Below are 56025 nucleotides of genomic sequence, written 5' to 3'. Positions count from 1 at the left end.
TTCTGTCCGACCGGCGGGATCGGTGAGGCCAATGCGGCGACCTGGCTGGCCGAGCCCAACGTGGTCGCGGTCGGCGGGTCCTGGCTTTGCCCGCCGGCGGAGATCCGGGCTGGGAACTGGGCCGGCATAACTGCCATCTGCGAGCGGACAGTCAAGGCGCTGAAAGCCGCGTGAAGTCTTGCCAATGCTAGGCTAAGACTTAGCTCAGGAAGAGACCTCCAGGGAGAATGGACCATGACCGCCAGCATCGTCGGATGGGCGCATACACCGTTCGGCAAGTTCGACACGGAGACCGTGGAAAGCCTCGTCGTGCGGGTCGCCAATGAGGCGCTGGCCGACGCCGGCGTTTCGGCTGGTGATGTCGACGAGATCGTGCTCGGTCATTTCAATGCCGGCTTCTCTCCGCAGGACTTCACCGCCTCGCTGGTGCTTCAGGCCGACCCCAAGCTGCGCTTCAAGCCGGCGACGCGCGTCGAGAATGCCTGCGCGACCGGCTCCGCCGCCGTCCATCAGGGCCTGCGCGCGATTGCCGCAGGGGCCGCCAAGATCGTCCTGGTCGTCGGCGTCGAGCAGATGACGCGCACGCCCGGTCCGGAGATCGGCAAGAACCTGCTCAAGGCCTCCTATCTGCCCGAGGACGGCGACACGGTCGGCGGCTTCGCCGGCGTGTTCGGCAAGATCGCCAGCTCCTATTTCCAGAAGTATGGCGACCAGTCAGATGCGCTGGCGCTGATCGCAGCCAAGAACCACAAGAACGGCGTCGCCAATCCCTTCGCCCAGATGCGCAAGGATTTCGGCTTCGACTTCTGCCGCGCCGAGAGCGAGAAGAACCCTTACGTCGCCGGTCCCCTGAAGCGCACGGACTGCTCGTTGGTCTCGGACGGTGCCGCTGCGCTGGTGCTGGCCGACCCTGAGACAGCCAAAACCATGAACAAGTCGATCGGTTTCCGCGCCACCGCGCACGCCCAGGACTTCCTGCCGATGAGCAAGCGTGACATCCTCCAGTTCGAGGGCTGCACGGTCGCCTGGCAGCGCGCGCTGGAAAAAGCCGGTGTGACGCTCTCCGATCTCTCCTTCGTCGAGACCCATGACTGCTTCACGGTTGCCGAGCTGATCGAATACGAAGCGATGGGCCTGACGCCGAAGGGGCAGGGCGCCCGTGCCATCAAGGAAGGCTGGACGCTCAAGGACGGCAAGCTCCCGGTCAATCCCTCCGGGGGCCTCAAGGCCAAGGGGCACCCGATCGGCGCCACCGGCGTTTCCATGCACGTGATGACCGCGATGCAGCTGGCGGGGCAAGCGCCCGAAGGCATGCAGCTCAAGAATGCCAAGCTCGGCGGCATCTTCAACATGGGCGGTGCTGCCGTCGCCAACTACGTCTCGGTGCTGGAGCCGCTGAAGTAGGTCGCTCTGTGGGCTGGGCACGGGCGCCACGCGCCGTGCCCACCTCTTTGCGCTAAATCATGGTGGGCCTGCCTCGGCCAGCCTTAATGCTCCTGATTGATTTGCAGGGAATGCATCATGAGCACTGACTACGAAGACTCGCTGTCGATGGACGCACTCAACGATCGTATTGCGATCCTCGAGGACAATATTCGCCAGCTCATCGAGCAGGCCGCGGCGGCCTCGGGCGAGCAGAGCGAGTCGCGCATCGCCGACCGGATCACCCAGCAGAACGACGAGCTCGATCGGCTCCTCAAGATCCGCGAATCCCGTCAGAAGAAATAGCGGGCGACATCGCCGCACCGCGCATGCCGCCATACGCCGCCCGCCCTTGCGCGTGCGGCGGCGCTGCCGTTAGCTGGGACCGAAATCGCGAGGGCACCTGGGTCCCGCGCAATCGGGAGCGAACGATGGGGCCACTGAAGGGCGTCAGGGTCATCGACATGACCACCGTGCTGATGGGGCCCTATGCGACCCAGATGCTCGGCGACTACGGCGCCGACGTCGTCAAGGTGGAATCCCTGGAGGGTGACGTCACACGCCTGATCGGCCCGATGCGTCACGCCGGCATGGGTCCGGTGTTTCTCAACACCAACCGCAGCAAGCGCTCGATCTGCCTCGATTTGAAGAAGCCCGCCGGGCGCGAGGCCGTGCTGAGATTGCTGAAGGACGCCGACGTCCTCGTCTACAACGTCCGTCCGCAGGCCATGGCACGGCTGCAGCTCGGCTACGACGTCGTCTCTGCCATCAATCCCCGCCTGGTCTACGCCGGCGTGTTCGGTTTCGGCCAGGACGGGCCCTATGCCGCAAAACCCGCCTATGACGATCTGATCCAGGGCGCCACCGCGCTGCCGGCGCTGATGGCGCAGACCGGCGACGGCGTGCCGCGCTACGTGCCGAACGCGCTGGTCGACCGCATCGTCGGCCTCACCGCCGTCGGCGCGATCTGCGCCAGCCTCGTCCACCGCGACCGCACCGGCCGCGGCCAGCGTCTGGACATCCCGATGTTCGAGACCATGGCCGGCTTCGTCATGGGCGACCACATGGGCGGGCTCACCTTCGAGCCGCCGCTCGACAAAGGCGGCTATGCCCGCCACCTCTCGCGCGACCGCAGGCCGTACAAGACCTCGGACGGCTATCTCAGCGTCATCGTCTACAACGACAAGCAATGGGAGAACTTCTTCAAGGCCACGAAGCGCGACGATCTTCGCGCCGATCCCAAATTCGCAACCTTCGCCGGCCGCGCCGCCAATATCGACGTGGTCTACGCCGAGCTCGCTCGCATCTTCGAGACACGCACGACGGCGGAATGGATCGAGCTGCTCACCAAGGCCGACGTCCCGGTGATGCCGATGCACGACCTTGCCTCGATGTTGCACGACGAGCATCTTGAGGCGACGAACTTTTTCCCGGTGGTGAACCATCCAACAGAAGGCGAAATCCGCAGCATGAAGGTGACGGCGACGTGGTCAGAGACCGAAGCCGAGCCATCGCGCCTGGCGCCGCGGCTCAACGAGCATGGCGCCGAGATCCTGCGCGAGATCGGTTATTCCGCCGACGAGATCGCAGCCATGGTGCGCGACGGCGTCACGCGCTCGGCGCCGGAGGAGGAGAGGTAGGGATGACCACAGCTCTCTCATCCGTCATTCCGCGGCGCGACAATGTCGCGAGTCCGGAATCCATTCATGCTCGGCACATGCTGCGCGATGGATTCCGGACTCGGCCCTTCGGGCCGCCCCGGAATGACAGGAGGGCACCATGAGCTTCATCACCGGCGTCGGCCTCACACCGTTCGGCAAGCACGAAGGCTCGTCCTCGCTCGATCTGATGAGCAAGGCGGCGCAAGCCGCGCTGGACGATGCCGGGCTGAAGCGTTCGGATATCGACGGCATCCTCTGCGGCTACTCCACCGTCTCGCCTCACATCATGCTGGCGACCGTCTTCGCCGAGCACTTTGGCATCCGTCCTGCTTATGCCCACGCCGTGCAGGTCGGCGGCGCGACGGGGCTCGCGATGACGATGCTCGCGCATCACCTCGTCGAATCCGGCATCGTCCGCCACGTGCTCGTCGTCGCGGGCGAGAACCGCCTCACCGGGCAGAGCCGCGATGCCTCGGTCCAGGCGCTGGCGCAGGTCGGACATCCCGACTACGAGGTGCCGCTAGGGCCGACTATTCCTGCCTATTATGGCCTCGTTGCCAACCGCTATATGCACGAATACGGCGTGACCGAAGAGGACCTTGCCCAGTTCGCGGTGCTGATGCGCAGCCACGCCTGCACCCATCCCGGCGCGCAATTCCACGATCCCATTACGGTCGCCGACGTCATGGCCTCGAAGCCGGTGGCGATGCCGCTCAAGCTGCTCGACTGCTGCCCGGTCTCCGATGGCGGCGCGGCCTTCGTCATCAGTCGCGAACGGACCGGGCAAGCGGGCGTGCGCATCCGCGGCTGCGCCCAGGCCCACACCCATCAGCATGTCACCGCAGCTCCCGCCCTCAGCGAGCTCGGCGCCGAGATCTCGATCGCGCGTGCGAAGGACGCCGCGGGCCTGGCGATCTCCGACGTGCGCTACGCCGCCATCTACGACAGTTTTACGATCACGCTTGCGATGCTGCTGGAGGACCTCGGCCTTGCCGGGCGCGGTGAGGCTGCCGCCCGCGTTCGATCAGGCCATTTCGGCCGCGACGGCGCGATGCCGCTGAACACCCACGGCGGCCTGCTCAGCTACGGCCATTGCGGGGTCGGCGGCGCCATGGCGCATCTGGTCGAAGCGCATTTGCAGATGACGGGCCGGGCGGCTGACCGACAGGTGCGGGATGCGTCCATTGCGCTGTTGCACGGCGACGGCGGCGTGCTGTCCTCTCACGTGAGCATGTTCCTGGAGCGGGTGCGATGAGCGAGCGTCTGACGGACTGGACCAAGGGCGAAGAGGCGATCACCTACCAGACCTGCATCTCATGCGGTCACGTGCAGTATTTCCATCGCGCCTTCTGCGCGGCCTGCGGTGCATCCGGCCCGCGCGCGCAGCGCGCCAGCGGCAAGGGCAGGGTGTACGCGACCTCGCTGGTCTGCCGGGCCGCCACATCAGAGACGCGGGCGCACGTACCCTACAACATCCTGCTGGTCGATTGTGCAGAGGGTTTTCGCATGATGGCGCATGGCGACGACGATCTCGCCATCGGCGATTCGGTCACCGCAAGCTTCAAGCCCTTTGCCGGCCGGCTCGTGCCGTTCTTCACGAGGTCGTAGAGGGATTCGTCATTCGGGGGCGGTCATGCGACCGAGCCTGGAACGGGTATTCTGGGCCTGGCTTGTGCGAGAGCCACCCCGGAATGACGAAAGCACTAAAACTCCAACTAGCGCCCGTAGAACAAGATGCTGGCGATGACGAGCATCGCCGTCACCGCCAGCATATGCGCGAGCGCTCCCGAGGCCGCCCCCTTGGTGGCTTCCTTCATGCCTTTTTCTCCCTAGACTTGGGCGTGACTCACCGTTGTGCGGCTAGCGCACCCGATGGCCAATTGTTTTACTCGGAACACCCCATTTGCGAGTACTCGCCGCGCTTTGTCCCCACACGGCGAATATCGACTGTCTCAGGGTTGATCAGCAATGCGGCGGCAATTTGACTCCCTGATGTTGCTCCTGCGTCCACGCGCGCATAGAGTCATCGGGAAATTGTGCCCACGACGACAAGAAGCATCAAAAGCCCAGGGAAAACTTCAGCAAAATGGCCCGTATCGACTACAGCGACCCGTCCAAGGCATCCGACCGCACCCGCGAGCTCCTCGGCAAGAACCGCAATGCCAATATCTTCCGCATGATGGCGCACTCGCCGAGCTATCTCGAGCAGTACTGCCGCCTTGGCGGCGCCATACGCCACAAGGGCGAGCTCGACCCGATCGTGCGTGAGCTTGCGATCACCCGCACCGGAATTCTGTGCGAGGCTCCGTACGAGGTCGTCGCGCACAAGCGCATCGGCAAGAATGTCGGCGTCACCGACGAGCAGAACGAGGCGCTCGAGAACTGGCAGGCGGCGTCTTGCTTCGATGAGGTGCAGCGCGCCGCGCTCGCCTTCACCGACGAGATCGTGAAGCTGCGCAAGCCGACCGATGCGACGTTCAAGGCCATCGCATCGAAGCTGACGCCCGCTGCATTGGTCGAATTGCAGCTCTCGGTGGGCTTCTACATCATGACCTCGAAATTCCTGGAGACCTTCGAGATCGATCTCCAGCCCGTCACCGAAGTGGTGGGCTGAATCGACGCAAGCGGCGGGGAATGCCGATGACGATCGATGAATATGTGGCCTGGGCCGCGAGCATAGCGAAAGTCGACGAGCATCCGTCCAACGAGCGGCTGTCCTATCTCGGTCTTGGCCTTGCCGGCGAGGCCGGCGAGGTGGCCGACCACGTCAAGAAGCTCTTGCGAGACGGCTGGCTGGACCAGGCGGGCCTCGTCAATGAGCTCGGCGACGTCATCTATTATTGGGCCTGCTTGTGTGCGGCCACCGGGCAGCAGCCGTCCGAAGTGCTGAAGGCAAGTGCGGCGCGGATCAATCGCCGGCTGAGCGAGGCCGCGAGTCGTTGAGACCTTTTCCTGACGAGGCGGAGGAGCGTCGTTCTACGTCGACGTCAATATGTCGACCTTGGCGTTGGCGACGATCAGGCGGTCGGCCAGCAGCTGGGCCAGATTGCGCATGATGCATTCGCTGGCGCGCGGGTGCTGCTTGCGGAAGCGCTGGAAATCCTTCAGCGGCACTTCGTACGTCGTTGCTGCCAGGTCGGCGGACACATCGGCCGACCTTGTCGGCTCCAGCAGCGCCATTTCGCCGAACGCCATGCCGGCGGTGAGTGTCGCCAGCCGGATGCCGTCGGGCAAGGTGACGTGCACCGCGCCGCTGCGCAGGAAGCAAAGGGTATCGGCGGGGTCGCCGGCCGCGAGAATCTTCGCGCCGGATGGATAGGCCCTGATGGTGCAGAGCGAGGCCAGATCGGTCAGTTCTTCCTCGCTCAACCCTGTCAGCAGCGGTTGCTCGGCGAGCTCGGTGGTCTCGTGAAAATCGATCGAGCCGCCGTAGCGATACACGATCTGGTCTTCGGCCCATTCAATGGCGGTGTCGAGCAGGTAGAAGTCCCGGACGTTCTTCAGCTCCGCCGTCCATTCCCGCAAGGTGTCCCATTCCTTGGAGGCGCGCCTGACGCCTGACAGCACGACGGTCACGTTCAAGGCCGCAAGCTCCTCGAACGCTTCGGCGATCAGCCGCGCCCCGGCGCGCGTGGTCGAGGTGACGCGATGGAGATCGAAGATCACGAATTGCGGCCGCGGTCGCCCGGCGAGCCGCCGCGAGACGTAATCGACCGCGGAGAGCGACAGCGTGCCGACCAGCTCGATGATCCGCACTTCCTGCTCATGCGCCGCCAGGATTTCGCGCTCCTGAGGCCGGCGCACGCGGCGGGACGGGCTCTTGCCGATGTTGTAGTCCGCTATGACGGCGTTGCGGGCGTCATCGCTGCGGTTGAGCATGTGCAGGTCGTAATGCGAGGACAGCGCCTCGCAGACCTTGATGCCGCGCACGCTGTTGCCGTGCTTGTCGAGCTTCGGCGAATAGCTGCCGAGGCCGAGCCGGGCCGGGAGCGCTGCGAGAATGCCGCCGCCGACGCCGCTCTTGGCGGGAATGCCGATCCGGTAGATCCATTCGCCGGCATAATCGTACATGCCCGACGACGTCATCACCGAGAGCGTGCGCGAGATCGCGTAAGGCGTGAGCACCTGCTCGCCGGTCACGGGGTTAATGCCGCGGTTCGCGAGCGTCGCGGCCATCACCGCGATGTCCCGCGCGGTGACCAGCACTGCGCATTGTCGGAAATAGACGTCGAGGACGCCAGCGACGCTGTCCGAGATGACCGCATTGGTCTTCAAGAGATAGCCGATGGCGCGGTTGCGGTCGCCGGTCTGGCTCTCGGAAGCATAGACCGCCTCGTCAACGGCAAGGTCGCGGCCGGCAAAGCGGCTGAGGGCGGCACGGATCTGCTCGAAGGCCTCCGTGCCCCTGCTGTCGTAGATCAGCCCGGTGCAGGCGATCGCGCCGGCATTGACCATCGGATTGAACGGATGGTTCTCGGAGTTGAGCCGGATCGAGTTGAAGGGGTCCCCCGAGGGCTCGACCCCGATCGCGCTCTCGACCCTGCCGGCGCCAAGCAGGTCCAGCGCCAGCGCGAACACGAAAGGCTTCGACATCGATTGGATGGTGAAGGGCACCCGGCTGTCGCCGACCTCATAGACATGGCCATCCAGCGTCGCCAGGCTGATGCCGAAACAGGCAGGGTCCGCCTTGCTCAGCTCGGGAATGTAATCGGCAACGCTGCCTGAGGTCTCGGCCGAGAATTCACTGAGGCAATGGTCCAGAAACCGCAGCAGTGGCGGCTTCGAGCGGGTCCAGGCGGCGGCGAGAGGCGATTGCGGCTTCATCGCCCTCTGTTGTGCAACGCAATCAGGGTGCGCGCAACCCGTCCGGCACCTCGGGCTGGCGTCGGACCAGAAGAAGCGCGATCAAGATCGTCGGCAGCAGGATCCCGAGGCCGAGCAGCGTCACCTGCATCTGCGACAGCGGCATGATTCCGCCGCCGGGGGTCGCGACCACGAAGCCGCCGATCACCAGCAGCACGCGGATCGGCCATTCCAGCGCCCCTGCGGCGCGCAAATTGCCGACGAAGGGCTGGTAGCCCTGGATGCCACCGCAGATGAACAGCGTGCCGAAGGCGGCAAGGCCCATCAGGCCAAGAGCTGCGAGATATGGGTTCGGCCCTTGCAGCACCAGGGCCGGATTCAAGACGAAGAAGAACGGCAGGAAATAGATGATGCTGCCGACCCACATCGACTCCCAGCCGGTCTTCATCGCCGGCGAACCGGCGATGCCTGCGGCTGCGAAAGAAGCGATCGCGACCGGCGGCGTGATGGAAGACAGCATGCCCCAGTAGAAGATGAACATGTGCACCGCCATGCGGTTGAGCCCGAGCTTCTCCAGCGCCGGCGCGACCAGGATGGCGAGGAAGATGTAGCAGGCCGTCGTTGTCAGCCCGAGGCCGAGGATGAGGCTGGTCAGTGCGCACATCGCCAGCAGCAGGAAGGCGTTGTCGCCGGCAATATGCAGCAGGTCGTTGGCAAGGCTCGAGACCACGCCGGTCATCGAGAATGCGCCGATGAGGAGGCCGCAGCCGGCGAGGATACCAGCGAGCTCCACGAAGGTGCGCCCGTTCACCTCCAGGAATCTGCCGATCGTGGCAAATGTCCAGCGCGTGTCCTTGGAAAAGAACTGGTTGAGAACAAGCAGCAACGCGGTCGCATAGAATGGCGCGTGGCTCTCGCGCTTGAAGTAGAGCAGCATGACGATCAGGAGCGCGATGACGAAGACGTAGTACCAGCCGTCCTTGATCGTATCCATGATCCGCGGCAGCTCGGAGCGCGGAATGCCCTTCAGATTGTGGCGTGCGGCATAGGCATCGACCTGCATGAACAGGCCGATGTAGTACAGCACGGCCGGAATGACGGCGGCGAGCGCGACTTCGGCGTAACTGACATTGAGAAACTGCGCGATCACGAAGGCGGTGGCGCCCATCACCGGTGGTGCCAGCACCGCGCCGGTCGAGGCGCAGGCTTCGATCGCGGCGGCATAGGAGGCGCGGAAGCCGCTCTTCTTCATCACGGGGATGGTCATCGTGCCGGCGGTGAGCACGTTGGAGATGATCGAGCCCGACATCATGCCGAGCAGGCCGCTGGCAAAGATACAGACTTTCGCCGCGCCGCCGCGGAACGTGCCGCACAGCGCGAACGAGAGATTGATGAAGAATTTGCCGGCTCCCGTCATCATCAGCGCGGTGCCGAACACAAGGAAGCCGATCACGGTATCGGCGAAGGCCTGGATGGGGATGCCAAGCAGGCTTTCGCCGGACAGCACGTGATAGGCGGTCGCCTGCTCCAGCGTCGACTGCGTGCCGCGGAACGGTCCGAGCCAGCCGGCCTCGGCGAACAAGGGATAGACCGTGAAGGGAAAGACGCTCAGCAGCAGGCTCCAGCCCCCGGTGCGGCGCAGCGCCTCCATCAGCATCGCCCACATCACGAGGCCGGCGGCGATTACGCTGGTCGGCGCGCCGCCGAATTCCCAGCCGGCCTCCGCGGCCTTGCGCACATTGGTCATCAGCATGAGCGCCGCCGCGAAGGTCGCGACGAACAGGACGAGGTCATACCAGGGAATGCGATCGAGCGGCGCTCGTTCGGCCCCTGGGAAGATCAGGAACGTGAACGGCAGCATCAACGCGATCAGGAGGTAGAAATACTCCGTGTTGAGCTGGGTGTATCCGATGAAGAAGCGCAGCGAGAACTGCTGGTTGATGCACAGCAGGATGGTCGCCGCTGTCGCGCCGACCAGCGCCCATCGCCAGAGGCCGCGAAGCGTGCGGACGCGCGTGACCTCTGCCTCCTGCATGTTGCCGGCGGCACCGTGCGGATCGTCGAAGACGACCCGCTTGGCCTCGTCTTGCGGGGCGGTGGAGATTGAAACAGACATGATCGACCCCGCACGTGGGCTGATTGATATATTTTGGTGGCCGGCCGTTGGTTGAATCGATCGATCCGCGGGCTCCTCAACCTCTCCCGCTCGCGGGAGAGGTCGCGCCGAAGGCGCGCGTGAGGGCCGTCTCCTCTAGGAGGGTGTCCCATTGCGGAAACACCCTCTCCCGCAAGCGGGAGAGGGGGCGCGCCTCGCGCGCGGCGACGAGCGAGCTCATGTGCCGCTCTACTCCTCGAACCCATTCGGCATGCCGGCCTTGGCAAGCGCGGCGGCGCGCGCCTTCATCCAACCATCGAGGAAGGGCTTGTCGTCCGACGGCGGACTGGATTTGCCGTAATCGGCCCACGCGGCGGCGAGCACCTCCTGGCGCTTGATCAGCTTGTTGTTGTGCGCTTCCTGCGTATCGCTCCATTGCCCGGCTTCCTTCAGCGCCTTCACTGCGCCGGGATGCACCGGCACCACCCAGTTCTTGGTTTGCCGGTCGGCCGCGAGCCCGCCGGCGCCGGGTGCGGAGTCCTTGTAGGCGTCGTAGTTCACGATCATTGCCTTCGTCATCGCATAGACCTGATCGGCCGGTTGCGAGGCGTAGGCGACGAAGATCGGGTAGGGATAGTTGCCGAGCTCGACCGGCTTCTCCGGCGAGATGCCGGCGCCGCAGGTCGCAAGCTGCGGGAAGAAGAACGAGCCGACCTTCTGCATCCGCGCCCAGCCTTCCTTGTCCTTGGCGGGCAGCGGCGGCCAGATCAGGCCGCGCGGCGAGGTCTCGGCTTCCTTGGCGGGGCCGGTGATGGTGGTGCCGAAGGCGGCGTCGACGTCATTGTTGATAAGGCCCTTCCACATCGCGCCGTAGCTGGCGAACTCGACCACCTTGACGTCCTTCTGCGTCAGCCCGGCGAAGGCGAGCACCGCGAGCGAATTCTGGTTCAGCGCAGGCGAGCCGACCACGAAGCCGACCCGCTTGCCCTTGAGATCTTTCAGCTCCTTCACGCCGGTGTCGGCGGCCACGCCGAGCGATCCGCAATTGCAGTCGACGCTCGAGAGCAGGATCTGAAGCGGCTGCGGGCCCCATTCCTTGGAGCCGAACTCGAACACGCCTTCCTGCGCGAAATAGGTGCCTGATCCCATCGCGGCCGATGCCGCGCGCTTGGCGCGCAACGGCGCGAGGCGGGCAACGTCGTTGCCCGCGGGAAGTACGCGCACGTCGGTGCCGTACTTGTCCTTCATCATCTTGCCTACGCCGACCGCGATGTTGAAGCCGGCCGTACCGGTGTCATAGGCCGTGAAGGTCAGTGTCGCCGGCAGCTTGATGTCCTCGGCGAACGAACAGCGTGTAGACGCAAAAGAAATGCCTGCCACCACGGCAGGTGCGAGCATGAACAATCCACGAAGCATGTTTCCCTCCATCGTCTTCGCTTAAGCGCGAAGATTTTCTTTCTTTGTTTGAAACAACGTTTTGTTTGCAACAGATCATGTCACCGCGATCAAGCGATGGCAACGCCGTACCGCGAATACAGCAATGCGGCTGACAGATTGTCGCGGAAAACGCCGGATAATGCCGTCACCGCGTGACGATCGCGATCGCTTGTCCTTCGGCAACGACGTCGTCGAGCTTCACCAGAAGAGATGTGATGGTCCCGCTCGCGGGCGAGGGCACCGGAATTTCCATCTTCATCGCTTCGACAATTACAACGTCATCGCCATCTGCAACGGTTCCTCCAACTTGCACGGGAGTTGCGCAGACGCGTCCCGCTACTTCTGTGACGATCTTAATTTCTGGCATGCCATCGCCTTTTTGTTGTCGTCGCAAAATGCCTGAGGTAGCGTCGTCTGCAAGTGGAATTTAATTCCGCAGAGCGGAACAATTGGTAGGGAACATGGGACGACGATCGGAGCGGTTGAGTAGGCAAGGCGTGCTCGCTGGCGACGCGGGCGAGGGAGATGTCATCCAAGTGGTGTCGCGCGCGTTCGACGTGTTGCGATGCTTCGAGGGCCACGATAGCAGGCTCGGCAATCTAGAGATCTCAAACCGCTGCGGTCTGCCGCGTTCGACGGTATCGCGGCTCACGCACACGCTGACCCGCATGGGCCAGCTGGTCTATTTGCCGCGCGATCAAAAATATCGCATCGGCCCGAGCGCCGTGGCGATGAGCGCCTCGATGATGAAAGGCGCGCAGCTGCGCAGCATGATTCGCCAGCGGCTTCAGGAAGTGGCCGAGCAATTGCCTGGCACCGTCGGCTTCGTCGTCCCCGATCGCTTCCATCTCGTCTATCTCCAGTTCGCGCGCTCGCCCTCCGCACTCGGCTTGCACGAGGGCACCGGCAGCCGCATCGCGATGGCCTCGACCGCAGCAGGCGCGGCCTACACGGCGGCATTGTCGCCGGAAGTCGGCGATGCCTTCATCGCCGAGATGGAGCGCGAAGCGCCCGAGGCTGCAAAGATTCTCAGGCCTCGCATCGAGGCCAACCGGCAGTCGTTGCGCGAGCGCGGCTATGTCGTTGCCTGCGGCCTCTGGAGCCCGCACATCAACGGCCTCGCGGTGCCGATCTGGTCGCCGCAATACCAGACCTTCGTCGTCATCACGATCGGCCTCTTGGCTGCCATGTATGACGAGCAGCGTCTGCATGCCGAAGTCGCCCCGCTGATGCTGGAGCTTGGCCGTTCGCTCGGCAGCCTGATGGAAGGCGCAGAAGGCGACGCCTTCAACAACCGCATCTCGCGCAAACCGGTCGCCATGGCCGTGCACAACAATAACAAGCCGATCAACTCGGAGGGAATGAATGAACTGGAAGCCGGAACTCGACGAGCTCGCCCGGCGCGAAGCCTTCGCGCGGGAGATGGGCGGCGTTGACAAGGTCAAGCGACAGCATGACCAGGGCCGGCTGACTGTTCGGGAACGTATCGACAAGCTGATCGACAAAGGCAGCTTTCACGAGATCGGTGCTGTTTCCGGCATCGGTGAGTACGATTCCAGCGGCGAGCTGCAGAAGCTGACGCCGGCGAACTGCGTGTTCGGTCGCGCCCGCGTCGACGGCCGCACCGTGGTCGTGGTCGGCGACGATTTCACGGTGCGCGGTGGCTCGGCCGATGCGTCGATCTCGGCAAAGCCGTTGATGGCGGAGGAGATGGCGCACGATTTTCGTCTGCCCATCGTCCGCATCATCGAGGGCTCCGGCGGCGGCGGCTCGGTCAAGACCATCGAGACCAAGGGCGCGGCGAACCTGCCGGGCGGGATCGGCGGCACGCGCTGGTATCGCTTCACGACGGAAAATCTGTCGCGCGTGCCGGTGGTCGCACTCGGCCTCGGCTCGGTAGCGGGCCTGGGTGCGGCGCGTCTTGCCGCCAGCCACTATTCCATCATAACCCGGAAGTCCGCGATGTTCGTCGCAGGGCCGCCGGTGGTGAAGGCGCTAGGGCAGGATCTTACCAAGGAAGAGCTCGGCGGCGCCGATATCCAGACCCGCGCCGGCGCGGTCGATCATGCCGTCGACACCGAGGAGGAAGCCTTCGCCTGTGCGCGACGATTCCTTTCTTATCTGCCATCATCGGTCTACGAGCTGCCGCCCACCTTGCCCTGCACCGATAATCCGGAGCGGGGCGACGAAGCGCTGATGAACGCGGTGCCGCGTAACCGCAAGCAGGTCTACAAGGTGCGACCTATCATCGAGTCGGTCGTCGACAAGGGCTCGTTCTTCGAGGTCGCCAAGAATTTTGGCAAGCCCATTATCGTCGGCCTCGCGCGGCTCGAGGGCAGGGCGGTCATGGTGCTTGCCAGCGACAGCTTCCACTATGGCGGCTCCTGGACCGCGGATGCCTGCCAGAAGGTGGTGCGCTGGGTCGACTTCGCCGAGACCTTCCATCTCCCCATCGTCTATCTCATGGATTGCCCCGGCTTCATGATCGGCCTCGATGCCGAGAAGGCGGCCACCATCCGCCATGGGGTCCGCGCCATGGCTGCGGTCAACCAGACCACGGTGCCCTGGTGCACCGTCATCCTGCGCAACGCCTTCGGCGTTGCCGGCGTGGTGCATCAGCCGGCTGACCGCTTCTCGATTCGCTACGCCTGGCCCTCGGCCTATTGGGGCTCGCTGCCGCTGGAGGGCGGCATCGAGGCGGCCTACCGCGCCGACATCGACGCGGCGGAAGACAAGGCGGCGAAACTCAAGGAGATCGAGGACCGGCTCAACAAGCTGCGCTCGCCATTCCGCTCCGCCGAAAAGTTCTGGGTCGAGGAGATCATCGATCCCAGGAAGACGCGGTCGCTGCTGTGCGAGTTTGCGCGGCTGGCGGAGCCGCTGCGCAAGGCCGGGCCGCCGGAGAACTTCTCGATCAGGCCGTGATGTTCAGCAATCATCGCGGCTGCGACAATCTTGTCATGGCCGCGATGGGCGTGACCTCAAAACAAGAACGCGCTACGTTCCCCGGATAAGAGCAAGAGGAAACGTCAATCGTGTACGACTTCATCATCGTGGGGGGCGGCTCCGCGGGGTCCGTGCTGGCGCACCGGCTCTCGGCAAGGAGCGCCAACAAGGTTCTGCTGTGCGAAGCCGGGCAGGACACGCCGCCCGGCAACGAGCCGGCCGAGATCAGGGACAGCTATCCCGGCACCGCCTATTTCGATCCGCGCTTCCATTGGACTGAACTGAAGGTCACCACGCAGGTCATCAGCCACAACAATCCGAACGAAGCGCGTCCTCCCTTGCGCAAATACGAGCAGGCCAGGGTGCTCGGCGGCGGCTCCTCGATCAACGGTCAGATGGCCAATCGCGGCGCACCGACCGACTACGACGAATGGCAAGCGCGGGGCGCCGAAGGCTGGAGCTGGAATGACGTGCTGCCCTTCTTCAAGAAGGTCGAGCGCGACCTCGATTTCGACGGACCGTATCACGGCAAGGACGGCCGAATCCCGGTGCGCCGCATTCCGCGGGCGCACTGGACGCAGCATTCGGAGGCGTTCGCGCAAGCCTTCCAGCAGGCCGGCCACCAGTTCGTGCCCGACCAGAACGGCGAGTTCGTGGACGGCTTTTTCCCGGTGACGCATTCGAACCAAGCCGAGCAGCGCGTCTCGGCCGCGATGGGCTACCTCGATCGCGACACCCGCAAGCGCACCAACCTCACGATCTCCACCAACACGCAGGTCAGAGAGCTGCTGTTCGAGGGCACGCGCTGCGTCGGTGTGAAGGCGTTGGTGGACGGGCGCGAGCAGGAATTCCGCGGACGCGAGATCATTCTTTCCAGCGGCGCCATCCATTCGCCGGCGCATCTGCTCCGCGCCGGTATCGGCCCGGTTGGTCACCTCAAGGATATGGGCATTCCCGTCTTGATGGGGCTGCCTGGCGTCGGCCAGCGCCTGATGGATCATCCCTCCATCTCGCTGTCGTCCTTTGTCCGACGCGGCGCGCGCATGAACGAGCACACCAGGCGCCACATGCAGCTCGGGCTGCGCTATTCCTCCGGGCTGCCGGGCGTCCCGAAGGGCGACATGTTCGTCGTCGTGCTGAGCAAATCGGCCTGGCACGCCGTAGGCGCGCAAATCGGCTCGCTGCTGACCTTCGTCAACAAGACCTATTCCGAGACCGGACAGGTCAAGCTGGCCTCGCGCGATCCCTCGGCGGAACCGATCGTCGAGTTCAACCTGTTGTCCGACCGGCGCGACCTCGATCGCCTTATGAGCGGCTTTCGCAAGATGGCGGCCGTGCAGATGAGCGAAGTGGTCAGGAAGGTGACGGACAAGCCATTCCCGGCCTCCTACACCGACCGCGTCCGCAAGATCGGCGTGGTCAACACGACGAACAAGATTCTGACCACGATCGCCGCCGCGTTGATGGACGGGCCGGCCGCACTGCGCCACTACATGATCGACAATTTCGTGGTCGAGGGGTTCACCTTTGACCAGGTCATGAGCGACGACGAGGCGCTGGAAGCCTTCGTGCGCAAGGCGACGATCGGCGTCTGGCACGCCTCGTGCTCGTGCCGCATGGGACGTGCCGACGATCCGATGGCGGTGGTCGATACCGAGGGCCGCGTGAAGGGCATCCAGGGCCTGCGCGTCGTCGACGCCTCGATCTTCCCGGTGGTACCGTGCGCTAACACCAATTTTCCGGTGCTGATGTCGGCGGAGAAGATCGCCGCCGCGATCATGCAGTAGGAGGGGACAATCTCGCGCTGTCGGCCGGACGCTTTGAACATGATCTAGGTTAACGGCGTAGGTAGAAGCAGTTTTTTGGCCGCGCTTTGGGCCCATTTCGGCCAAATCAGTATTGGTTTCTCCCGACCGGGGCAGGATCTCCCAACTCAGAGACCTGCAATGATCAAACGAGTTTTTTCTGCGTGCATCCTCTTTATCGCTACCTGCGCCGTCTCCGAAGCGCGGCCCTACCGCATTCTTCAAGCCCCTGAGTGCAACGTCACCATGCCCTGCGATTTCTCGTACTCGCAAACGCGCCGCGAGCGGGCTCCCAGGCGCACGTTGCGGGCCTATCGCTCAACGCAAATGACGGTGACCGACGCGGGGAATACTCCCACGTCAACGATTGTCTCGAACGATCGGGTTGTTGGCGGGCGTCCCGCCGGGTGCCCGTCGTCTTTCTGCGGCTGCGGCGCCTCCCTGCGCGTATTTGGTCGCATCATCCCGGAATTGAATCTCGCGTCGAACTGGCTGCGCTTTCCGCGGACGTCGCCGGCGCCGGGAATGGTTGCGGCCCGCCGCGGCCATGTTTTCGTTCTGGAGCAGCACCTCGGCGGCGATATGTGGATGGCATATGATGCCAATTCCGGCGGTCGCGCGACCCGACTGCATGCGCGCTCCCTGCGAGGTTACACAATCGTCAACCCGCGCGCCTGATCCGGGACAGGGTGCCCGGCGTCATCACAGCCGGAGCACCTTGCCGGGATTCATGATGTTTTGCGGATCGAGCGCGCGCTTGATGGCGCGCATGATGTCGAGCTCGGTTTTCGGTCGGTAGCGGCTGAGCTCGTCGAGCTTGTCGATGCCGATGCCGTGCTCCGCCGAGATCGATCCGCCCAGGGAAGTGACGAGATCGTTCACGGCCCGGGTGATGGCGCCCTTGTACTGGTTCAGCGTCTTCTGATCCATGCCGCCAGGCCCCATGAACGAAAAATGCAGATTGCCGTCGCCGATGTGTCCGAGCGGATAGGGCCTGATGGTCGGGAGAATGTCGAGCACGGCTCTGGTACCCTTGTCGATGAACTCCGGTATCCGGGAGATTGCCACCGAAATGTCGTAGCTGAGCCCAGGTCCTTCCGCCCGCGACGCCTCGGCGACACCTTCGCGGATGCGCCACATGTTGCGCGACTGCCCGACCGTATGCGCGATCGCGGCATCGAGCACGCGGCCGGCCCCGAGCTGATCGGCGAGAAACTGCTCCAGCTTCTCGGACATGCCCTCCATCCCATCGCGTCGCGCCCGCGCGGACGACCATTCCAGCAGAAGGTACCATGGCGTCTCCGCCTTGAGCGGATCCTGGGTGCCGGGGATATGGCGCAGCACCATGTCGACGGCGCTGCGGCTCATCAGCTCGCAGGAGCCGACATTGTCTTCGGACGCCGCATGCGCCTCGGACAGGATCTCCAGTGCCGCGCGGGGATCGCGAATCGCCAGCCATGAGGTGCAGACGTCCTTCGGCGCCGGCCATAGCTTGAGCACGGCCTTGGTGATGATGCCCAGCGTGCCCTCGGCTCCCATGAACAAGTGCTTGAGGTCGTAGCCGGTGTTGTCCTTTTTGAGCGCGCGCAGTCCGTCCCAGACCTCGCCGTTGGGCAACACGACCTCGAGCCCCAGCACGAGATTGCGGGCATTTCCATACCGCAATACTTGGACGCCGCCGGCATTGGTCGAAAGGTTGCCGCCGATCATGCAGGAGCCCTGGGCGCCGAGGCTGAGCGGCAGGAATCTGTCGTGTTCGGCCGCTGTTTCCTGAAGCGTCTGCAGCACGCAACCGGCCTCGACCGTCATCGAATAGCCGACGGGATCGACGTCCAGCACGCGGTTCATCCGTCCCAGCGACAAGACGATGCCGGTATGCGCAGGCCAGGGCGTCGCCCCGCCCATCAGACCGGTATTGCCGCCCTGCGGCACGATCGCGATGCCATGCTCATGACAGAGTCGCACGACTTTCGAGACTTCCTCGGTGCTGCCCGGACGAACGACGGCGCCGGCACCACCAACCAACAATCCTCGCCAATCGGTCACGAAAGGCTGTTTGCCATGCTCGTCCTCGATCAGACCCTTCTCGCCGACGATCGCGCGCAACGCATCGCGCATCTCGGATGTCAAAGGAGTGGTCGGGATGATGGGATCGGAGGACAGGAAGGCGGCCGGCATTTCATTTCCCCTGGCGCATCTTGGTGTGCACTGCGCACGTGACGTGCGGAGGCTATTGTCCACGTTTGGGGCGGGGAGTCTAACGGGAATGTGGGCCGAACCTGTGGACCCACACGGGTGCGTCATCAACGCCTCGGCCGGGCAGGACCGGTGCCGCAGCAACGACGGAATCCGACGCGCCGTCGTCGAGGCCGGATCCGTGTGTCTCTTCTTCGCGTGTGTCGCCGCCCTCGGACGCCCGGCCTGCGACCTTTTCCGATCCGGCAATGTTCAGGCAATCTCTGCAACATTTCTGAACATCGTCGCCAACATCCCGTGGCTGTTCGAGCGTAGAACGCGCCCAGACTTTGTTGCGGATCGGGATCGGAAGAATGCTATTGAAGTTTTCGGCGGCGCACATGGGCGTTGGCGCGGCCTGTCTCGTGCTCGTCGGCATCAGCCCGTTGCGCGCAGAGCCGGTGTTCGACGGTTTGGCCGGTGCTTGGTCGGGCGTCGGCACGATGAAGCCGTCCGATGGGCCGCGTGAGAAGGTCCGCTGCAAAGTGGCGTACGACGTCACCAGGCCGGGACGGTCCCTGACCCTCAATCTGCGCTGCGCAAGCGATGCGTACAAGATGGTCCTGTCCGCAAACATCGAGCAGAGCGGAACGGAGCTTTCCGGCAACTGGTTCGAGAGCGAATACCGACAAGGCGGCAAGGTCTACGGCACGAACAAGGACGGCCTGATCGAGGCACGAATTGAGGGAAACACGGTGGCCGCGCTGGTGACGATCCAGACCAAGAGCAATCGTCAATCCTTCCTGATGGAGGCGCCGGGGTCCTGGATGTCGGAGGTCGCGATCGAATTGAACAAGGATTCGAAGTGACGCCGATCCTCGTGCCGTAGCAATCGTGCATGCACAGCAATCGCCCTGGCGCCTCGGCGCAAACTTGGCCGGCTGCGTCGCACCTGCGTCAGGCCGCATCGTCGGCCCACCGGCTCGAGCGGATCCTGATCGCATCGCGCTTTAGGCCATCACGGGCTGCGGTTTGGGCTGCCGCGCCAGCGCCAGCACGATCAGCGCGGCGAACACGCACAGCGCGCCGGCTATGAAGAAGGCAGGCAGGTAGCTCTCATAGACCGTCCGCGAGAAGCCGGCGCCAAACGCTGCGGTGCCCGCGCCGAGCTGATGCCCGGCAAAGATCCAGCCGAACACCAGATTGGCGCGCTCGGGTCCGAACTTCTGCGCGGTGAGGCGCACGGTCGGCGGCACCGTGGCGATCCAGTCGAGGCCGTAGAACATTGCGAAGACGGACAGGCCGTAGAACGAGAAGTCGCTGAACGGCAGGAAGATCAGCGAGAGCCCGCGCAGGCCGTAGTACCAGAACAGCAGCCAGCGATTGTCGTAGCGATCCGACAGCCAGCCGGACAGGATGGTGCCAATGAAGTCGAAGATGCCCATCGCGGCGAGCAGGCTGGCGGCTTGCACCTGCGGGATGCCGAAATCGAGGCACATCGGGATCAGGTGCACCTGGACGAGGCCATTGGTCGAGGCGCCGCATACGAAGAAGGTGGCGAACAGGATCCAGAACGCCGTCGATCTCGATGCATCGCGCAGCGTGCCCAGCGCAACGCCCGTGATCGAGCCGTGGCTCACCGGCGGCGCGGGCAGGGGTTCTGTGCCCTCGTCGCCGAACGGCCGCAGGCCGACATCGCTGGGACGGTCACACATCGCGAGCAGCACCGCCAGTGCGGAGACGCCGAGCATGACGCAGACGAGGCCGAGCGCGAGCCGCCAGCCGTAGCGCTCGGTGAGGCTTGCGAGCAGCGGCAGGAACACGAGCTGCCCAGTGGCGACGCTCGCGGTCATGATGCCGACCACGAGGCCGCGTCTTGCCGCGAACCAGCGCGTGGCAATCGTCGCGCCGAGCACCAGCGCGGTCATGCCGGTGCCGATGCCGATCACCACGCCCCAGAGGGCGATGAGCTGCCAGACTTCCGTCATGCCGAGAGAGAGCACGAGCGCGCAAACCACAATCAGCTGCGCGATGAGCGTGATGTTGCGCAGACCGTAGCGATTGAGCAGGGCGGCCGCGAACGGCGCCATCAGGCCGAACAGGATGAAGCGGATCGACAGCGCCGAGGAGATTTCCGCCGTGCTCCAGCCGAACTCCTTTTGAAGCGGGACGATGAACACACCGGGCGCGCCGACCGTGCCGGCGCTGATCAGTGCCGCGAGGAAGGTCACGCCGACCATCACCCAGCCATAATGGATGTTGCGGCGGGACAGTTCTGCCGCGAGCCAGTTCGAGATCATTGGGCCTCAATGTGGGTTGGCGAGCCCGGTGGGACCCGCGTCATCGTTGCAGTCTGGCATGAGGGAGGGGAAGTCTAAAATGACAGACTTCCCTCAATTTCGGCCATAGATACTAGCGCGCCAGCCGCTCCACAGCGATGGCGGTTGCCTCGCCGCCGCCGATGCAGAGCGCCGCGATGCCGCGCCTGAGGTTCTGCGCCTCGAGCGCATGCAGCAGCGTCACGATCAGCCGCGCGCCGGTGGCGCCGATGGGATGGCCGAGCGCGCAGGCTCCGCCGTTGATGTTGAGCTTGTCGCGGGGGATCCCGAGATCACGCTGCGCCGCCATCGCCACCACGGCAAACGCCTCGTTGATCTCGAACAGGTCGACGTCGGAGGCAGTCCAGCCCACCTTGTCGAGCAGCTTGCGGATCGCCGGGATTGGCGCGGTGGTGAACCATTGCGGCTCCTGGCTGTGGGTGGCGTGACCCTTGATTTCAGCGAGAGCTGGCAGACCGCTGCGATCGGCGAGCGAACGCTTGGTCAGCACCAGCGCCGCGGCGCCGTCGGCGTTGGCGGAGGAGGCGGCCGGCGTGATGGTTCCGTTGGCACGGAACGCCGGTTTCAACCCGGGAATTTTCGCGGGATCGACCTTCAGCGGATGCTCGTCATTGGCGATCACGCGCGGGCCGGCCTTTTCGGCCAGCGTGATGGGTGCAATCTCCGCCTTGAACGCGCCGCCTTCCACTGCTTTGCGGGCGCGTCCGAGCGTTTCCATCGCGTATGCGTCCTGGTCCTTGCGTGTGAACTGGTAGGCTTCCGCGGTCGCTTCGCCGAAATCGCCCATGGAGCGGCCGGTCTCATAGGCGTCCTCCAGCCCGTCCATCATCATGTGGTCGATGATGCGGTCGTGGCCGACACGATAGCCGCCGCGCGCCTTGGCGAGCAGATACGGCGCGTTGCTCATGCTCTCCATGCCGCCGGAGACGACGATCTCGGCCGAGCCGGCGCGGATGATGTCGTGGGCCAGCATCGTCGCCTTCATGCCAGAGCCGCAGACCTTGTTGACCGTGGTCGCGCCAGTGGAGTCGGGCAGACCGGCGGCGCGTGCCGCTTGCCGCGCGGGCGCCTGGCCCTGTCCGGCCGGCAGCACGCACCCCATGAAGACCTCGTCGACCTTCTCTGGCGCAAGCCTGGCACGCTCCAGCGCCGCGCCGATCACATGCGATCCGAGCTTGTGCGCGGGCAGCGGCGACAATTCGCCCATGAAGCGGCCAAGCGGCGTACGGGCGGCGGAGACGATGACGACGGGATCGGCGGCTTCGGCCATGACGGGACTCCCTGCGATGACGTTTAAGATTATGATCATCATATGATGCGGCGCAAGAAAAGCAACCGCGGCAGAGATGAGAAAATGTCGTGGTTCGGATGAGATTTGGTCGATCAGTCCTCGCCGTCATTGTCCGCCTGGTGCGCAATTGCGCAGGGGCGGGCAATCCGGTATTTCCCGAGGCGGCGCGGCTGGATCCGAGAAACCGCGGCGCCTGGATGCCTCGCTTCCGCGGGGCATGACAGCGTCGGTGCAGCGCCTATCGCTTCCGGTTCACGAAAGCGCCCATCAGCCGCGTCGGCTCGTCCGTCAGGAAAGACTCGCCGAACACCTTCACGCTGAGATTCACCGATTCGGTCAGCGGCAATTCCTCCCATCGCCGCAGCAGAGCCTTCTGCGATCGCAGTGCCTCGGGACCGCATTCGAGCAGCGCCTTGACGGTGCGCTCGATCTCCGCATCCAGTTCTCCTGGCGCGGCGACCTTGTCGACCAGGCCCCAGGCCAGCGCCGTGGACGCATCGATGTTCTCCGCCGTCATCACCAGCCAGCGCGCCCGGGCCCAGCCGATCAGGCGCGGCAGGAGCGCCGCGTGGATCACCGAGGGGATGCCGACGCGCACCTCCGGCATGCCGAAATGCGCATCGTGCGCGGCGATGCGGAAGTCGCAGGCCGCCGCCACTTCGAGCCCGCCGCCGAGGCACCAGCCGGGCATGCGTGCGATCACCGGGGCAGGAAACTGACGAACGGCCTCGCAGAGATCGCGCAGGCGGCTGATGAAGGCTTCGGCCGACTTCTGGTCGAGCTTGGCCATCTCCTTGATGTCGGCACCGCCGATCATGCTTTTCTCGCTCTGGCCGCGCAGCACCACGACACGGATGCTGCGGTCGGACGCGAGCTGCTGCAGGCCTTCGCGCACCGCCTCGGTCACCGGCGAACCCAGAATGTTGAGCGGACCGGCGTTGCAGATCGTGACATGGACGATGCCGCGCTCATCGCGCGTCACGCCGCAGTGGTTGTTGAGCATTTCCATCGTGGCATCTCGAAGCTTTCGTGGGCGGGGCGAGGCGCACTGCCGGGGCCCACTTCCGGGCCGAAACGTACCGCTTGTCAAGCTGGCTGACGGGTTGAGTTTGCCAGCGCGAAGTCCGTGATATAGTATGATGTATATCATCTAATGGGGTGGCCATGACCGACATCGATCAGTTCAAGCTTTTCTCACCGGCGCAGCGACGCGAGCGGGTGGTGGACTGGCAGGTGCCTGCGCCGGTCGCACGAGCCGCCATGACGCTTTCGGGCATGGACGCCATGCGCGCCATTCGCGACGGCCGGCTGCCGCCGCCGCCTTTCGCAAAGCTGATCGGGTTCACTATGGCCGCGGTCGAGCCGGGCCGCATCGTCATGGAACTGGAGCCGCGCGAGGATCTCGAAAATACCATCGGCCTTCTGCACGGGGCGACGGCGGCGGCGCTGCTCGATACCGCGATGGGATGCGCGATCTCGACCCGTCTGGAGGCGGGGCAGAGCTCGGTGACGCTCGACCTGAAGATGACCTTCCTGCGTCCGCTGTCGGTTCGCTCAGGCCTGATCTCGGCCGAGGGGAGGGTCATCAAGCTGGGGCGTCAGACCAGCTACACCGAAGGCTTCGTCCGCGACGGCAAGGAGGCCCTTGCGGTCCATGCAACTGCAACCTTTTCGATGATCGGTGCAGCTTAACGTGAATTAATGCACCCGTTTCGGCGTTCGCGTGTTATGAGATGACCTTCGACATTCAATGAGACCCGCATGCGCTATTCCCCGGAACACAAGCAGGAAACCCACGACCGTATCGTGAGGAAGGCCTCGGTGCGGCTGCGCGAAAAGGGAGCCCATGGCATCGGGGTCGCCGATCTCATGAAGGAGGCGGGCCTCACCCATGGCGGCTTCTACGCGCATTTCGACTCGCGCGAAGCGCTGGTGATCGAGGCCTTCGGCTATGCCATGGACCGCTCGATGGAGCATTGGCGCAAGATCACCGGCGAGGTGTCGCCGGAGAAGCGGCTGGCGCTGATCGCAGAGGCCTATCTCTCGGCGTTGCACCGCGATAATCCCGGCCATGGCTGCTCGATTCCCGCGCTTGGCGCCGAGATCGCCCGGGAGAGCCCGAAAACGCGAAAGGCCTTTGCCGGCAAGCTCGAGGAGATGATCGAGCGGCTGGCCGACTGTGTCCCGAACCAGCCACGCAAGGCTGCTCGCAAGCAGGCCATCGCGACGCTGGCGACAATGGCCGGCACCATGCTGCTGGCGCGCATCGCCGGATCGGGCGAATTGTCCGATGAGGTGCTGAAGGCGGGCCGCGACAGCGTGCTCGAGGGAGCCAAGCGCGAGCCGAAGGTCGGGGCGGCGAAGAAGGCGAAGACTTAGGCGAGATGAGGTGGGTAGAGGCGCGCATGCGCCGTGCCCTCCATCCCTCACGAGCGCGGCGCTACCGCCCCGAAAACAACGCCCGCTCCCGCTCCACGATCTCGCCGATGTAATCGGCCACCGCCCGGATTCGCGCCAGATCCTTGCTGTCGGCGTGCATCAGCATCCAGAACGTCCGGGTGATCGAAATTTCCTCCGGCAGCACCGGAACGAGCTGCGGATAGTCGCTCGCCATGAATTGCGGCAGCACGGCGATGCCGAACCCGGAGAGGGTGGCATTGAGCTGAGCGATCAGGTTGGCGCTGCGGAAGCGTGCGGAAATGCGCGGCGACACCTGGGGAAGATAATCGAGCTCCGGGGTGAACAAGAGCTCCTCGATGTAGCCGACGAAGCGGTGCTGCGTCAGGTCCTGCCGCGATGTGATCTCAGGGAAGCGATCGAGATAGCCAGGCGCGGCATAGAGCCCGAGACGATAGTCGAGCAGCTTGCGCCCGACGATGCGGCCTTCCTTCGGCATGGTCAGGCTGATCGCGATGTCGGCCTCGCGCTTGGAGAGACTGAACAGTCGCGCAGTAGCTACAAGTTGTAGATCGAGGTCGGGATAACGGTCGGCGAAGGGGGCGAGCCGCGGCGCCAGGAACGCGGTGCCGAACCCGTCGGGCGCACCGATCCGCACCGTGCCGGTCAGCCGCGCCACCGAGCCGCCGACCTGTTCCTGGTTGGCGACGATGGTCGATTCCATCGCTTCCGCACTGTCTGCGACACGCTGGCCGGCTTCGGTGAGGAGATACCCGGTCTTGCGCCGGTCAAACAGTTTTGCAGAAAGGTGCTTTTCCAACCGATCGACGCGGCGAATCACGGTGGCGTGGTCGACGCCCAGCTGTTTTGCCGCAGCCGAGACCGAGCCGCCCCGCACGATGGCCAGCACGAAGCGAAAGTCGTCCCAGTCGATAGCGCCTTGATCCGGCATTTTCGCACATCTATGGTGCATTATCTCAGACTTGAATCCTATAAAATGCAGGTCAATAGGATTTGTCAAAGCGACCACGCTCGGCCTGAAGGAGATCATTCCATGCGTTCAATCGGACATTTCATCGGCGGCAAGGAGGTCAAGGGCACCTCGGGCCGCACGGCCGACGTTTTCGAGCCGATGACCGGTGACGTGCAGGCGAAGGTCGCGCTGGCGTCCAAGGCCGAGGTTCGCGCCGCCGTCGAAAACGCGCGCGCGGCACAGCCGGAATGGGCCGCGACCAATCCGCAGCGCCGCGCCCGCGTGATGATGAAATTCCTGGAGCTGATCCAGCGCGATTACGACAAGCTCGCGGAGTTGCTCGCGCGTGAGCACGGCAAGACCGTGCCTGATGCCAAGGGCGACATCCAGCGCGGCCTCGAAGTCGTCGAATTCGCCTGCGGCATCCCGCACCTGATGAAGGGCGAGTACACCGAAGGGGCCGGCCCCGGCATCGACATCTATTCGATGCGCCAGCCGCTCGGCGTCGTCGCCGGAATCACGCCGTTCAACTTCCCGGCGATGATCCCGATGTGGAAGTTCGCGCCCGCGATCGCCTGCGGCAACGCCTTCATCCTCAAGCCGTCGGAGCGCGATCCCGGCGTGCCGATGAAGCTCGCAGAGCTGATGATCGAGGCGGGCCTGCCGGCCGGCATCCTCAACGTCGTCAACGGCGACAAGGAAGCGGTCGACGCCATCCTCGACGATCCCGATATCAAGGCCATTGGCTTCGTCGGCTCGACGCCCATCGCGCAGTACATCTATGAGCGCGCGGCGCAGACCGGGAAGCGCTGCCAGTGCTTCGGCGGCGCCAAGAACCACGCCATCGTCATGCCCGACGCCGACATGGACCAGGCTGTCGACGCGCTGATCGGCGCCGGCTACGGCTCGGCCGGAGAACGCTGCATGGCCGTCTCGGTCGCGGTGCCCGTCGGCAAGTCCACCGCCGACCGCCTCATGGAGAAGCTGATCCCGCGCGTCGAGTCGTTGAAGATCGGCACCTCGATCGACCCGTCGGCCGATTACGGTCCGCTGGTGACGCGCGAGGCGGTCGAGAAGGTCAAGAGCTACATTGACATCGGCATCAAGGAAGGCGCGACGCTGGCCGTCGACGGCCGCGGCTTCAAGATGCAGGGCTATGAGAACGGCTTCTATCTCGGAGGCTCGCTGTTCGACAACGTCACCAAGGACATGCGGATCTACAAGGAAGAGATTTTCGGTCCCGTGCTCTCGGTCGTGCGCGCGCATGACTACAAGGAGGCGCTGGCGCTGCCCTCCGAGCATGACTACGGCAACGGCGTTGCGATCTTCACCCGCGACGGCGACGCCGCGCGCGACTTCGCCGCCAAGGTCAACGTCGGCATGGTCGGCATCAACGTGCCGATCCCGGTGCCGATCGCCTATTACACCTTCGGCGGCTGGAAGAAGTCGGGCTTCGGCGACCTCAACCAGCACGGTCCGGACTCGATCCGCTTCTACACCAAGACCAAGACGGTGACCTCGCGCTGGCCGTCCGGCGTCAAGGAGGGCGCGGAGTTCTCGATCCCGCTGATGAAGTAAGGCTGTAGCCCAGCGCGTCATTGCGAGAGCGTAGCGACGAAGCAATCCAGAGTCTTTCTGAGGGGGCAGCGTGGATTGCTTTGCTGTGCTCTCGATGACGCTGGATAAGAGGGTAAGCGGCAACGATGCAGTTCGCTCTGAACGAAGATCAGATCGCGGTTCGCGACATGGCGCTCGCGTTCGCGGCGGAAAAAATCGCGCCGCATACGCTGCGCTGGGACGAGGAGAAGCATTTCCCCGTCGAGGTCATGCGCGAGGCCGCCACGCTCGGCATGGGCGGCATTTACATCCGCGACGATGTCGGCGGCTCCGGCATGACACGGTTCGATGCGGCGCTGATCTTCGAGGCGCTGGCGACGGGCTGCCCGACCACCTCGGCTTTCATCTCCATTCACAACATGGCGAGCTGGATGATCGATGCCTTCGGCAGCGACACCCAGCGGCACCAATGGCTGCCGAAGCTCTGCGCCATGGAGCTGATCGCGAGCTACTGCCTCACCGAGCCGGGCGCCGGCTCGGACGCCGCGGCATTGCGCACCCGCGCAGTGCGCGACGGTGACCATTACGTCCTCAACGGCCAGAAGCAGTTCATCTCGGGCGCCGGCGGCACCGACCTCCTGGTTGCGATGGTGCGAACCGGCGGCGACGGCCCCGGTGGCATCTCGACGCTCGTCATCGACGGCAAGACTCCGGGCGTCTCGTTCGGCGCCAACGAGCGCAAGATGGGCTGGAACGCGCAGCCGACCCGCGCGGTGATGTTCGAGAACGCCCGCGTGCCAGTCGCTAACCGGCTGAGCGAAGAGGGTATGGGCTTCAAGATCGCGATGGCCGGCCTCGACGGCGGCCGGCTCAACATCACGGCGTGCTCGCTCGGGGGTGCGCAGACCGCACTCGACAAGGCGCGCAGCTACATGAAAGAGCGCAAGGCGTTCGGAAAGCGGCTGGACGAATTCCAGGCGCTGCAGTTCCGCCTTGCGGACATGGCCATCGAGCTCGAAGCCGCCCGCACTTTCCTGTGGCGCGCAGCCGCGGCACTCGACCGGAAGGACCCCGACGCCACCATGCTCTGCGCGATGGCCAAGCGGTTCGGCACCGATGTGGGCTTCGAGGTCGCCAACCACGCGCTGCAGCTTCACGGCGGTTACGGTTACCTCAGCGAATACGGCATCGAGAAGATCGTGCGCGACCTGCGCGTGCACCAGATCCTCGAAGGCACCAACGAAATCATGCGTCTCATCGTGGCGCGCAAACTGATCGAGGGCGCCCGATGAGCGGAGTGGACGAGGGGGATCTCATCGTTCGCCGTGAGGGCGCAGCGGGGGTGATCCGGCTCAACCGGCCGAAGGCGCTCAATGCCATGACGCTGGAAATGTCCATCGGCATCGACGCGGCGCTCGACCGCTTCGAGAGCGATCCTGAGGTCGGGCTGATCATCCTGGAAGGCGCTGGCGAGCGGGGCCTCTGCGCCGGTGGCGACATCCGCGGCCTCTGGGAGAGCTCACGCGAAGGCGGCGATCTCGGTGCGCGGTTCTGGCGCCAGGAATACGTCATGAATGCACGGATCGCGAAGTATCCGAAGCCTTATGTGGCGTTCATGGATGGCCTCGTCATGGGTGGCGGTGTCGGTCTTTCCGGCCATGCCAGCCATCGTGTCGTGACGGATCGCACCAAGCTCGCAATGCCCGAAGTCGGGCTCGGCTTCTTCCCGGATGTCGGCGGCACCTGGCTCCTCTCGCGCTCGCCCGGCGAGATCGGCACCTATTTCGGCCTCACCGGCCAGACCATGAACGGGCCCGACGCGATCCACGCCAGGTTCGCGGACGCCGTGGTGCCAGTGGCCAAATGGCCGGAACTGCGCGAGGCGTTGGCCAAAGTTCGCCAAGGCGCGACCGCAGCCGATGTGACCAGGCTGATCGATGGTTTTGCAACGGGCGAGACCGCCGGGCCGGTTGCCGCGAAGCAGGCGACGATCGATGCGCTGTTCGGCTTCGACCGCATGGAGGACATCTTCGCGGCGCTCGCGCGCGACGGCTCCGAATTCGCGATGGCCACGCTCAAGACGCTCAACGAGAAGTCGCCGCGTGGCATGGTGGTGACGCTGAAGCTGTTGCGCCTCGCGCGCGCCGCATCGAGCCTGGAAGACTGCCTGGTTCGCGAATATCGCGCCGCGCTTGAAGTGTTCCGCAGCGACGATTTCCGCGAGGGCGTGCGCGCGGCCGTGATCGACAAGGACCGCAATCCGAGTTGGTCACCGCCGCGGATCGAGGATGTGACGCCGGAGATGCTTGCGCCGTATCTCGCCGAGATCGGCGCCGACGAGCTGAGGTTCAACTAGTGTGAAATCTCGTCAAATCGATGCGGAAGAATTCGGACCACCTCTCCCTGCCGGGGAGAGGTGGTTCCAAAGCTGCCAACTGTGCTGAATTTGAAATAGATCAGCGTCTCAAGCGGGAGGAAACGACAATGGCCACGATCGCATTCATCGGTCTCGGCAACATGGGTGGCCCGATGGCCGCCAATCTGGTCAAGGCCGGCCACAAGGTCGTGGCGTTCGACCTCGTCGAGGCCTCGCGCAATCAGGCCAAGGCCGATGGTGCCAGCGTTGCGGAAAGCGCATCAGGGGCCGTGAAGGGCGCCGAAGTCGTCGTCACCATGCTGCCGGCGGGCAAGCATGTGCTCGGCGTCTGGAACGAGGTCGTCCCCGCCATGACCAAGGGCGCGCTGATCATCGACAGCTCCACCATCGACGTCGAGAGCGCCAGGGCCGCGCATGCGCTAGCTGCCAAGCACGGCGTGCTCTCGGTCGACGCGCCCGTCTCCGGGGGGACCGGCGGCGCCAAGGGCGCAACGCTCACCTTCATGTGCGGCGGCGAAGAGAAGGCGTTCGCGGCCGCCAAACCGGTGCTCGAGAATATGGGCAAGAAGATCGTGCATTGCGGCGGTGCCGGCGCGGGTCAGGCGGCAAAGATCTGCAACAACATGATCCTCGGCGTCTCCATGATCGCGGTGAGCGAGGCTTTTGCCCTGGGCGAGAAGCTTGGCCTTTCGCATCAGGCGCTGTTCGATGTCGCCTCGACCTCGTCAGGCCAGTGCTGGTCGCTGACGACCTATTGCCCGGTGCCGGGCCCGGTGCCGACCTCGCCGGCGAACAACGACTACAAGCCGGGCTTTGCCTCGGCGCTGATGGTGAAGGATCTGACCTTGGCGCAGGACGCGGCGAAGGCTGCGGGCGCGGCGACGCCGCTCGGCAAGCATGCGCAGGAGATTTATCAGTCTTTCGACGCAGCCGGACAGGGCGGGGTGGATTTTTCCGGAATTATCAAGCACGTTAGGAGTCTGGCCGGGAAAGTTTGATGACGACATTTCAGGAAGCGCGCGCGTTTCTGCTAAAGCACCGCACGGATTACGAGGCAGCGGTCAAAGGATTCCGCTGGCCCGATCCGGCTCCTTTCAACTGGGCGCTCGACTGGTTCGACGCCGATCTGGCGGCGAATCCGGACAGCAAGGATCGTGCTGCGCTCTGGATCGTCGACGCCGCGCAGGACAAGCAGACCAAGCTCTCCTTCGCGGCGCTCTCGAAGCGCTCGAACCAGGTCGCGAATTTCCTCCGTGCGCAAGGGCTCAGGCGCGGCGATCACCTCTTGCTGCTGCTCGGCAACGTGGTTCCGCTCTGGGAGACGATGCTGGCGGCGATGAAGCTCGGCGTTGTCGTGATCCCAGCGACCACGCTGCTGACCGCCAACGAACTTCGCGACCGGCTCGATCGCGGCAAGGCGAAAGCGGTGGTGGCGGCCGAGGACCAGGTGGCCAAGTTCGCGAGCCTTGGTACCGAGAATGTCGTCCGCATCGTGGTCGGCGCGGCGCCCGATGGATGGCTGACCTATGACGAGGCAGCGAAAGCCGCGGAGAGTTTCACGCCTGACGGTCCGACCAATGCCGACGACCCGATGCTGCTTTATTTCACTTCAGGCACCACGGCAAAGCCAAAGCTGGTGCGGCACAGCCAGCGCAGCTATCCCGTCGGCCATCTCTCCACCATGTACTGGATCGGATTGAAGCCCGGCGACATCCACCTCAACATCTCCTCGCCCGGCTGGGCCAAGCACGCCTGGAGCTGCTTCTTCGCGCCTTGGAACGCGGGTGCGACCGTGTTCGTGGTCAACCAGCCGCGCTTCGATGCCAAGGCGCTGCTCGCCACCATCGGCCGCTGCGGCGTCACCACGCTGTGCGCGCCGCCGACGGTGTGGCGGCTGTTCATCCAGGAGAACCTGGCCTCGTTCAAGGTGGCCCTGCGCGAGGTCTGCGGCGCCGGCGAACCGCTGAACCCGGAGGTGATCGATCAGGTGCGGGCGGCCTGGGGGCTCACCATCCGTGACGGATATGGCCAGACCGAAACCACGGCGCTTGCCGGCAACTCGCCCGGCCAGAAGATCAAGGTCGGCTCGATGGGCCGGCCGCTGCCGGGCTATCGCGTGCAGATCAGCGATGCCGACGGCAATCCGGCGAAGGAAGGCGAGGTCACGCTGATGCTGGGCGCCGATCGTCCCGCCGGCTTGATGCAGGGCTATCAGGGCGACGACGGCAAGCTGTCTGGCGCCGAAGGCGAGCTCTATCGCAGCGGCGACGTGGTCTTCGAAGACGACGAGGGCTATCTCACCTTCGTCGGCCGCGCCGACGACGTGTTCAAATCATCGGATTACCGCATCAGTCCGTTCGAGCTCGAGAGCGTGCTGCTCGAGCATGAGCTGGTCGCGGAAGCGGCGGTGGTGCCGAGCCCCGACCCGATTCGGCTCGCCATCCCAAAGGCCTTCGTGCTGCTGACGTCGGGCACGGAGCGTTCACCCGAGACCGCGCTCTCCATCTTCAAACATCTTCACACGCGCCTTGCGCCATTCAAGCGCATCCGTCGTCTCGAAATCGTAACCGAGCTGCCGAAGACGATCTCGGGAAAGATCCGTCGCGTCCAGCTACGACGGCTGGAGCGCGACAATGATCGCGACGATCCGCTGCGCGGCCGGGAATTCCGCGAGGAGGATTTCCCGGAGCTGTCAAAGATTCGGGGCGAAAGCTAGGTGAACGAAGAGAGCGCGTCATTCCGGGGCGATGCGCAGCATCGAACCCGGAATGACAGTGGTTGGAGTCATGAATGAACGAAGTCTGGAAGAAGCCGCCCATCACGCTCGAGGCCTATCAGGCCATGGTCGGCAAGGAGATCGGCGTGTCGTCGTGGCACCTGATCGACCAACCCCGTATCGACACCTATGCCGACGTGATCGAGGATCACCAGTTCATCCACGTCGATCCGGAACGCGCGAAGAGAGAGACCGCGTTCGGCACTACCATCGCGCACGGCTTTCTCACGATGTCGCTGCTGTCGATCATGTCCTACGAGGTGATGCCGGTGATCGCCGGCACCACGATGGGCGTGAACTACGGCTTCGACAAGCTGCGTTTCATCTCGCCAGTGCGCGCGGGCAAGCGCGTGCGCGGCCGCTTCGTGCTGGCGGAAGCGAAGCTCCGCAAGCCCAACGAATTGCAGTCCCGCACCAACGTCACTGTGGAGATCGAAGGCGAGGACAAGCCCGCGCTCGTCGCCGACTGGCTCGGCCTGATCTATTTCGCGTAAGTCCCGGCCGGGCTTGACCCGGTCCTCCATCGCTGCTCAAAAAGCCGGTCAAATCGCGCTCGGTGCCCCCTCTGCCCTTGTGGGAGAGGGTGGCTTCGCGGAACGCGAAGCCGGGTGAGGGGTGTCTCTCCACGAACTCGGCTGCCGAGAGATACCCTCATCCGGCGCCGTAGCCGACGCTACGCGTCGGCGTCCATTTTAGGTACGGCGGCCGTAGGCCGCCGATGGCCACCTTCTCCCACAAGGGGAGAAGGAAGAAAGGAAGCACACTCATGGCAATCAGGTTCGACGGACGCGTCGCCATCGTCACCGGCGCGGGCAATGGTCTCGGCAAGGCGCACGCGCTGGGGTTGGCCAGCCGCGGCGCCAAGGTCGTGGTCAACGATTTCGGCGGCGCGCGTGACGGCACCGGCGGCTCGCTGTCGCCGGCGGAGGCGGTGGTTGAGGAGATCCGCAAAGCGGGTGGCACCGCGATGGCCGACGGCGCGGACGTGTCGAATTTCGAGCAGGTCACCGCCATGGTCGAGCGCGCCACCAAGGAATGGGGCAGCGTCGATCTTCTCTGCGCCAATGCCGGCATCCTCCGCGACAAATCGTTCGGCAAGATGGAGGTGGCCGATTTCCAGAAGGTGCTCGACGTGCATCTCGTCGGCACCTTCTATTGCTGCAAGGCGGCCTGGGCCGGCATGCGCGATCGCAATTACGGCCGCATCGTGCTGACGACGTCGTCCTCGGGGCTCTACGGCAATTTCGGCCAGGCCAATTACGGCGCGGCGAAATCCGGCATGGTTGGCCTGATGAACGTGCTGGCCGAGGAAGGCCGCAAGAACAACATTCGCGTCAACATCATCTCGCCCACCGCGGCAACCCGCATGACCGAAGAGCTGCTGCCGCCGCAGGCGCTGCAATTGATGAAGCCGAACGCGATCACGCCGGCGGTCGAGTACATGCTGAGCGAGGACGCGCCGACCCGCACCATCATGGGTGCCGGCGCCGGCTCGTTCGCCGTGATCAAGATATTGGAGAGCGAGGGCATCAACCTGCCGGAATCCGAATGGACTCCGGACGCGGTGGCCGCGCATTTCGCCGAGATCAGCGACATGTCGAAGGCGAGGGCGTTGACGGGTGCCTTCGAGCAGACGCAGAAATATGTGGCGCAAGCCGCGGCAAGGGCGGGCATCAAGCTGTAGTTTTCCGTCATTCCGGGGCGCCCGAAGGGCGAGCCCCGGAATCCGTCCTGCCACCGCCTCTGCCGCCCAATGGATTCCGGGCACGCGCGAGGCGCGCCCCGGAATGACGAGCTAGACGCGAGGACCTGGCCTGGACTCCCGCTATGACATCACCTGACAACCACGTCGCCATCATCGGCGCCGGTCCCGCCGGGCTGATGGCTGCGGAGGTGCTGGCGCAGGGCGGCATCCGCGTCACCGTCTATGACGCCATGCCATCGGCAGGCCGCAAATTCCTGATGGCCGGCCGCGGCGGCCTCAATCTCACCCACAGCGAGCCGTTGCCGCAGTTCATGGCGCGCTATCGCGAGGCGGCGCCGAAGCTGCACGCGGCGATCGCCGCGTTCCCTCCGGACGCGCTACGCACCTGGAGCGAGGCGCTGGGCGAGCCGACCTTCATCGGCACCAGCGGCCGCGTGTTTCCGAAGGCGTTCAAGGCCTCGCCCTTGCTGCGCGCCTGGCTGCGGCGGCTCGATGCCGCCGGCGTGCGCTTTGCGTTTCGTCATCGCTGGATCGGGTGGGACGACGAGGGGAGGCTGGCGTTTCAAACGATCGATGGCACGAAGGCTGTCACTGCCGACGCCACCGTGCTGGCGCTCGGTGGTGCAAGCTGGCCGCGGCTGGGCTCGGACGGCGGCTGGGCGAGCATCCTGGCCGACAGAGGCATCGCCATCTCGCCGCTTCGGCCCGCCAATTCCGGCTTCACAGTTAGCTGGTCCGACGTCTTCCGCGCGCGCTTCGAGGGGCAGCCGCTCAAGGGGATCGCGCTGAGCTTCGGTCTGCACAGGCTTCGCGGCGAGGCTGTTGTCACGCAGTCCGGCATCGAGGGCGGCGTGATCTATGCGCTGTCAGCCGAACTGCGCGAGGCGATCGCCGTGAAGCACGAGGCGGTGCTGCACGTCGCCTTGCGCCCGGACATCGATCAGCTCGAGCTTGCCAGACGCCTGTCCGCACCGCGCGGCAAGCAATCGCTCTCCAACTTCCTGCGCAAGGCTGTGCAGCTTTCGCCCGTCGCCGTCGGGCTGTTGCAGGAAGCCACGATCAATGCAGGCCAGTCGTTGTCGACGATGTCGCCGGAACGATTGGCGGAGTTCATCAACGCCGTGCCGATCAAGCTGACCGGGGTGGCGCCGATTGCGCGCGCGATATCGAGTGCCGGCGGCATCTCGTTCGATGAGCTCGATGCTGATTACATGATCCGCAAGCTGCCCGGCGTGTTCGCCGCCGGCGAGATGCTGGACTGGGAAGCGCCGACCGGCGGCTATCTGCTCCAGTCGTCCTTTGCGACCGGTGCCGCCGCGGGCAGGGGCGCGCTGGAGTGGCTGAAGCGCTACTTACCGTCATTGCGGGCGAGTTCCTCGCAATGACGGTCGCGAAGCAGAGGGCGCCTACCGCAGCTTCCCCCTTGCTGCCACCGGCAGCGTGCCGATGATCTCTTCGCCGCGCACCATCACCACTTCGTCCATCATGTTGACGACCACGCAGACATGGTTCGGCACGATGCGAACGACATCGCCCACATTGGGGCGGGTGTTGCTGCGGGAGAGGTCGAGGAAGCCGTGCTCCTCGGCGAACTTCGCGATTTTCGCTTCGGGGTGCTCGAGGATCAGGCCGTGACCATCGAGGCCGCCGGTATCTGTCGTCAGCGTCTTCGAGCCGGCATCGAGGATGCCGCGCTCGGGCGCGGCGCGGCTCACCACGGTGGAATAGATGTGCAGCGCGCAGTCGTCCCAGCTGGCGACGCCGGCCGCCACCTGCATGCGGTCGTTATAAATATAGGTGCCGAAGCGGTGCTCGGTGCCGCCCTTCAGCTTGCCGAGATTCTTCAGGTTCGGCGTGCCTCCGGTGGAGACGATCTTGGCATCCAGCCCGTGTGCCCGCACGCCGGCCAATGCTTCGTCGTAAAACTTCTGCGCCTCGGCCCAGCCGGTCTCGGTCGGATACAGCATGAAGCCGGCAAACTCGAGTCCCTTCGACCCCGCGATCTCACGCGCCAGCGCAATCGCTTCGGCCGGCGTCTCGACACCTGCACGCTTGCGGCCTGTGTCGCATTCGACCACGACCGAGAGCGTACGCCCTGATGTCGCCGCTGCCTTGGGCAACCCCGCGACGACCGTGGAATTGTCGGCAGCGACCGTCATTTTGGCCTTCGTCTGCAATGCAGCCAGCCGCGCCATCTTCTCCTCGCCGAGGAGATTATAGCTGATCAGGATGTCGTCGATGCCGGCATTGGCCATGATTTCGGCCTCGCCGAGCTTCTGGCAGGTGATGCCCTTGGCTCCGGCCGCGACCTGCATCTTGGCGATGGTCGGGTTCTTGTGCGTCTTGATGTGAGGACGGTTGGCGACTCCCGCATCGTCGCAGGCCTTCTGAATCCGCGCGATGTTGCGCTCGACCCGGTCCAAATCGATGACCGCGCAGGGCGTGCCGTATTCACGGGCGATCTTTGCGGCGAGGGACGTCGTCATGATCTAAGCCTGCTCTATCTCTTCGCGAAGCATTTCAAGTTCGAGCCAGCGCTCCTCGGCGGCGGACAGTTCTTCGTGCGCCTTGGCGATGGCGGCCGATGTATCGTCGAATGTCTTGCGATCCTTGGCATAGAGGTTGGGATCGTCCAGCACGCGCTGCAGCCTTGCAATGTCGGCCTGCAACGTCTCCATCTTCTTCGGCAGCGTTTCCAGCGCGTGCTTCTCGTTGAAGCTCAGCTTCCGTTTGGGAGCGGATGCGGGAGCAGCCGGCCGCTCCTCTTTCTTCTCCGCCACCGGCTGGGCCTTCGCCGTCTCGCGCTTCAGGTCGGCGCCGCGCTGCACCAGCATGTCGCTGTAGCCGCCGGCATATTCGATCCACCTGCCGTTGCCCTCGGGTGCGATCACGGAGGTGACGACGCGGTCGAGGAAGTCGCGATCGTGGCTGATCAGGATGACCGTGCCGTCATAGTCGCCGAGCATCTCCTCGAGCACGTCGAGGGTCTCCAGATCGAGATCGTTGGTCGGCTCGTCGAGCACCAGGAGGTTCGAGGGCTTTGCCAGTGCGCGGGCCAGCATCAGCCGGCCGCGCTCGCCGCCCGAGAGCACTTCGAGCGGCGTGCCGCGTTGCTCCTGCGCGAACAGGAAGTCTTTCATGTAGCCCACCACATGCTTCGGCTTGCCGCCGACCATGATGTGATCGCCGCGACCGCCGGTGAGGGCTTCCGCCAGCGTCGACTTGGGATCGAGGCTTTCACGGTGCTGGTCGAGCGTTGCCATCTCCAGATTGGCTCCCAGCCGCACCGTGCCGGAATCAGGCTGCATCGCGCCGGTCAGCAGATTGACAAGGGTGGTCTTGCCGGCCCCATTCGGGCCGATGATGCCGAGCCGGTCGCCGCGCTGGATCCGGGTCGAGAAATTGTCGACGATCTTGCGCTCGCCATAGGTCTTGCTGATGCCCTTGGCCTCGATCACGAGCTTGCCGGATTGCTCCGCTTCCGCTGCAGCGAGGTTGGCGCTGCCGGCGGTGCCGCGATAGTTGCGGCGCTGGTCGCGTAGCGCATGCAGATTGGCGAGGCGCTTGACGTTGCGCTTGCGGCGGCCGGAAACGCCGTGGCGGAGCCAATGCTCCTCGTCGACGATCTTGCGGTCGAGCTTGTGCTGGTCGCGCTCCTCCTCCGCGAGCACCTCATCGCGCCAGGCCTCGAACGAGGCGAAGCCGCGGTCGATCTGCTTGATCTTGCCGCGGTCGAGCCAGGCGGTGGAGCGGGAGAGATTGGTGAGGAAGCGACGGTCGTGGCTGATGATCACCAGCGCGCTGCGGCGGCTGTCGAGCTCCTGCTCCAGCCACTCGATGGTGGAGAGATCGAGGTGGTTGGTCGGCTCGTCCAGCAGCAGGATGTCGGGCGAGGGCGCCAGCACATAGGCCAGCGCTGCGCGGCGCGCCTCGCCGCCGGAGAGATTGTGCGGGTTCTCCTCGCCGGTGAGTCCGAGCTGCTCGAGGAGATAGCGCGCCTGGTGCTGGTCGTCCCCGGGCGCGAGCCCGGACTCGACATAGGCGAGCGTGGTCTCGTGCTCGCCGAAATCCGGCTCCTGCGGCAGATAGCGAACAGTGGCGCCGGGCTGCACGAAGCGCGTGCCGCCGTCGGGCTCGACGAGGCCGGCAGCGATTTTGAGCAGCGTCGATTTGCCGGAGCCGTTGCGGCCGATCAGGCAGACCCGTTCACTCGGGGCGACGTTGAGCTCGACGCCCGACAGCAGCGGCGTGCCGCCGAAGGTCAACCTGATGTCTTTCAGCTGGATCAGCGGCGGCGCCATGATCAACCCCGACTCGTGGCCGTCGCATCAGCGCGGCGGCGGGCGATCCGGCGCAGCGTCTGGTCGAGTGCCGAGAGGAAAGCGGAACGGTCGCGCGGCGCGAACGATCGAGGCCCGCCGGTGACTTCGCCGGCCGAGCGCAGATCGGTCATCAGATTGCGAACCGCGAGCGTCATTCCAATCGACTCTTCCGTGAATGGTTTGCCGTTCGGCGCGATCACGTCGGCGCCCGCCTTGACGCAGCGGCTCGCCAGCGGGATGTCCGAGGTCACGACGATGTCGCCGGGTCTGGCGCGCTCGGCGATCCAGTCGTCGGCCGCGTCCATGCCGGCGCCTGCGGCGATGCGCTCGATCGATGGGTCCTGCGGCACCCGAATGAAATTGCCGGCGACGACGCTCACCGGCACACCGTGCCGGAGCGCGACGCGATAGATCTCGTCCTTCACCGGACAGGCGTCGGCGTCGACATAGATGCGGGTGGGGGTGTCGCTCATTCGCCGCGTGGTACCCCATCCGGGCCGCAAAGGCGAGGGGATTGACCGCTGTTCCCGGGGGCTTACGATCCACCCTGAAACAAGAATATGGGGAACGCCAAACCATGCCGAACCGGCTCGAAACCTACCGCGTCGAGGCCTACAACACCGCCAAACAATCCGAAAATAAGATGCACGACGATACCGTGGCCCGCCGCTTCGGCTTTTCCGGCGGGCTGGTCCCGGGCGTCGACGTCTTCGCCTACATGATGCACGTGCCGACCGTTCGCTGGGGGCGGGACTTCCTGTCGCGCGGGCTGATCGAGGCGCGCTTCATCAAGCCCGTCTATGACGGCGAGACCGCCGACGTGGACGCGATGGAGCACAACGACCTGCTCACGATCGAGGTGTTCAGCCGCACCGAGCTGTGCGCCACGGGGACGGCGTCGCTGCCGGCGGCTGCGCCGGCCGTCTCGCTGAGCGACTATGTTGCGGTCCCAGCCGTCGCCGAGCGCACGCCGGTCAGCCCCGCGACGTTCGAAACGGGCAAATGGTTCGGCACAACACCCCGACGCTGGGCCGGGCAGGACGCCGCTGATTATCTTGCGGACATCAGGGAGTTCGATCCGATCTTCGCGCGCGAGGGGCTTGGCCATCCCGGCCTGATCCAGCGGGTGATGAACCGCGTGCTGGTCGACAACACCATCCTGGGCCCGTGGATTCACGTCGGCAGCCGCATGCAGCTGTTGTCGGCGGCGCGCGTCGGTGACGAGATCAGTGCGCGCGCCAAGGTCACTGCGAACTACGAAAAGAAGGGCCACCGCTTCGTCGAGTTCGACGCCCTCGTCGTCGCCAACGGCACGACGCCGCTCGCTCATTGCCAGCACACCGCGATCTACCAGCCGCGCGAGCAGGCGGCAGCGTAGGTGTTGACTGTCATTCCGGGGCGGTCCGCGAGGACCGAACCCGGAATCTCGAGGTTCTCAGGTGCGCAAGGTGCGCACCGTAGTTCGATGCGTTGCATCGCCCCGGAACGACGAATCCACCCTTACGCCGCCTTGGCCTTCGCCTCCTGGATCGCGCGCCACACGCGCTCGGGGGTCAGCGGCATGTCAATGTGCTTGATGCCGTACTCGGACAGCGCATCGATCACGGCGTTCACCACCGTCGACAGGCTGCCGGCGCAACCGGCTTCGCCGCAGCCCTTGCTGCCGAGCGGATTGGTCGTGGCCGGCACCGGGTGGTCGCCGACGGTCATGTTCGGCACGTCCTCGGCGCGTGGCAGGGCGTAATCCATCAACGAGCCCGTGATCGGCTGGCCGCTCTCGTCGTAGCGGACATGCTCCATCAGCGCCTGGCCGATGCCTTGGACCACGCCGCCATGGAGCTGGCCCGCGACCAGCATCGGGTTGATCACCGTGCCGAAATCGTTGACCGCGCTGTAGCGCACGATCTGCACCACGCCGGTCTCGGGATCGATCTCGACCTCGGCGACGTGGCAGCCGTTCGGGAATGCGGAGGCGATCGGTTCGCTGGTGTGATCGACGTCGAGCGTATCAGGCACGCCCTCCGGCACCTTGCCGTCATGCAGTTTCTTGGCCAGCTCCATGATGTCGATGCTGCGATCGGTGCCCGCGATCGTGAACCTGCCATCGGCGAATTCGATGTCGGCCTCGGACGCTTCGAGCATATGCGCCGCAGCGCGCTTGCCTTTCTCGATGACCAGCTTTGCCGCGCCAACGATGGCCTGGCCGCTCGCCATGATCGAGCGCGAGCCGCCGGTGCCGTTGCCGGTGTGCACGATGTCGCTGTCGCCCTGCACCAGCTTGATGCTGTCGAAGGGCACCCCCAATTGCGCGCTCAGCACCTGCGCGAACGGCGTGGCATGGCCCTGGCCATAGTCGAGCGTGCCGGTGATGAGCTGCACGGTGCCGTCGGCGTCGAACACGATCTTGCCCAGCTCGGGGCTCGGCGGCGCCGTGACCTCGAGATAGGAACCGACCGCGATGCCGCGCAGCTTGCCGGCCTTCCTGCTTTCCTTCTTGCGCTTGGCGAAATTCTCGTGGTCGGAGATTTCGAGCGCCTTGTTGAATACGGCCTGGAAGTCGCCGCTGTCATAGGTGACACCGGAGGAGGCCGCGAACGGGATCTGGTTCGGCTTGATGAAGTTGCGCTTGCGCAAGGCCAGCCGGTCGATGCCCATCTCGTCGGCGGCGCGGTCGATCAGGCGTTCCATGTAGTAGTTCGCCTCGGGCCGGCCGGCGCCGCGATAGGCGCCCATCAACGTGGTGTTGGTGAGCACCACCTTGATGTCGACGGCCATCAGCGGCGTGCGATAGACGCTGGAAAAATTCTTGCCGGTGTTGAGCGAGAGCGGGCCCGGCGCAACGCCGGTGATGTAGGCGCCGAGATTGCCATAACCGGAAAGCTTCGCCGCGAGGAAATGCCCGTCGGCATCGAGCGCGAGCTCGGCATGGATCTTCTGCGCACGGCCATGGCTGTCGGAGAGGAAGGCGGTCGAGCGTTCATCGAGCCATTTCACCGGGCGGCCCAGCGTCTTGGCCGCGTAAAGGATGCACATATATTCCGGATAGTTGATGTTCTTCATGCCGAAGGAGCCGCCGACATTGGCGGTGAGGATGCGAACCTTCTCGTTCGGCACTTTCAAGTTCTTGGCGAGATTGGTGCGGTTGCCGGCCACGCCTTGCGTCGGCACCTGAAGCGTGTAGCGCTCGGTCTTCTTGTCATAGGAGGCAAGACCGACGCGCGGCTCCATCGAGACCACGGCGACACGGGTGTTCTCGATGTCGAGCTTGGTCACATGAGCGGCGCTGGCAAAAGCGGCGTTCACCTTCTCCGTGTCGCCATAATGATAGTCGAGCGCCACGTTGTTGGGGATGTGGTCGTAAAGCTGCGGCGCGCCGGGCCTGGAAGCTTCCTCAGGATCAGTCACCGCGGGCAGCGGCTCGATATCGAGCTCGACCGCCTCGGCCGCATCACGCGCCTGTGCCAGCGTCTCTGCGACAACGAAGGCGACGGGATCGCCGACGAAGCGGACCTTGTCGGTCGCGAGCGGCTGGCGGTTGGTCTGGCGCAGGGGCGAGCCGTCACGGCTCTTCAGGGGCAGGCCGCAGGTGAAGGGGCCGTAGCCGGCGGCATCGAGATCTTTCCCGGTCCATACCCCCAGCACGCCCGGCATCGCCTTGGCGGCCTCGATGCCGATCCCACGAATGACGCCATGGGCATGGGTGGAGCGGACGACCACGGCATAGGCCTGGCCCGGCAGGTTGAAATCGTCGGTGTAGCGGCCCTTGCCGCGCACCAGCGTGTCGTCCTCCTTCCGGCGGACCGGTTGTCCGACGCCGTACTTTTGCAGTGCAATAGCGTTCTCGAGCGTGGTCGATTTGGTGTGTTCTTGCATGGAATTGACCTGAAAAACCGGCATTTGCGCATTTTCGCGGCAGCAGGGCACCGGACCTCTCTCAGATAACCCACGCCCCCGTTCACGACAACGCACGAATGGGCATGGTCCCATGTGATGCGTTGTTGCGCAGGCCTGCCGCGCTGCTAATGTTTCAAGCGAAAAATCAATTCCAGACCGGCCAGATTGGCCGCGGAAAGACAGTTTGTATGAATGACCACACGCGGCTCGGTGACGGCCATGGGCCGCACGGCGAGCTGGAGGGGTCGATGGCGGCGGTGGCGTTGGCCACCAAACCTTCCATCCCCGCACAGGCGGCGGGAACCGGCGTCTATGCGGCGCTGGACCTCGGCACCAACAATTGCAGACTGCTGATTGCCTGTCCGACCCAGGACGGTTTTCGCGTGGTCGATTCCTTCTCGCGCATCATCCGGCTCGGCGAAGGGGTCTCGGCGACGGGGTGCATCAGCGAAGCTGCGATCGAGCGCGCCATCGCGGCGCTCAGCATCTGCCGCGACAAGATCAATCTGCGGAAGGCGCGGCGGTTGCGGCTGATCGCGACCGAGGCCTGCCGCGCGGCCTCGAACGCGGAGGGTTTTCGCAGCCGCGTTGCCGCCGAGACCGGCATCGAGCTCGAGGTGATCGACCGCGAGACCGAAGCCGCGCTCGCCGTGCTCGGCTGCTCGCCGCTGATCGATCCCAGAGGACGCGGCGCGATCCTGTTCGACATCGGCGGCGGCTCGACGGAGCTGGTGCGGATCGAGCGCGATCCCGCAGATCCGGAACCGCGCATCAAGGCCTGGATGTCGATTCCCTACGGTGTGGTCACGCTCGCCGAGCAGTTCGGCGGTCGGGACGTGACGCCCGGGATCTATGCCGCGATGGAGCAGGAGGTCGCCAGCCATGTCGCGCCGTTCGCAGAAGAGCACGGTCGCGAGCTCGCCGACATGCATCTGCTCGGCACGTCGGGCACGGTGACGACGCTCGCCGGCATTCACCTCAATCTCGCCCGCTACGACCGGCGCCGCATCGACAGCATCTGGATGAACGACGCCGACATCACCGCGACCATCAGCAAGCTGCTGGGCATGAGCTACGAGGAGCGCGCCGCCAACAGCTGCATCAGCGTCGAGCGCGCCGATCTCGTGCTGGCCGGCTGCGCCATCCTCGATGCCATCCGGCGCGCCTTTCCGCTGCCGCGCCTGCGCGTTGCCGACCGCGGCCTGCGCGAGGGCATGCTGGTCGAGATGATGCGCGAGGACGGCGCGCTCAGGAGCTGGTGACATGGCCAAGGACACCACCGGCCGCTTGCACGTCCAGGTCAAGACCGGCGGCAAGCGCAAACTGTCGTCGAAGCTGTGGCTGGAGCGGCAGCTCAATGATCCCTATGTCGCCAAGGCCAAGGCAGCCGGCTATCGCTCGCGCGCGGCTTTCAAGCTCCTCGAGATCGATGACAAGTATCGGCTGTTGAAACCCGGCATGGCCGTGGTCGATCTCGGCGCCGCGCCGGGGGGCTGGAGTCAGATCGCGGCCAAGCGCGTCGGCTCGACGGAGGGCAAGGGCAAGGTCGTCGCCATCGATCTGTTGGAGATGCCCGAGATTCCCGGCGTCGATTTCGCGCAGCTCGATTTCATGGACAATGATGCCCCCGACAAGCTCACCGCGATGCTCGGCGGCAAGGCCGATGTCGTGATGTCCGACATGGCCGCCAACACGACCGGACACCGCAAGACCGACCAGCTCCGCATCGTCGGCCTGGTCGAGACCGCGGCTGCGTTTGCCCGCGATGTGCTCAAGCCGGGCGGCACGTTCCTCGCCAAGACGTTCCAGAGCGGCGCCGATGCCGACCTGCTCGCCCAGCTCAAACGCGATTTTGCAGCGGTGCGCCACGTCAAGCCGGCGGCGAGCCGGCAGGATTCCTCGGAACGCTACGTGCTGGCGACGGGGTTTCGGGGCGGGGAAACGGCGTAGCCGCAAGCTACAGGGACTGCGCTACCCCAGCCGCTGATCCCGCACGTCCTGCGTATCCTCCGACGCCGCCTTGACCGCCGCCTTCTCGGCACCCTTGCCCGCGCCCTTGCGGCTGGCGATCTCGACCGCCTTTCGGCCGGAGATCTCGTGGCCGGCATCGGCGGGCATCTGCCAGAAGAACCAGCTGGACGCCGCCGAGGCCAGCGCGACCACGACGAAAGCCGGCGCGAACACGGTGGCGTTGAGCTCGCTGACATGACTGAACCACATCGTCGTCTCGACGCAGGCCGCACCGAGCGCGACGCCCGCGGAGACCGCCAGCTGCTGGTTGACGCTGACGAGCGTCGTGGCGCGGCTCATCTGCGCGGTCTCGACCTCGGCATAGGCCACCGTGTTGATCGCGGTGAACTCCAGCGAGCGGAAGAAGCCGCCGACCACCAGGATGACCATGATGATGAGCAGCGGCGTCGTCACCGTGAACAGGGCGCAGACGCCGAGGAAGAAGGCGCTGATGATCGCATTCACCGTCATCAGGTTGCGGAAGCCGAAGGTGCGGATGATCCGCGCCGCCAGCGTCTTCATTCCCATGGCTCCTAACGAGGAGGCAAAGGTGACGAGACCCGAATGGAACGGCGAGAGGCCGAAACCGATCTGCATCAGCAGCGGCAGCAGGAAAGGCAGTGCGCCGATACCGAGCCGGAACAGGAAGCCGCCCAACACGGCCGCCCGCAGCGTCGGCAGCCTCAGAAGCGAAAAATCCAGCACGGGCGACCCGGTGCGCCGCGCGTGAATGACGTAGAGCGTCATCGAGATCGCACCACCTGCGATCAACGCGGCAACCGTGCTCCAGGGCAACAGGTTGAGACCGGCAACCGACAGGCCGAAGGCGATACCCGCGAGGCCGATGCCCGCGAGCACCATGCCATAGAGATCGAACGGCTCGCGTTCCTCGCTCTTGATGGGATCGATGTAGCGCAGCGCCATGAAGATGCCGAGCAACCCGATCGGGATGTTGATCAGGAAGATCCAGTGCCAGGATGCGTAGGTCGTGATGAAGCCGCCGAGCGGCGGTCCGATCACGGGGCCGATGAGGGCGGGGACGGTGACCCAGGCCATCGCATTGACCAGCGCGCTCTTGTCGACCGAGCGCAGCAGCACGAGGCGCCCGACCGGTGTCATCATCGCCCCGCCCATGCCCTGCAGGATGCGCGCGAACACGAAGTCGGTGACCGAGGTCGAGAGCGCGCAACCGACCGAGCCGACCATGAACACACCGACCGCGATCGCGAACACCATCCGCGCCCCGAACCGATCGGCGGTCCAGCCGCTCGCCGGGATGAACACCGCGAGGGATAGAAGATAGGACGTGATCGCGAGCTTCAGCGTCAGCGGGCTGGTGCCGATGTCGGCGGCGATCGCCGGCAGCGAAGTGGCGATGACAGTGGAATCCATGTTCTCCATGAAGAGAGCAGTGGCCACGATCAGCGGAATGACGCGTTGCTTGTCGACCATGAGGATCGGTAACGAAAATCGGAAAGGACGGGTGCAGTTTGCGGCTTAACACCGCCGCCCGGCGGCGACCATCGCTGATCGGCGCATGGCACCTAAACCCTGCGTGAAAACGGTGTGACTCTGCGCCTCCGTCATTCTGGGGCCGCCGCTTCCGCTCTCTCATCGTTCCCGGGCATGCTCCGGAATGACGGTCAGGGTGCTGTCGCGTGGGGCCGAGATCGCCGATTCCGGCTCAAAAAACCCTGTGCATGGCTGGCCAGCGGCCCGAATTGCTTTGATTCGTCACGCGGCCGTGCTATCGACCCGCGTCAACCCCACCGATGGGCTCCGATTCTCAAGGCGATGCCGCAAGGTTCGCCGTGGGCGGCGCTCATCCATAAGCATTTGCGGCAGGGCCGCAGGAAGGAGTTGGCAAATGGCCACGGTGCAACTTCAGGGCATCCGCGAAGCCTTTACGTTCGACGACGTGCTGTTGAAGCCGGGCCTGTCCGACGTCATGCCGGGCGAGGTCGACATCCGTTCCCGCGTCACCCGCGCCATTCCGCTCAACATTCCGATCATGGCCTCCGCCATGGACACGGTCACCGAGGCCCGCATGGCGATCGCCATGGCGCAGTCCGGCGGCCTTGGCGTCATCCACCGCAATTTCGATCCGGAAGGGCAAGCTGCTCAGGTCCGCCAGGTCAAGCGCTACGAGTCGGGCATGGTGGTGAACCCGCTCACCATCAGCCCCGACGCCACGCTCGAGGACGCGCTGAAGCTGATGAGCGATCACGGCATCTCCGGCATTCCCGTCGTCACCGGCGCCGGCAAGTCCACGCCCGGCAAGCTGGTGGGCATCCTCACCAACCGTGATGTGCGCTTTGCGACCAATCGCCAGCAAAAGATCTCCGAGCTGATGACGCACGAAAACCTCGTTACGGTCCGGGAGAATGTCAGCCAGGACGAGGCGCGGCGGATGCTGCATCAGCATCGCATCGAGAAGCTTCTCGTCGTCGACGACCAATATCGCTGCGTCGGCCTCATCACCGTGAAGGACATGGAGAAGGCGGTCGCCCATCCGCTCGCCTGCAAGGACGCCCAGGGGCGCCTGCGTGTTGCCGCCGCCACCACCGTCGGCGACAGCGGTTTCGAGCGCACCGAGCGACTGATCGATGCCGGCGTCGACCTCGTCGTCGTCGATACCGCGCACGGCCATTCCCGTCATGTGCTGCATGCGGTGAACCGCATCAAGCGCCTGTCGAACTCCGTCCAAGTCGTCGCCGGCAACGTCGCCACCACGGAAGGCGCGCAGGCGCTGATCGATGCGGGGGCCGATTGCATCAAGGTCGGCATCGGCCCGGGCTCGATCTGCACCACGCGCATCGTCGCCGGCGTGGGCGTTCCCCAGCTCACTGCGATCATGGATGCGGTGGAAGCGGCGAAGAAGGCCGACATTCCCGTCATCGCCGACGGCGGCATCAAGTTCTCCGGCGACCTTGCCAAGGCGCTCGCCGCCGGTGCCGACATCGCGATGGTCGGCTCGCTGCTGGCGGGTACCGACGAGACGCCCGGCGAAGTATTCTTGTGGCAGGGCCGTTCCTACAAGGCCTATCGCGGCATGGGCTCGGTCGGTGCGATGGCGCGCGGCTCGGCCGACCGCTATTTCCAGCAGGACATCAAGGACACGCTCAAGCTCGTCCCTGAAGGCATTGAGGGCCAGGTACCCTACAAGGGCGCTGTCGGCCACGTCATGCACCAGCTCGCCGGCGGCTTGCGCGCCGCGATGGGCTATGTCGGTGCGCGCGACATGAAGGAGCTGCACGAGAAAGCCCAGTTCGTCCGCATCACCGGCGCCGGCCTCCGCGAAAGCCACGTCCACGACGTCACGATCACGCGCGAGAGCCCGAACTATCCGGGCGGGGGTTAGTTACGCCGACGCAACGCCATGTGATGGGATCGGCGGAGCCGAGTCATTCAGCTTCGCCGCATCCGGTCGCTTGCTGTTCATCAGCGACCAGATCAGCGCAACGGGCGTCGCCAGGACTGCCCACAGCGCTTGGCCGTCGAGGCTGACCCAGCTGTTGACGGTTATGCCGGCGAGGCAGAGCAGAGACGTCACGAAGGCCAGGAAATTCAACAGGTAGATAAACAAAACGCAGGGGTGACTGAGAAAGAGCGCGATCCACGTTGGCAGGAAGAGGAGAGCAAAACCTGCGAGATAATGTGCCGCCTCACCGAGATTAGGGGTGTCGTCAGCGAACCACGCCGAGAGCACCGGGCCGATCGCAAAGATCAGGACCGGAAAGGACGCCAGGGCGGCCGTGACTTTCCAAGCCATGCTCTTCGTTGCTGCGAGACCCATTTGCCCGATCTGCTGCCTCAGCGATGTCATTTCCTGTCCAATTTTCGTTTTGGATGTTGATCTCTTTGGCAACGCCGCTGTGCACGGCAGAGGCGAGGTGGTCTCTCTCGTGCACCCTAGACTGGTGGGGTGATCACGGCCCTAATTCGCCGCTTAAAATTCTAACGAAGGATGGCGCCGGTCGCGTTCCCTCTCGTGCCCCGGACGCGGCGCAGCACCGCGTCCGGGACGCGAGAGATGCGCGTGTCGAAACGTCACTAAACTCCACCGCTTTTGTGTTGACGCGCCGCTCCGCCTCCGCTTCCGTTCGCGCCGAAACACAATTCGGAGGAAGCATGTCCCAAGGCAAACGCATCGTTCTCGCCGCACGTCCCGTCGGCGAACCCAAGCCGTCTGATTTTCGCCTGGAGGAATTCGCTGTTCCGACGCCGGGGCCGGGCGAGGTCCTGCTGCGCACGATCTGGCTGTCGCTCGATCCCTACATGCGGGGGCGCATGAGCGAGGGGCCGTCCTACGCAGCTCCGGTGCCGGTCGGCGGGGTGATGGAAGGCGAGGCGGTCAGCGAAGTCGCGGCGTCCAACAATCCCGATTTCGCAGTCGGCGACATCGTGCGCATCCGCTCGGGATGGCAGACCCATGCGATCTCGAACGGGAAGGGCCTGATCAAGGTCGATCCCAAGCTCGGTCCGATCTCGACCTCCATCGGCGTGCTCGGCATGCCCGGCATGACTGCCTATACGGGTCTGCTCGACATCGGCAAGCCGCAACCCGGCGAGACCGTCGTCGTTGCCGGCGCTTCTGGCGCGGTCGGCTCCGCGGTGGGCCAGATCGCCAGGATCAAGGGCGCCCGCGCGGTCGGCATCGCCGGCGGCAAGGACAAGTGCGACTACGTCGTGAAGGAACTCGGCTTCGATGCCTGCATCGATCACCGCGATCCCGATCTCGCCGCCAAGCTCAAGGACGCCTGCCCCAAGGGCATCGACGTCTACTTCGAGAATGTCGGCGGCGCCGTGTTCGAGGCGGTCTTCCCGCTGCTCAATCCGTTCGCGCGTGTGCCGGTCTGCGGCCTCATCGCCCATTACAACGACACCGAGGCCAAGCCGCCGAAATGGGCCGCGAGCCTGATGCGCGCGACCCTGACCAAGCGGCTGACGTTCCGCGGCTTCATCGTGTCCGACTTCGCCGCCCGCCATGGCGACTTCCTGCGCGACATGTCGACCTGGGTCCGCGAGGGTAAGGTCAAGTACAAGGAATTCGTCACCGAAGGCCTGGAGAGTGCGCCGGGCGCGTTCATCGGCCTGCTGAAGGGAGCCAATTTTGGCAAGCAGCTGGTGCGCGTCGGACCGGACAAGGCTTAGCGCGACATCGGCCAGGTCTCACGTGCTTCCGTGCCAAGCTGGCTCGTGGGATGGTTAAGAAAGAGTCACCAAATGGTCACACCTGCCCGCAAAAACCGCAGGTGTGACCGCCTGTTCGTTGACGGTTCGACGAAGGCATTGAATCATCGCGCATATTTTAGGTGCTGCGATGTTCGAGATCAGTATTTTCTGCGTAATCCTCCTGGCCGCCGGCTATTGGGCGACCATGTTCATCATGGGCCGTCGCGACGACGTCATCCATGGCAGGTTCGTGCACACGGAGGAGGAGGGCGATTTCACGCCGGCCGCGATGCCCGCGCCACCGCCGTTTCCGAAGCGTCCGGTGAAAGCTGCGCAGTCCGCTGGTATTCAGCCAGTCGGCACCGAGGCCAAGCCCGTGAACAGCGAGGCGCTGCAATCCCTGCTCGCCGCGATCCAGCAGGATCTCAAGAGCGTCGCTTAGTCACTGCTCGCCCATCTGGGCAAGCAATTCCTCAATATCGACATCGCGCTGGCCCGCCGCCCTGACGTGTCGGACCTCGAGACTGTCGGGCTGGAAGCGGTATTCGACGAGGCCGACTTCCTTGACCGCGATGCGGTCCTGCCGCTTATCGTTGATGACGAAGCCCGCTGACGGCGCCCAGACGTGGCGGGTGTGGCGCCAGGTGAAGTCGCGGCGCTGGTGCACGTGGCCGCTGGCGACCAGACGCAAGTCGACCTTCCCGAACATCTCGATCAGCCGCGCTCGCGCCGGCTGCGGCACGTAGCGGATCGACGTCTCCGGCGTCTCGGGGTCGTCGGGCTGGTTGAGAAACAGCGGCTTGTGCAGGAACAGCGCGACCGGCCCGCCGTTCGTGCGCGAAATCTCGGAGGCGAGCCAATCGAACTGCTGGGCCTCGAAAGGCAGCCCCGAGTTCATCACCAGAGAATTGAGGCCGATGAAGCGCCAGCCACAGGCCTCGAACGACCAATGGTCTTCGCCGATGATCTCGCAAAACTGCCCGCGATGCGCCTCGTTGACCGGAGGCTTCGGCGCCGGACCGATCGTCGTCGGATTGTCGCCGATATCGTGATTGCCGGGGAGATAGCGGCAGGAAACGGGCAGCGCGTCGTGCAAGCCCTTCGCGAATTCGACGTCGTCGCGGCTTGTCGGCCCGTCGAACGAGACGTCGCCGGTGTTGACGACCAGGTCGGGCCTGCCGGCGTCGATGTGGTCGCCGATCGCCTCGAAGTTGGCGATCAGGCCGGGAAAGCGCCGGCCGAGATGGGTGTCGGAAATCTGGGTGAGGCGAAATTCGGGCATGCGACCATCCTAGCCGCGGCCGCGCGTCGGAACGATGACGGCGTAGGTGGGATCGCGACGAACAAAGTTTAAAGCACGCGGTAGCGGATCGTGTAGCCGTCCTGCGGTGCGACCGCGCCGGCGAGCGGCGATGCGATTCGGTCGGCCAGATGCCAGGGACCGAACTGCTCGGAGCGATGCGGTTGCGCCGGCAGACGCAGGCGGAATTCGAACGTGCCCTTGCCGGGCAGGTTCACGACCAGGACGCGGTCGGCCGTGCGGTGGTTGAGCGCCACCGCGCCGCGCAGCACCGCCCGCCCGTCGGCAAGATCCCGCACGCCATCGACCAGCGCCAGGGTCTGGTTGCGATCGGTGTGCAGCTCGATCTGGCTGTCGGTGACCGCCGCCAGCATCTCCCGCGGCATGCGGATCTCGAATTCGATGGCGGGCTTGGACGGATTGAGGCCGAGATAAGCAAGCGCCGCGTGGCGCATGTCGTAGGCGGCAAAGGCGAACAAGGCGAGTGCAGCGAACGCAGCCAGGCCATGCCGGGCGACATCGCGCCAAGTTCGATAGCTCAGGCGGAAGTACACCGTCATGGCCAGCGCGACCGCCAGCGCCGTCGCGATGCCCGATAGCGCAGACATCAGAATGCCGAGCTGGCCGCTGGCGGATGCGGTGAAGAGGCTGGACAAGGTGTTCATGGCGCCATCTCGCGTCGGGCCCAAGCGGCCGAAATCGCTTCAACTATCGGCGGTTGGTCGCCGAAGCGGGAACGGCGGTTCAAGTCGTTCATTGTCAGCGCCAAGAGTCGCCGCTAATGACGGGCGGCGGCATTTCGCCTCCCGGGAAAGTTCCGATGTCCGTTCAAATGGTCCTGCTGCCGGTCTTCGTGCAGGTCGCTCTCACCTTCGCGCTTCTGATCGGGATGGTCATGGCGCGCCGCAAGACGCTGGTCGCGGGGGAGACCAAGATCCGCGACATTGCGCTGGGCGAGCCGAACTGGCCGAAGGGCGCCACACAGATCGCCAATTGCTGCCGCAACCAGTTCGAGCTGCCGGTGCTGTTCTACGTCCTGATCGCACTGGCATTGCCGCTCCGCCGCGCCGATCTCTTCATCGTGCTGATGTCCTGGGTGTTCGTGGTGACGCGCTTTGCCCACGCGGGTGTTTTCGTCTCCTCGAACGATCTGGGCCGCCGCTCCACCGTGTGGCTCGCCGGCGTGCTGGTACTGCTGGCGATGTGGATCTACTTCGCGCTGAAGCTTCTGCTGCTGATCTAGGCGCTCCGCGCCCTTCGAAAGAATTCAAATGACACCCGCTGCACGGCTGTCCGCAGCCATCGAACTGATCGACACCATCGAGAGGGACCGCGTGCCCGCCGCCAAGGCACTGAAGGAGTGGGGCACCGCGCACCGCTTCGCCGGTTCCGGCGACCGCGCCGCGATTGCCGGCCTCGTCTGGGACGTGCTGCGCCGCTACGCCTCGAGCGCATTCCTGATGGATTCCGATACCGCGCGGGCTAGGCTGATCGGCATGCTCCGCCTCGAGCGCAACATGGATACGGCCACCATGGCCGCGCTGTTCGACGGCAGCCGGTTTGCGCCGGCGCCGCTGACCGAGGCCGAGCAGGCCGCGCTCGCCTCGCGCTCCCTCAAGGACGCGCCCTCGGCGATCGCCGGCGATTACCCCGAATGGCTCGACCCGCATCTTGCAAAAGTATTCGGCGAGACCCGCGCCGCGGAAGCCGCCGCGATGGCCAGTCGGGCCCCGCTCGATTTGCGCGTCAACACGCTAAAGTCCAATCGCGACAAGGTGCTGCGCGCGCTTGCTCATCTTCATGCGAAACCGACGCCCTGGTCCGCAACCGGCGTGCGCATCGAGCTTTCGGCCGATGCGCGCAATCCCGGCATCCAGGCGGAAGAGGATTTCATCAAGGGCGCAATTGAAGTGCAGGATGAGGGATCGCAGCTTGCGGCCCAGCTCACCGCGGCAAAACCCGGCGAGCAGGTGATCGATCTCTGCGCCGGCGCCGGCGGCAAGACACTGGCGCTCGCCGCCCTCATTCAGGGCAAGGGCCGGCTGATCGCGACCGACCGCGACAAGCGCCAGCTCGCGCCGATCCATGAGCGGCTGTCGCGGGCCGGCGTCCACAACGCCGACGTCCGCACGCCCAAGGGCGAGGCGGATCCGCTGGCCGATATCCGAGGCACAGCCGACCTCGTCGTGATCGACGCCCCCTGCACGGGAACCGGCACCTGGCGTCGCAACCCCGACGCCAAATGGCGGATGCGCCCGGGCGCGCTGGAGATCCGCCTGCGCGACCAGGCCGAGGTGCTGGAGCGGGCGGTGCCGCTGGTTAAGGCTGGCGGGCGCATCGCCTACATCACTTGCTCGGTGCTTTCGGAGGAGAACGGGGAGCAGGTAAGGGCGTTCACCGCACGCCATCCCGAATTCGCGGTCGTCCCCCCCGAGCAGACCGCGAGCGTGCTCTGGGACAAGGCGGAAGCTTTTGGCGAGGCCGCGCTGAAGTCGACGGAAGGCTGGCTGATGACGCCGCGGCGGACGGGGACGGACGGGTTTTTCGTGTCGGTGCTGAGGAAAATCGGCTAAGTGGTCCTCAGTAGTCATTCCGGGGCTCGTCCTGCGGAGCGCTCCGGATTGACGGCCTCAAATACAAAACCCCGCGCACCGGATCCCGGCCGCGGGGCTTTCTGAGTCTAGCGTTCTGCCGGTACGTCCGTGGTCAGAACGATGCGCAGGCGTTAGCCGACGCGGAGATTGTCAGCCGAGGACTTGCCGCTGCGGCGATCGGCGACGATGTCGAACGAGACCTTCTGGCCCTCGTTGAGGGTGGAGAGGCCGGCGCGCTCGACCGCGCTGATGTGGACGAACACGTCCTTCTGGCCGTCGTCCGGCTGGATGAAACCATAACCCTTTTGGGTGTTGAACCACTTCACGGTGCCCATAGCCATGGGAGTTTCCTTTGTTAGAGAGGGTACGCACGCGGACCGGTACGCGTCGCTGCGCCCTTGATCCTGTTCAGTCGATGTTTGGAGAAGTCATCTGAAGCGTGCGCGCCCGTCGGTAACGAAGCGAAGCGGCCCAGTCGTTCGGCCAAGTATCGATGATCACAATATAGCGAGAATTTTGGGCTACTTCAAGGCACCACCCGCGGCTCGGCATGTCGCGCGTGTTTGCTATTTTGCGGTGCAAATTAACCGTTGCGGCTTCAATCGACGATGAAGAGCGTGGCGCCCGTCGCGGTCGAGGACCGGTGCGCGGCGTCGCCAAAATCCGACACCTGGTAGCTCATTCCCGCCGTAAGCTTGAACTTGCGCCCGTCGCGCAGCTCGGAGTCGAGGTCGCCCTTCAACACGTAGAGCACGTGGCCGCGGTCGCACCAATGATCGGCGACATAGCCCGGCGAATACTCCACCATCCGCACCCGTAGATCGCCGATAGTGAGCGTGCGCCATTTTGCCTCGCCGCTCTCGCCGGGATGCGTGGTCACGTCGATCTTGCTCCAGTCGGTGACGGTGAAGGGGGAGGTGGGGAGCTTCATGGGGAGTCCTGAATGGGGGGCGATGCTTGGCGTAATGACATAGCAACAAACTCCGTCATTGCGGGGAGCCTCCAACGAAGCAATCCAGGACTGTATCCGGGGATAGATACTGGATTTGCTTCGCTACGCTGGCAACGACGGACAGGCTAGTGCACCAAATGGTTCGCCGAGCCCTGCACGATCAGCCCTGCATCGTTCACCCGCAGATACTCGCAGATCTTCTTCCCGCGCTCGTTCGCATAGAACACCACGACGCTGTCGGGGCTGACGAACAGATCGATCAGCGAGAAATGCAGCTCCGGCAGCAGCCCGAGTGCCTTGCCCCAATAGGCGCGCAAAGCCTCCTTGCCCCGCACCGTGCCGCTGGCGTCGAACCCCATCGCGGGGATGCGGTCCGAGGTCATCACGGCTGCCTCGTCATAGAGCGCGAGCACGCGCTCGAGGTCGCGCGCGTTCCAGGCCTCGACCCAGGTGCGGCCGAGCGCGGCCAGCATTGACGGTGGATGATGCTGTGGCATGACGTTCTCCCTGATGGCCCTCTCGGGGGGCGGATATAATAGGTCAGTATTACTGACCTTTATAGCCCTGTCCATGCCCAAAGAAGCATGTGGGCGCGCGCAGCCGCGCGGTTGCGGCCCGGGCCGCGCCAGCGTATCTGCTGGCCATGACAGCAGCACAGAACGACCGCTCCGCGTCGACGCCCTCGGTGGCCTCGGCGCACGACAAGATTCTCATCGTCGACTTCGGCAGCCAGGTGACGCAGCTGATCGCGCGTCGCGTCCGCGAGGACGGCGTCTATTGCGAGATCGTCCCGTTCAACAAGGCCGAAGCCGCCTTCGACGAGATGAAGCCGAAGGCGGTGATCCTCTCCGGCGGCCCCGAGTCGGTGCATGAGGCCGGCTCGCCCCGCGCGCCGCAATCGATCTTCGATTCCGGCGTGCCCGTGATGGGTATCTGTTACGGTCAGATGACCATGGCGGCACAGCTCGGCGGGGAGGTCGAGGGCGGGCATCACCGCGAGTTCGGCCGCGCCGATGTCGAGGTGAAAGCCGACAGCCAGCTGTTCGCGGACGTCTGGTCGTCGGGCAGCAAGAACCAGGTCTGGATGAGCCATGGCGACCGCATCACCAAGATGCCGCCGGGCTTCTCCGTCGCCGGCACCTCGCCGAATGCGCCCTTCGCGATCATCCAGGACGAGAGGCGCAAATATTACGGCCTGATGTTTCATCCCGAAGTGGTGCATACGCCCGACGGCGCAAAACTCATTCGCAACTTCGTCCGCAAGATCGCCGGTCTCACCGGCGACTGGACCATGCGCGCCTTCCGCGAGGAGGAGATCGCCAAGATCCGCGCGCAGGTCGGCAAGGGCAGGGTGATCTGCGGCCTCTCCGGCGGCGTCGATTCAGCGGTCGCGGCCGTCCTGATCCACGAGGCCATCGGCGACCAGCTCACCTGCGTCTTCGTCGATCACGGCCTGATGCGCCTCAACGAGGCCGAGCAGGTCGTCGACCTCTTCCGCCACCACTACAACATTCCCCTCGTGCACGTGGACGCCTCGAAACAGTTTTTGGGCGAACTCGAGGGCGTCACCGACCCGGAAGCGAAGCGCAAGACCATCGGCCGCCTCTTCATCGAGGTGTTCGAGGCCGAGGCCAAGAAGATCGGCGGCGCCGATTTCCTGGCGCAAGGCACGCTCTACCCCGACGTGATCGAGAGCGTCTCCTTCACCGGCGGACCGTCAGTCACCATCAAGTCGCACCACAATGTCGGCGGTCTGCCCGAGCGCATGAACATGAAGCTCGTCGAGCCCTTGCGCGAGCTGTTCAAGGACGAGGTGCGCAAGCTCGGGCGTGAGCTCGGTCTGCCCGAAATCTTCGTCGGCCGCCACCCGTTCCCGGGCCCGGGCCTTGCCATACGCTGCCCCGGCGAGATCACCCGCGACAAGCTCGACATCCTGCGCAAGGCGGACGCCGTCTACATCGACCAGATCCGCAAGCACGGCCTCTACGACGAGATTTGGCAGGCTTTTGCGGTGCTGCT

Annotated in this window: 52 protein-coding genes (2 of these 52 cut by a window edge); 32 read left to right on the top strand and 20 right to left on the bottom strand. The window is 64.9% G+C overall.

Annotation, left to right across the window (positions count from 1 at the left end):
• From eda to ASG57_RS04150, 8 genes are all read left to right on the top strand, one after another.
• Positions 1–174 carry the end of a bifunctional 4-hydroxy-2-oxoglutarate aldolase/2-dehydro-3-deoxy-phosphogluconate aldolase gene (gene eda / locus ASG57_RS04185; RefSeq protein ID WP_024338240.1) on the top strand. The gene continues 477 nt to the left of window position 1, outside the view, so the window shows 174 of its 651 coding nt (coding positions 478–651); its start codon lies off the left edge, out of view; it ends in the stop codon at positions 172–174.
• A gap of 60 nt (positions 175–234) precedes the next feature.
• Positions 235–1404, top strand: a complete 1170-nt coding sequence (locus tag ASG57_RS04180) for an acetyl-CoA acetyltransferase (protein ID WP_024338239.1) — start codon at positions 235–237, stop codon at positions 1402–1404.
• Positions 1405–1521: 117 nt separating this feature from the next.
• On the top strand, positions 1522–1728 hold the full coding sequence (locus tag ASG57_RS04175) for a hypothetical protein (RefSeq protein WP_024338238.1): 207 nt from the start codon (positions 1522–1524) through the stop codon (positions 1726–1728).
• Positions 1729–1853: 125 nt separating this feature from the next.
• Positions 1854–3062: a CaiB/BaiF CoA transferase family protein gene (locus ASG57_RS04170; protein WP_024338237.1), complete on the top strand. Its 1209-nt coding sequence runs from the start codon at positions 1854–1856 to the stop codon at positions 3060–3062.
• A 139-nt stretch (positions 3063–3201) separates the two neighbouring features.
• Positions 3202–4338 carry a thiolase family protein gene (locus ASG57_RS04165; RefSeq protein ID WP_024338236.1) on the top strand — a complete coding sequence of 379 codons (1137 nt, stop codon included), beginning with the start codon at positions 3202–3204 and terminating at the stop codon, positions 4336–4338.
• Positions 4335–4691, top strand: a complete 357-nt coding sequence (locus tag ASG57_RS04160) for a Zn-ribbon domain-containing OB-fold protein (RefSeq protein WP_024338235.1) — start codon at positions 4335–4337, stop codon at positions 4689–4691. The genes ASG57_RS04165 and ASG57_RS04160 overlap by 4 nt, the downstream gene beginning before the upstream one ends.
• Positions 4692–5169: 478 nt before the next feature.
• Positions 5170–5697, top strand: coding sequence for a carboxymuconolactone decarboxylase family protein (locus tag ASG57_RS04155; RefSeq protein ID WP_024338234.1), 528 nt, complete (start codon positions 5170–5172; stop codon positions 5695–5697).
• A 26-nt stretch (positions 5698–5723) separates the two neighbouring features.
• A complete protein-coding gene (locus ASG57_RS04150; RefSeq protein WP_024338233.1) occupies positions 5724–6026 on the top strand; it encodes a nucleoside triphosphate pyrophosphohydrolase family protein in 303 nt (100 codons plus the stop codon).
• 33 nt (positions 6027–6059) lie between these two features.
• Here ASG57_RS04150 and glsA read toward each other — a convergent pair whose 3' ends face one another.
• The 4 genes from glsA to ASG57_RS04130 all read right to left on the bottom strand — a co-directional run bounded on the left by glsA (position 6060) and on the right by ASG57_RS04130 (position 11785).
• Positions 6060–7907, bottom strand: a complete 1848-nt coding sequence (gene glsA / locus ASG57_RS04145; RefSeq protein ID WP_024338232.1) for a glutaminase A — start codon at positions 7905–7907, stop codon at positions 6060–6062.
• 22 nt (positions 7908–7929) lie between these two features.
• Positions 7930–10002, bottom strand: coding sequence for a TRAP transporter permease (locus ASG57_RS04140; RefSeq protein WP_024338231.1), 2073 nt, complete (start codon positions 10000–10002; stop codon positions 7930–7932).
• A gap of 228 nt (positions 10003–10230) precedes the next feature.
• Entirely contained in the window at positions 10231–11397 is a 1167-nt protein-coding gene (locus tag ASG57_RS04135) for a TAXI family TRAP transporter solute-binding subunit (protein WP_024338230.1), read from the bottom strand.
• Positions 11398–11563: 166 nt separating this feature from the next.
• Positions 11564–11785, bottom strand: coding sequence for an acyl-CoA carboxylase biotin carboxyl carrier protein subunit (locus ASG57_RS04130; RefSeq protein ID WP_024338229.1), 222 nt, complete (start codon positions 11783–11785; stop codon positions 11564–11566).
• A gap of 94 nt (positions 11786–11879) precedes the next feature.
• Between ASG57_RS04130 and ASG57_RS04125 the strand changes: the two genes are divergently transcribed.
• The 4 genes from ASG57_RS04125 (at position 11880) to ASG57_RS38565 (ending at position 16847) form a co-directional block, all read left to right on the top strand.
• Positions 11880–12854 carry an IclR family transcriptional regulator gene (locus tag ASG57_RS04125; RefSeq protein WP_028145838.1) on the top strand — a complete coding sequence of 325 codons (975 nt, stop codon included), beginning with the start codon at positions 11880–11882 and terminating at the stop codon, positions 12852–12854.
• Complete coding sequence (locus tag ASG57_RS04120; protein ID WP_024338227.1) at positions 12784–14343, top strand: acyl-CoA carboxylase subunit beta; 1560 nt, start codon at positions 12784–12786, stop codon at positions 14341–14343. The genes ASG57_RS04125 and ASG57_RS04120 overlap by 71 nt, the downstream gene beginning before the upstream one ends.
• A gap of 110 nt (positions 14344–14453) precedes the next feature.
• Positions 14454–16151, top strand: coding sequence for a GMC family oxidoreductase (locus ASG57_RS04115; protein ID WP_024338226.1), 1698 nt, complete (start codon positions 14454–14456; stop codon positions 16149–16151).
• A gap of 159 nt (positions 16152–16310) precedes the next feature.
• Positions 16311–16847: a hypothetical protein gene (locus tag ASG57_RS38565; RefSeq protein ID WP_028145837.1), complete on the top strand. Its 537-nt coding sequence runs from the start codon at positions 16311–16313 to the stop codon at positions 16845–16847.
• A gap of 24 nt (positions 16848–16871) precedes the next feature.
• On the opposite strand, the gene ASG57_RS04105 is transcribed toward ASG57_RS38565, so the two are convergent.
• A complete protein-coding gene (locus ASG57_RS04105) occupies positions 16872–18347 on the bottom strand; it encodes an FAD-binding oxidoreductase (RefSeq protein ID WP_024338225.1) in 1476 nt (491 codons plus the stop codon).
• A 371-nt stretch (positions 18348–18718) separates the two neighbouring features.
• On the opposite strand from ASG57_RS04105, the gene ASG57_RS04100 reads away from it, so the two are divergent.
• Positions 18719–19213, top strand: a complete 495-nt coding sequence (locus ASG57_RS04100) for a hypothetical protein (protein WP_024338224.1) — start codon at positions 18719–18721, stop codon at positions 19211–19213.
• Positions 19214–19354: 141 nt separating this feature from the next.
• Here ASG57_RS04100 and ASG57_RS04095 read toward each other — a convergent pair whose 3' ends face one another.
• The 3 genes from ASG57_RS04095 to ASG57_RS04085 all read right to left on the bottom strand — a co-directional run bounded on the left by ASG57_RS04095 (position 19355) and on the right by ASG57_RS04085 (position 22983).
• Positions 19355–20644, bottom strand: a complete 1290-nt coding sequence (locus ASG57_RS04095) for an MFS transporter (RefSeq protein ID WP_024338223.1) — start codon at positions 20642–20644, stop codon at positions 19355–19357.
• 112 nt (positions 20645–20756) lie between these two features.
• The gene (locus ASG57_RS04090; RefSeq protein WP_024338222.1) at positions 20757–21953 is read right to left on the bottom strand and encodes an acetyl-CoA C-acyltransferase; all 1197 of its coding nucleotides are present in this window, start codon (positions 21951–21953) and stop codon (positions 20757–20759) included.
• 259 nt (positions 21954–22212) lie between these two features.
• Positions 22213–22983, bottom strand: a complete 771-nt coding sequence (locus tag ASG57_RS04085; protein WP_024338221.1) for an enoyl-CoA hydratase — start codon at positions 22981–22983, stop codon at positions 22213–22215.
• 155 nt (positions 22984–23138) lie between these two features.
• Here ASG57_RS04085 and ASG57_RS04080 point away from each other — a divergent pair, with 155 nt between their 5' ends.
• Both ASG57_RS04080 and ASG57_RS04075 read left to right on the top strand, forming a co-directional pair.
• Positions 23139–23666, top strand: a complete 528-nt coding sequence (locus ASG57_RS04080) for a PaaI family thioesterase (protein WP_024338220.1) — start codon at positions 23139–23141, stop codon at positions 23664–23666.
• Positions 23667–23735: 69 nt separating this feature from the next.
• Complete coding sequence (locus ASG57_RS04075) at positions 23736–24353, top strand: TetR/AcrR family transcriptional regulator (RefSeq protein ID WP_024338219.1); 618 nt, start codon at positions 23736–23738, stop codon at positions 24351–24353.
• Positions 24354–24414: 61 nt separating this feature from the next.
• Here the strand turns inward: ASG57_RS04075 and ASG57_RS04070 are convergent, their stop codons facing one another.
• A complete protein-coding gene (locus ASG57_RS04070; protein WP_024338218.1) occupies positions 24415–25323 on the bottom strand; it encodes a LysR family transcriptional regulator in 909 nt (302 codons plus the stop codon).
• A 102-nt stretch (positions 25324–25425) separates the two neighbouring features.
• On the opposite strand from ASG57_RS04070, the gene ASG57_RS04065 reads away from it, so the two are divergent.
• The 8 genes from ASG57_RS04065 (at position 25426) to ASG57_RS04030 (ending at position 35144) form a co-directional block, all read left to right on the top strand.
• The gene (locus ASG57_RS04065) at positions 25426–26922 is read left to right on the top strand and encodes a CoA-acylating methylmalonate-semialdehyde dehydrogenase (protein WP_057195765.1); all 1497 of its coding nucleotides are present in this window, start codon (positions 25426–25428) and stop codon (positions 26920–26922) included.
• 125 nt (positions 26923–27047) lie between these two features.
• A complete protein-coding gene (locus tag ASG57_RS04060) occupies positions 27048–28193 on the top strand; it encodes an isobutyryl-CoA dehydrogenase (protein WP_024338216.1) in 1146 nt (381 codons plus the stop codon).
• A complete protein-coding gene (locus ASG57_RS04055; RefSeq protein ID WP_024338215.1) occupies positions 28190–29257 on the top strand; it encodes an enoyl-CoA hydratase/isomerase family protein in 1068 nt (355 codons plus the stop codon). Before ASG57_RS04060 ends, ASG57_RS04055 begins: the two co-directional genes overlap by 4 nt.
• A gap of 20 nt (positions 29258–29277) precedes the next feature.
• Positions 29278–30276: a 3-hydroxyisobutyrate dehydrogenase gene (mmsB, locus tag ASG57_RS04050; RefSeq protein ID WP_283806170.1), complete on the top strand. Its 999-nt coding sequence runs from the start codon at positions 29278–29280 to the stop codon at positions 30274–30276.
• Entirely contained in the window at positions 30276–31994 is a 1719-nt protein-coding gene (locus ASG57_RS04045) for an AMP-binding protein (RefSeq protein WP_024338213.1), read from the top strand. The genes mmsB and ASG57_RS04045 overlap by 1 nt, the downstream gene beginning before the upstream one ends.
• A 74-nt stretch (positions 31995–32068) precedes the next feature.
• Positions 32069–32548: a MaoC family dehydratase gene (locus ASG57_RS04040; protein ID WP_024338212.1), complete on the top strand. Its 480-nt coding sequence runs from the start codon at positions 32069–32071 to the stop codon at positions 32546–32548.
• A 272-nt stretch (positions 32549–32820) separates the two neighbouring features.
• Complete coding sequence (locus tag ASG57_RS04035) at positions 32821–33738, top strand: SDR family NAD(P)-dependent oxidoreductase (RefSeq protein WP_024338211.1); 918 nt, start codon at positions 32821–32823, stop codon at positions 33736–33738.
• Between the two features lie 143 nt (positions 33739–33881).
• A complete protein-coding gene (locus ASG57_RS04030; RefSeq protein WP_024338210.1) occupies positions 33882–35144 on the top strand; it encodes a BaiN/RdsA family NAD(P)/FAD-dependent oxidoreductase in 1263 nt (420 codons plus the stop codon).
• Between the two features lie 21 nt (positions 35145–35165).
• Here ASG57_RS04030 and ASG57_RS04025 read toward each other — a convergent pair whose 3' ends face one another.
• The 3 genes from ASG57_RS04025 to ASG57_RS04015 are packed head-to-tail and all read right to left on the bottom strand — an operon-like array spanning position 35166 to position 38554.
• Positions 35166–36245: a D-TA family PLP-dependent enzyme gene (locus ASG57_RS04025; protein ID WP_024338209.1), complete on the bottom strand. Its 1080-nt coding sequence runs from the start codon at positions 36243–36245 to the stop codon at positions 35166–35168.
• A 3-nt stretch (positions 36246–36248) separates the two neighbouring features.
• A complete protein-coding gene (locus ASG57_RS04020) occupies positions 36249–38060 on the bottom strand; it encodes an ABC-F family ATP-binding cassette domain-containing protein (RefSeq protein ID WP_024338208.1) in 1812 nt (603 codons plus the stop codon).
• A 2-nt stretch (positions 38061–38062) separates the two neighbouring features.
• A complete protein-coding gene (locus ASG57_RS04015; protein WP_024338207.1) occupies positions 38063–38554 on the bottom strand; it encodes a YaiI/YqxD family protein in 492 nt (163 codons plus the stop codon).
• 104 nt (positions 38555–38658) lie between these two features.
• On the opposite strand from ASG57_RS04015, the gene ASG57_RS04010 reads away from it, so the two are divergent.
• Positions 38659–39459: a hypothetical protein gene (locus ASG57_RS04010; protein WP_024338206.1), complete on the top strand. Its 801-nt coding sequence runs from the start codon at positions 38659–38661 to the stop codon at positions 39457–39459.
• Between the two features lie 122 nt (positions 39460–39581).
• On the opposite strand, the gene ASG57_RS04005 is transcribed toward ASG57_RS04010, so the two are convergent.
• Entirely contained in the window at positions 39582–41954 is a 2373-nt protein-coding gene (locus ASG57_RS04005; RefSeq protein WP_024338205.1) for a xanthine dehydrogenase family protein molybdopterin-binding subunit, read from the bottom strand.
• Between the two features lie 209 nt (positions 41955–42163).
• On the opposite strand from ASG57_RS04005, the gene ASG57_RS04000 reads away from it, so the two are divergent.
• Both ASG57_RS04000 and ASG57_RS03995 read left to right on the top strand, forming a co-directional pair.
• Positions 42164–43237, top strand: a complete 1074-nt coding sequence (locus tag ASG57_RS04000) for a Ppx/GppA phosphatase family protein (RefSeq protein ID WP_024338204.1) — start codon at positions 42164–42166, stop codon at positions 43235–43237.
• Position 43238: 1 nt separating this feature from the next.
• Positions 43239–43925, top strand: a complete 687-nt coding sequence (locus ASG57_RS03995; RefSeq protein ID WP_024338203.1) for an RlmE family RNA methyltransferase — start codon at positions 43239–43241, stop codon at positions 43923–43925.
• Positions 43926–43946: 21 nt separating this feature from the next.
• Here the strand turns inward: ASG57_RS03995 and ASG57_RS03990 are convergent, their stop codons facing one another.
• A complete protein-coding gene (locus tag ASG57_RS03990; protein WP_024338202.1) occupies positions 43947–45437 on the bottom strand; it encodes an MFS transporter in 1491 nt (496 codons plus the stop codon).
• Positions 45438–45852: 415 nt separating this feature from the next.
• Between ASG57_RS03990 and guaB the strand changes: the two genes are divergently transcribed.
• Complete coding sequence (gene guaB, locus ASG57_RS03985; RefSeq protein ID WP_024338201.1) at positions 45853–47346, top strand: IMP dehydrogenase; 1494 nt, start codon at positions 45853–45855, stop codon at positions 47344–47346.
• On the opposite strand, the gene ASG57_RS03980 is transcribed toward guaB, so the two are convergent.
• Entirely contained in the window at positions 47347–47781 is a 435-nt protein-coding gene (locus tag ASG57_RS03980) for a hypothetical protein (RefSeq protein WP_035697906.1), read from the bottom strand. It abuts the gene before it with no gap.
• A 335-nt stretch (positions 47782–48116) separates the two neighbouring features.
• Between ASG57_RS03980 and curA the strand changes: the two genes are divergently transcribed.
• Together curA and ASG57_RS03970 are read left to right on the top strand one after the other, a co-directional pair.
• Positions 48117–49139 carry an NADPH-dependent curcumin/dihydrocurcumin reductase gene (gene curA, locus ASG57_RS03975; protein ID WP_024338199.1) on the top strand — a complete coding sequence of 341 codons (1023 nt, stop codon included), beginning with the start codon at positions 48117–48119 and terminating at the stop codon, positions 49137–49139.
• A gap of 169 nt (positions 49140–49308) precedes the next feature.
• Entirely contained in the window at positions 49309–49602 is a 294-nt protein-coding gene (locus ASG57_RS03970; protein WP_024338198.1) for a hypothetical protein, read from the top strand.
• Here the strand turns inward: ASG57_RS03970 and ASG57_RS03965 are convergent, their stop codons facing one another.
• Positions 49603–50442 carry a metallophosphoesterase family protein gene (locus ASG57_RS03965; protein ID WP_024338197.1) on the bottom strand — a complete coding sequence of 280 codons (840 nt, stop codon included), beginning with the start codon at positions 50440–50442 and terminating at the stop codon, positions 49603–49605.
• 68 nt (positions 50443–50510) lie between these two features.
• A complete protein-coding gene (locus tag ASG57_RS03960; RefSeq protein ID WP_024338196.1) occupies positions 50511–51125 on the bottom strand; it encodes a hypothetical protein in 615 nt (204 codons plus the stop codon).
• A 155-nt stretch (positions 51126–51280) separates the two neighbouring features.
• On the opposite strand from ASG57_RS03960, the gene ASG57_RS03955 reads away from it, so the two are divergent.
• Both ASG57_RS03955 and ASG57_RS03950 read left to right on the top strand, forming a co-directional pair.
• Entirely contained in the window at positions 51281–51703 is a 423-nt protein-coding gene (locus tag ASG57_RS03955; RefSeq protein WP_057195763.1) for an MAPEG family protein, read from the top strand.
• A gap of 28 nt (positions 51704–51731) precedes the next feature.
• Complete coding sequence (locus ASG57_RS03950; protein ID WP_024338194.1) at positions 51732–53033, top strand: RsmB/NOP family class I SAM-dependent RNA methyltransferase; 1302 nt, start codon at positions 51732–51734, stop codon at positions 53031–53033.
• 152 nt (positions 53034–53185) lie between these two features.
• Here the strand turns inward: ASG57_RS03950 and ASG57_RS03945 are convergent, their stop codons facing one another.
• The 3 genes from ASG57_RS03945 to ASG57_RS03935 all read right to left on the bottom strand — a co-directional run bounded on the left by ASG57_RS03945 (position 53186) and on the right by ASG57_RS03935 (position 54503).
• Entirely contained in the window at positions 53186–53395 is a 210-nt protein-coding gene (locus tag ASG57_RS03945; RefSeq protein ID WP_015686739.1) for a cold-shock protein, read from the bottom strand.
• 257 nt (positions 53396–53652) lie between these two features.
• Complete coding sequence (locus ASG57_RS03940) at positions 53653–53985, bottom strand: DHCW motif cupin fold protein (protein ID WP_024338193.1); 333 nt, start codon at positions 53983–53985, stop codon at positions 53653–53655.
• 146 nt (positions 53986–54131) lie between these two features.
• A complete protein-coding gene (locus ASG57_RS03935) occupies positions 54132–54503 on the bottom strand; it encodes a nuclear transport factor 2 family protein (RefSeq protein WP_024338192.1) in 372 nt (123 codons plus the stop codon).
• 146 nt (positions 54504–54649) lie between these two features.
• Here ASG57_RS03935 and guaA point away from each other — a divergent pair, with 146 nt between their 5' ends.
• On the top strand, positions 54650–56025 hold the 5' portion of the coding sequence (gene guaA, locus ASG57_RS03930; RefSeq protein WP_024338191.1) for a glutamine-hydrolyzing GMP synthase. It continues 223 nt past the right edge of the window; only the first 1376 of its 1599 coding nucleotides appear in the window; its start codon is at positions 54650–54652; the stop codon falls past the right edge of the window.

The organism is Bradyrhizobium sp. Leaf396 (assembly GCF_001424605.1).
Taxonomy (GTDB): Bacteria; Pseudomonadota; Alphaproteobacteria; order Rhizobiales; family Xanthobacteraceae; genus Bradyrhizobium; species Bradyrhizobium japonicum_C.
Note: the sequence above shows the minus strand (reverse complement) of the source record. Positions and strands in the feature narration are given on the sequence as shown.

Bases quoted from the DNA above. Each gene is read 5' to 3' on its own strand.
- ASG57_RS04120 (WP_024338227.1), top strand. From the start codon at position 12,784: ATGAACTGGAAGCCGGAACTCGACGAGCTCGCCCGGCGCGAAGCCTTC.
- ASG57_RS04025 (WP_024338209.1), bottom strand. From the start codon at position 36,245: ATGACGACGTCCCTCGCCGCAAAGATCGCCCGTGAATACGGCACGCCC.
- ASG57_RS03950 (WP_024338194.1), top strand. From the start codon at position 51,732: ATGACACCCGCTGCACGGCTGTCCGCAGCCATCGAACTGATCGACACC.
- ASG57_RS03935 (WP_024338192.1), bottom strand. From the start codon at position 54,503: ATGCCACAGCATCATCCACCGTCAATGCTGGCCGCGCTCGGCCGCACC.
- ASG57_RS04170 (WP_024338237.1), top strand. From the start codon at position 1,854: ATGGGGCCACTGAAGGGCGTCAGGGTCATCGACATGACCACCGTGCTG.
- ASG57_RS04060 (WP_024338216.1), top strand. From the start codon at position 27,048: ATGCAGTTCGCTCTGAACGAAGATCAGATCGCGGTTCGCGACATGGCG.
- ASG57_RS03955 (WP_057195763.1), top strand. From the start codon at position 51,281: ATGTCCGTTCAAATGGTCCTGCTGCCGGTCTTCGTGCAGGTCGCTCTC.
- ASG57_RS04085 (WP_024338221.1), bottom strand. From the start codon at position 22,983: ATGGAAATGCTCAACAACCACTGCGGCGTGACGCGCGATGAGCGCGGC.
- glsA (WP_024338232.1), bottom strand. From the start codon at position 7,907: ATGAAGCCGCAATCGCCTCTCGCCGCCGCCTGGACCCGCTCGAAGCCG.
- ASG57_RS03970 (WP_024338198.1), top strand. From the start codon at position 49,309: ATGTTCGAGATCAGTATTTTCTGCGTAATCCTCCTGGCCGCCGGCTAT.
- ASG57_RS04040 (WP_024338212.1), top strand. From the start codon at position 32,069: ATGAACGAAGTCTGGAAGAAGCCGCCCATCACGCTCGAGGCCTATCAG.
- ASG57_RS04160 (WP_024338235.1), top strand. From the start codon at position 4,335: ATGAGCGAGCGTCTGACGGACTGGACCAAGGGCGAAGAGGCGATCACC.
- ASG57_RS03945 (WP_015686739.1), bottom strand. From the start codon at position 53,395: ATGGCTATGGGCACCGTGAAGTGGTTCAACACCCAAAAGGGTTATGGT.
- ASG57_RS04135 (WP_024338230.1), bottom strand. From the start codon at position 11,397: ATGCTTCGTGGATTGTTCATGCTCGCACCTGCCGTGGTGGCAGGCATT.
- ASG57_RS04090 (WP_024338222.1), bottom strand. From the start codon at position 21,953: ATGGCCGAAGCCGCCGATCCCGTCGTCATCGTCTCCGCCGCCCGTACG.
- ASG57_RS04045 (WP_024338213.1), top strand. From the start codon at position 30,276: ATGACGACATTTCAGGAAGCGCGCGCGTTTCTGCTAAAGCACCGCACG.
- ASG57_RS04165 (WP_024338236.1), top strand. From the start codon at position 3,202: ATGAGCTTCATCACCGGCGTCGGCCTCACACCGTTCGGCAAGCACGAA.
- ASG57_RS04005 (WP_024338205.1), bottom strand. From the start codon at position 41,954: ATGCAAGAACACACCAAATCGACCACGCTCGAGAACGCTATTGCACTG.
- ASG57_RS04015 (WP_024338207.1), bottom strand. From the start codon at position 38,554: ATGAGCGACACCCCCACCCGCATCTATGTCGACGCCGACGCCTGTCCG.
- ASG57_RS04175 (WP_024338238.1), top strand. From the start codon at position 1,522: ATGAGCACTGACTACGAAGACTCGCTGTCGATGGACGCACTCAACGAT.
- ASG57_RS04075 (WP_024338219.1), top strand. From the start codon at position 23,736: ATGCGCTATTCCCCGGAACACAAGCAGGAAACCCACGACCGTATCGTG.
- ASG57_RS03940 (WP_024338193.1), bottom strand. From the start codon at position 53,985: ATGAAGCTCCCCACCTCCCCCTTCACCGTCACCGACTGGAGCAAGATC.
- ASG57_RS03980 (WP_035697906.1), bottom strand. From the start codon at position 47,781: ATGGGTCTCGCAGCAACGAAGAGCATGGCTTGGAAAGTCACGGCCGCC.
- ASG57_RS04010 (WP_024338206.1), top strand. From the start codon at position 38,659: ATGCCGAACCGGCTCGAAACCTACCGCGTCGAGGCCTACAACACCGCC.
- ASG57_RS04130 (WP_024338229.1), bottom strand. From the start codon at position 11,785: ATGCCAGAAATTAAGATCGTCACAGAAGTAGCGGGACGCGTCTGCGCA.
- ASG57_RS04180 (WP_024338239.1), top strand. From the start codon at position 235: ATGACCGCCAGCATCGTCGGATGGGCGCATACACCGTTCGGCAAGTTC.
- ASG57_RS04065 (WP_057195765.1), top strand. From the start codon at position 25,426: ATGCGTTCAATCGGACATTTCATCGGCGGCAAGGAGGTCAAGGGCACC.
- ASG57_RS04055 (WP_024338215.1), top strand. From the start codon at position 28,190: ATGAGCGGAGTGGACGAGGGGGATCTCATCGTTCGCCGTGAGGGCGCA.
- ASG57_RS04100 (WP_024338224.1), top strand. From the start codon at position 18,719: ATGCTATTGAAGTTTTCGGCGGCGCACATGGGCGTTGGCGCGGCCTGT.
- ASG57_RS04125 (WP_028145838.1), top strand. From the start codon at position 11,880: ATGGGACGACGATCGGAGCGGTTGAGTAGGCAAGGCGTGCTCGCTGGC.
- ASG57_RS38565 (WP_028145837.1), top strand. From the start codon at position 16,311: ATGATCAAACGAGTTTTTTCTGCGTGCATCCTCTTTATCGCTACCTGC.
- ASG57_RS03965 (WP_024338197.1), bottom strand. From the start codon at position 50,442: ATGCCCGAATTTCGCCTCACCCAGATTTCCGACACCCATCTCGGCCGG.
- ASG57_RS03995 (WP_024338203.1), top strand. From the start codon at position 43,239: ATGGCCAAGGACACCACCGGCCGCTTGCACGTCCAGGTCAAGACCGGC.
- ASG57_RS03960 (WP_024338196.1), bottom strand. From the start codon at position 51,125: ATGAACACCTTGTCCAGCCTCTTCACCGCATCCGCCAGCGGCCAGCTC.
- mmsB (WP_283806170.1), top strand. From the start codon at position 29,278: ATGCGGAAGAATTCGGACCACCTCTCCCTGCCGGGGAGAGGTGGTTCC.
- guaB (WP_024338201.1), top strand. From the start codon at position 45,853: ATGGCCACGGTGCAACTTCAGGGCATCCGCGAAGCCTTTACGTTCGAC.
- ASG57_RS04140 (WP_024338231.1), bottom strand. From the start codon at position 10,002: ATGTCTGTTTCAATCTCCACCGCCCCGCAAGACGAGGCCAAGCGGGTC.
- ASG57_RS04035 (WP_024338211.1), top strand. From the start codon at position 32,821: ATGGCAATCAGGTTCGACGGACGCGTCGCCATCGTCACCGGCGCGGGC.
- ASG57_RS03990 (WP_024338202.1), bottom strand. From the start codon at position 45,437: ATGGTCGACAAGCAACGCGTCATTCCGCTGATCGTGGCCACTGCTCTC.
- ASG57_RS04080 (WP_024338220.1), top strand. From the start codon at position 23,139: ATGACCGACATCGATCAGTTCAAGCTTTTCTCACCGGCGCAGCGACGC.
- ASG57_RS04155 (WP_024338234.1), top strand. From the start codon at position 5,170: ATGGCCCGTATCGACTACAGCGACCCGTCCAAGGCATCCGACCGCACC.
- ASG57_RS04070 (WP_024338218.1), bottom strand. From the start codon at position 25,323: ATGCCGGATCAAGGCGCTATCGACTGGGACGACTTTCGCTTCGTGCTG.
- ASG57_RS04150 (WP_024338233.1), top strand. From the start codon at position 5,724: ATGACGATCGATGAATATGTGGCCTGGGCCGCGAGCATAGCGAAAGTC.
- ASG57_RS04000 (WP_024338204.1), top strand. From the start codon at position 42,164: ATGAATGACCACACGCGGCTCGGTGACGGCCATGGGCCGCACGGCGAG.
- curA (WP_024338199.1), top strand. From the start codon at position 48,117: ATGTCCCAAGGCAAACGCATCGTTCTCGCCGCACGTCCCGTCGGCGAA.
- ASG57_RS04095 (WP_024338223.1), bottom strand. From the start codon at position 20,644: ATGATCTCGAACTGGCTCGCGGCAGAACTGTCCCGCCGCAACATCCAT.
- ASG57_RS04020 (WP_024338208.1), bottom strand. From the start codon at position 38,060: ATGGCGCCGCCGCTGATCCAGCTGAAAGACATCAGGTTGACCTTCGGC.
- ASG57_RS04105 (WP_024338225.1), bottom strand. From the start codon at position 18,347: ATGCCGGCCGCCTTCCTGTCCTCCGATCCCATCATCCCGACCACTCCT.
- ASG57_RS04030 (WP_024338210.1), top strand. From the start codon at position 33,882: ATGACATCACCTGACAACCACGTCGCCATCATCGGCGCCGGTCCCGCC.